Annotated in this window: 38 protein-coding genes, 2 pseudogenes and 1 riboswitch; of the genes and pseudogenes, 21 read left to right on the top strand and 19 right to left on the bottom strand. The window is 65.7% G+C overall.

What is annotated here, in order from left to right; genetic code table 11:
• Positions 1–551: 551 nt before the first annotated feature.
• The 3 genes from ttcA to J7360_RS12205 all read left to right on the top strand — a co-directional run bounded on the left by ttcA (position 552) and on the right by J7360_RS12205 (position 3,418).
• Positions 552–1,472, top strand: coding sequence for a tRNA 2-thiocytidine(32) synthetase TtcA (gene ttcA / locus J7360_RS12195; RefSeq protein WP_209033941.1), 921 nt, complete (start codon positions 552–554; stop codon positions 1,470–1,472).
• A gap of 63 nt (positions 1,473–1,535) precedes the next feature.
• Positions 1,536–2,441, top strand: a complete 906-nt coding sequence (locus J7360_RS12200; protein ID WP_057659274.1) for a recombination-associated protein RdgC — start codon at positions 1,536–1,538, stop codon at positions 2,439–2,441.
• 191 nt (positions 2,442–2,632) lie between these two features.
• The gene (locus J7360_RS12205; RefSeq protein WP_007963323.1) at positions 2,633–3,418 is read left to right on the top strand and encodes a SprT family zinc-dependent metalloprotease; all 786 of its coding nucleotides are present in this window, start codon (positions 2,633–2,635) and stop codon (positions 3,416–3,418) included.
• Positions 3,419–3,866: 448 nt separating this feature from the next.
• Here J7360_RS12205 and J7360_RS12210 read toward each other — a convergent pair whose 3' ends face one another.
• Both J7360_RS12210 and hemH read right to left on the bottom strand, forming a co-directional pair.
• A complete protein-coding gene (locus J7360_RS12210; protein WP_042806195.1) occupies positions 3,867–4,727 on the bottom strand; it encodes an alpha/beta hydrolase in 861 nt (286 codons plus the stop codon).
• Positions 4,728–4,729: 2 nt separating this feature from the next.
• Entirely contained in the window at positions 4,730–5,695 is a 966-nt protein-coding gene (gene hemH / locus J7360_RS12215; protein WP_057659271.1) for a ferrochelatase, read from the bottom strand.
• A 153-nt stretch (positions 5,696–5,848) separates the two neighbouring features.
• On the opposite strand from hemH, the gene J7360_RS12220 reads away from it, so the two are divergent.
• The 4 genes from J7360_RS12220 (at position 5,849) to tatC (ending at position 8,433) form a co-directional block, all read left to right on the top strand.
• On the top strand, positions 5,849–6,757 hold the full coding sequence (locus J7360_RS12220; protein WP_057659269.1) for a YSC84-related protein: 909 nt from the start codon (positions 5,849–5,851) through the stop codon (positions 6,755–6,757).
• 72 nt (positions 6,758–6,829) lie between these two features.
• Complete coding sequence (tatA, locus tag J7360_RS12225) at positions 6,830–7,057, top strand: Sec-independent protein translocase subunit TatA (RefSeq protein ID WP_023905698.1); 228 nt, start codon at positions 6,830–6,832, stop codon at positions 7,055–7,057.
• Between the two features lie 15 nt (positions 7,058–7,072).
• Positions 7,073–7,699 (top strand): Sec-independent protein translocase protein TatB, encoded by a 627-nt coding sequence (gene tatB, locus J7360_RS12230; protein WP_007963317.1) that lies wholly within the window; start codon positions 7,073–7,075, stop codon positions 7,697–7,699.
• Positions 7,696–8,433, top strand: coding sequence for a twin-arginine translocase subunit TatC (gene tatC / locus J7360_RS12235; protein WP_007963315.1), 738 nt, complete (start codon positions 7,696–7,698; stop codon positions 8,431–8,433). The genes tatB and tatC overlap by 4 nt, the downstream gene beginning before the upstream one ends.
• A gap of 232 nt (positions 8,434–8,665) precedes the next feature.
• Here tatC and J7360_RS12240 read toward each other — a convergent pair whose 3' ends face one another.
• The 3 genes from J7360_RS12240 to J7360_RS12250 form a co-directional block, all read right to left on the bottom strand.
• Positions 8,666–9,565: a BPSS1780 family membrane protein gene (locus J7360_RS12240; protein ID WP_057659267.1), complete on the bottom strand. Its 900-nt coding sequence runs from the start codon at positions 9,563–9,565 to the stop codon at positions 8,666–8,668.
• Positions 9,566–9,624: 59 nt separating this feature from the next.
• Entirely contained in the window at positions 9,625–10,377 is a 753-nt protein-coding gene (locus J7360_RS12245; protein ID WP_003484963.1) for a glutamine amidotransferase, read from the bottom strand.
• A gap of 944 nt (positions 10,378–11,321) precedes the next feature.
• Positions 11,322–13,136 (bottom strand): GspE/PulE family protein, encoded by a 1,815-nt coding sequence (locus J7360_RS12250; protein WP_057659265.1) that lies wholly within the window; start codon positions 13,134–13,136, stop codon positions 11,322–11,324.
• 90 nt (positions 13,137–13,226) lie between these two features.
• On the opposite strand from J7360_RS12250, the gene glyQ reads away from it, so the two are divergent.
• The 3 genes from glyQ to J7360_RS12265 all read left to right on the top strand — a co-directional run bounded on the left by glyQ (position 13,227) and on the right by J7360_RS12265 (position 18,101).
• Positions 13,227–14,135 (top strand): glycine--tRNA ligase subunit alpha, encoded by a 909-nt coding sequence (glyQ, locus tag J7360_RS12255; RefSeq protein WP_057659262.1) that lies wholly within the window; start codon positions 13,227–13,229, stop codon positions 14,133–14,135.
• A gap of 181 nt (positions 14,136–14,316) precedes the next feature.
• On the top strand, positions 14,317–16,512 hold the full coding sequence (gene glyS / locus J7360_RS12260) for a glycine--tRNA ligase subunit beta (RefSeq protein ID WP_057659261.1): 2,196 nt from the start codon (positions 14,317–14,319) through the stop codon (positions 16,510–16,512).
• On the top strand, positions 16,512–18,101 hold the full coding sequence (locus J7360_RS12265; protein ID WP_057659259.1) for a sulfotransferase: 1,590 nt from the start codon (positions 16,512–16,514) through the stop codon (positions 18,099–18,101). The genes glyS and J7360_RS12265 overlap by 1 nt, the downstream gene beginning before the upstream one ends.
• A 224-nt stretch (positions 18,102–18,325) precedes the next feature.
• On the opposite strand, the pseudogene J7360_RS12270 reads toward J7360_RS12265, so the two are convergent.
• Positions 18,326–20,667: pseudogene (locus J7360_RS12270) on the bottom strand (TonB-dependent receptor).
• A 236-nt stretch (positions 20,668–20,903) separates the two neighbouring features.
• Here J7360_RS12270 and J7360_RS12275 point away from each other — a divergent pair.
• From J7360_RS12275 to J7360_RS12295, 5 genes are all read left to right on the top strand, one after another.
• Positions 20,904–22,685, top strand: a complete 1,782-nt coding sequence (locus J7360_RS12275) for an autotransporter assembly complex family protein (RefSeq protein WP_017156060.1) — start codon at positions 20,904–20,906, stop codon at positions 22,683–22,685.
• Positions 22,682–26,536, top strand: a complete 3,855-nt coding sequence (locus J7360_RS12280) for a translocation/assembly module TamB domain-containing protein (protein ID WP_209033943.1) — start codon at positions 22,682–22,684, stop codon at positions 26,534–26,536. Before J7360_RS12275 ends, J7360_RS12280 begins: the two co-directional genes overlap by 4 nt.
• Positions 26,537–26,796: 260 nt before the next feature.
• Positions 26,797–27,225: a hypothetical protein gene (locus J7360_RS12285; RefSeq protein ID WP_057659254.1), complete on the top strand. Its 429-nt coding sequence runs from the start codon at positions 26,797–26,799 to the stop codon at positions 27,223–27,225.
• Between the two features lie 10 nt (positions 27,226–27,235).
• Positions 27,236–27,685, top strand: coding sequence for a 3-dehydroquinate dehydratase (locus tag J7360_RS12290; protein ID WP_057659252.1), 450 nt, complete (start codon positions 27,236–27,238; stop codon positions 27,683–27,685).
• A complete protein-coding gene (locus J7360_RS12295; protein ID WP_005914565.1) occupies positions 27,666–27,893 on the top strand; it encodes a hypothetical protein in 228 nt (75 codons plus the stop codon). The genes J7360_RS12290 and J7360_RS12295 overlap by 20 nt, the downstream gene beginning before the upstream one ends.
• A 387-nt stretch (positions 27,894–28,280) precedes the next feature.
• On the opposite strand, the pseudogene J7360_RS12300 reads toward J7360_RS12295, so the two are convergent.
• Positions 28,281–30,011, bottom strand: a pseudogene (locus tag J7360_RS12300) (PQQ-binding-like beta-propeller repeat protein).
• Between the two features lie 807 nt (positions 30,012–30,818).
• Positions 30,819–31,403: a gluconokinase, GntK/IdnK-type gene (locus tag J7360_RS12305; protein ID WP_209033945.1), complete on the bottom strand. Its 585-nt coding sequence runs from the start codon at positions 31,401–31,403 to the stop codon at positions 30,819–30,821.
• Positions 31,404–31,560: 157 nt separating this feature from the next.
• Here J7360_RS12305 and J7360_RS12310 point away from each other — a divergent pair, with 157 nt between their 5' ends.
• Both J7360_RS12310 and J7360_RS12315 read left to right on the top strand, forming a co-directional pair.
• On the top strand, positions 31,561–32,943 hold the full coding sequence (locus J7360_RS12310) for an MFS transporter (protein ID WP_057659248.1): 1,383 nt from the start codon (positions 31,561–31,563) through the stop codon (positions 32,941–32,943).
• A gap of 2 nt (positions 32,944–32,945) precedes the next feature.
• Positions 32,946–35,345 (top strand): NdvB protein, encoded by a 2,400-nt coding sequence (locus tag J7360_RS12315; protein WP_209033947.1) that lies wholly within the window; start codon positions 32,946–32,948, stop codon positions 35,343–35,345.
• A gap of 91 nt (positions 35,346–35,436) precedes the next feature.
• Here the strand turns inward: J7360_RS12315 and J7360_RS12320 are convergent, their stop codons facing one another.
• Positions 35,437–38,079 carry a glycosyl hydrolase 115 family protein gene (locus J7360_RS12320; protein WP_209033949.1) on the bottom strand — a complete coding sequence of 881 codons (2,643 nt, stop codon included), beginning with the start codon at positions 38,077–38,079 and terminating at the stop codon, positions 35,437–35,439.
• A 724-nt stretch (positions 38,080–38,803) separates the two neighbouring features.
• On the opposite strand from J7360_RS12320, the gene J7360_RS12325 reads away from it, so the two are divergent.
• Positions 38,804–42,256, top strand: coding sequence for a PAS domain-containing hybrid sensor histidine kinase/response regulator (locus tag J7360_RS12325; RefSeq protein ID WP_176214956.1), 3,453 nt, complete (start codon positions 38,804–38,806; stop codon positions 42,254–42,256).
• A 166-nt stretch (positions 42,257–42,422) separates the two neighbouring features.
• Here J7360_RS12325 and J7360_RS12330 read toward each other — a convergent pair whose 3' ends face one another.
• Both J7360_RS12330 and J7360_RS12335 read right to left on the bottom strand, forming a co-directional pair.
• The gene (locus tag J7360_RS12330; protein WP_057659275.1) at positions 42,423–43,007 is read right to left on the bottom strand and encodes a manganese efflux pump MntP family protein; all 585 of its coding nucleotides are present in this window, start codon (positions 43,005–43,007) and stop codon (positions 42,423–42,425) included.
• A 12-nt stretch (positions 43,008–43,019) separates the two neighbouring features.
• Positions 43,020–43,180, bottom strand: a riboswitch (yybP-ykoY riboswitch).
• Between the two features lie 270 nt (positions 43,181–43,450).
• Positions 43,451–44,200: a helix-turn-helix domain-containing protein gene (locus tag J7360_RS12335; RefSeq protein ID WP_022560352.1), complete on the bottom strand. Its 750-nt coding sequence runs from the start codon at positions 44,198–44,200 to the stop codon at positions 43,451–43,453.
• A gap of 180 nt (positions 44,201–44,380) precedes the next feature.
• Between J7360_RS12335 and fucP the strand changes: the two genes are divergently transcribed.
• Positions 44,381–45,682: an L-fucose:H+ symporter permease gene (gene fucP / locus J7360_RS12340; protein ID WP_209033951.1), complete on the top strand. Its 1,302-nt coding sequence runs from the start codon at positions 44,381–44,383 to the stop codon at positions 45,680–45,682.
• Positions 45,683–45,684: 2 nt separating this feature from the next.
• Entirely contained in the window at positions 45,685–46,044 is a 360-nt protein-coding gene (locus tag J7360_RS12345; protein ID WP_057659242.1) for an L-fucose mutarotase, read from the top strand.
• 265 nt (positions 46,045–46,309) lie between these two features.
• Here the strand turns inward: J7360_RS12345 and J7360_RS12350 are convergent, their stop codons facing one another.
• The 6 genes from J7360_RS12350 to J7360_RS12375 form a co-directional block, all read right to left on the bottom strand.
• Complete coding sequence (locus J7360_RS12350; RefSeq protein ID WP_209033953.1) at positions 46,310–47,632, bottom strand: L-fuconate dehydratase; 1,323 nt, start codon at positions 47,630–47,632, stop codon at positions 46,310–46,312.
• Between the two features lie 209 nt (positions 47,633–47,841).
• A complete protein-coding gene (locus J7360_RS12355) occupies positions 47,842–48,699 on the bottom strand; it encodes a fumarylacetoacetate hydrolase family protein (RefSeq protein ID WP_007966483.1) in 858 nt (285 codons plus the stop codon).
• 128 nt (positions 48,700–48,827) lie between these two features.
• Positions 48,828–49,598, bottom strand: a complete 771-nt coding sequence (locus tag J7360_RS12360) for an SDR family oxidoreductase (protein WP_057659238.1) — start codon at positions 49,596–49,598, stop codon at positions 48,828–48,830.
• The gene (locus J7360_RS12365; protein ID WP_022560348.1) at positions 49,595–50,467 is read right to left on the bottom strand and encodes an amidohydrolase family protein; all 873 of its coding nucleotides are present in this window, start codon (positions 50,465–50,467) and stop codon (positions 49,595–49,597) included. The genes J7360_RS12360 and J7360_RS12365 overlap by 4 nt, the downstream gene beginning before the upstream one ends.
• Complete coding sequence (locus tag J7360_RS12370) at positions 50,464–51,471, bottom strand: aldo/keto reductase (RefSeq protein WP_057659236.1); 1,008 nt, start codon at positions 51,469–51,471, stop codon at positions 50,464–50,466. The genes J7360_RS12365 and J7360_RS12370 overlap by 4 nt, the downstream gene beginning before the upstream one ends.
• Entirely contained in the window at positions 51,468–51,689 is a 222-nt protein-coding gene (locus J7360_RS12375; RefSeq protein ID WP_057659234.1) for a hypothetical protein, read from the bottom strand. Before J7360_RS12375 ends, J7360_RS12370 begins: the two co-directional genes overlap by 4 nt.
• Positions 51,690–51,779: 90 nt before the next feature.
• On the opposite strand from J7360_RS12375, the gene J7360_RS12380 reads away from it, so the two are divergent.
• Positions 51,780–53,399, top strand: a complete 1,620-nt coding sequence (locus J7360_RS12380; protein WP_057659233.1) for a family 43 glycosylhydrolase — start codon at positions 51,780–51,782, stop codon at positions 53,397–53,399.
• Between the two features lie 205 nt (positions 53,400–53,604).
• Here J7360_RS12380 and J7360_RS12385 read toward each other — a convergent pair whose 3' ends face one another.
• The gene (locus J7360_RS12385) at positions 53,605–53,808 is read right to left on the bottom strand and encodes a hypothetical protein (RefSeq protein WP_005922076.1); all 204 of its coding nucleotides are present in this window, start codon (positions 53,806–53,808) and stop codon (positions 53,605–53,607) included.
• 3 nt (positions 53,809–53,811) lie between these two features.
• Complete coding sequence (locus tag J7360_RS12390) at positions 53,812–54,375, bottom strand: TlpA disulfide reductase family protein (RefSeq protein ID WP_209033955.1); 564 nt, start codon at positions 54,373–54,375, stop codon at positions 53,812–53,814.
• Between the last annotated feature and the right edge of the window lie 631 nt (positions 54,376–55,006).

The raw sequence follows: 55,006 nt of genomic DNA on the forward strand, positions 1-55,006 counted from the left end.
ACACGGTGTTGCTCATGGGGTGAAGCTCCTGCGTCAAGGGGAGGGGAACAGTGGAAGGCGTCGCCACCGAGCGCCTGCAGCCACGCACTGCGGCGCGCGCGCAACCAGCACAGGCGGCATGCTTGCGCGCTGTACCGCACGCGCGCGACGGGAAATGTTAGCGCTACCACAATTGCGGCCGAAAAAAGCCACGCCATGGAGCGAAGCTGGAGATGCCATGCCTATCCGAGGGAACACTGTCTTTGCGACTTTACCCAGCCCGGCGCGGAAAGGCTTGCTGCGCTGCGAGATACGAACTGGTCTGTGGTCGCCGGATGGCGGGATGCCGGTGATGCGCCTGGCGTGCTGCCTTCTCCCGCCCTTCGGACACCTTCCCAGCGTGCGGGAGAGGGAACTGCGTGGAATAGGCGCGCGCGCTTCCCGTCAACAGGGCTTGCTCTCTTCTCCCGTTCACGGGGGAAGGTGCCCGAAGGGCGGATGGGGGAGGGGCCGCGCCGTCACACCGCACCCCCCCTCATCGCACCGGCCACGGCAGCTACAATGGAGGGCTTATGACCGCTGTCCTGCCGCTGCCGCAACCCCTGTCCGACCCCGCGCCGCGCGACCCGCGTCAGCGGTTGCAGCGCGAACAGCTGCGCCTGGGCAAACGCCTGCAGCGCCAGGTAGGCCAGGCGATTGCCGATTTCGGCATGATCGCGCCCGGCGACAAGATCATGGTCTGCCTGTCCGGCGGCAAGGACAGCTATACCTTGCTGGATATGCTGCTGCGGTTGCAGCGCAAGGCGCCGGTGCCGTTCAGCCTGGTGGCGGTCAATCTGGACCAGAAACAGCCCGACTTTCCCGCCCATGTGCTGCCGGCCTACCTGCGCGGGCTGGGTGTGCCGTTCGATATCGTCGAGCAGGACACCTATTCGGTGGTCAGCCGGGTGATTCCGGCCGGCAAGACGATGTGTTCGCTGTGCTCGCGGCTGCGGCGCGGCGCGCTGTATGCCTATGCCAAGACGCATGGCGTGACCAAGATCGCGCTCGGCCACCATCGCGACGACATCGTGGCCACCTTCTTCATGAACCTGTTTCACCACGCGCGGCTGGCGGCGATGGCGCCCAAGCTGCGCAGCGACGACGGCGCGCATGTGGTGATCCGCCCGCTGGCCTACGTGCGCGAGGCCGACATCGCGGCGTACGCGCAGGCGCGGCAGTTTCCGATCATTCCGTGCAATTTGTGCGGCAGCCAGGAAAACCTGCAGCGCCAGCAGGTTGGCAAGATGTTGCAGCAATGGGACCGCGAGCAGCCTGGGCGCGTGGAGCAGATCGCCCGCGCCTTGGGCGACGTCCGCCCCGAACAACTGGCCGACCGCACACTGTTCGATTTCCTGGCGCTGGGCCGTAACGGCGACGCAGCGCCGGCCGGTCTTGCGCCTGATCCCAGCGCGTGGCTGTCGGCCAGCGACGCCACCCACGATAGCGACTGACGCTGCCTCTCCGGCTGCCGGCAGTCTTCCACCCTCCACGTTTTTCTTCATTCGGTCCAACGCATGTTCTTTCGCAACCTCACCCTGTTCCGCTTTCCCACCACCCTGGATCTCTCCGAGATCGACACATTGCTGCCGCAAGTGCAGCTCAAGCCGGTCGGCCCGCTGGAAATGAGCTCGCGCGGTTTCATCTCTCCGTTCGGCCGCGACGAGCAGGAAGTGCTCTCGCATCGCCTGGAAGATTTTCTGTGGCTCACCGTCGGCGGCGAGGACAAGATCCTGCCCGGCGCGGTGGTCAACGACCTGCTCGAGCGCAAGGTGGCCGAAATCGAGGAAAAGGAAGGCCGTCGCCCCGGTGGCAAGGCACGCAAGCGCCTCAAGGACGACCTGATCCATGAGCTGCTGCCGCGCGCCTTCGTCAAGAGTTCGCGCACCGACTCCATCCTGGACCTGCAGCACGGCTACATCGCGGTCAACAGCTCCAGCCGCAAGAGCGGCGAGAACGTGATGAGCGAGATCCGTGGCGCGCTCGGCAGCTTCCCGGCGCTGCCGCTCAATGCCGAAGTGGCTCCGCGCGCCATCCTCACCGGCTGGATCGCCGGCGAGCCCTTGCCCGAAGGCCTCAGCCTGGGCGAAGAGTGCGAAATGAAGGACCCGATCGAAGGCGGCGCGGTGGTCAAGTGCCAGCACCAGGAACTGCGCGGCGACGAGATCGACAAGCACCTGGAGGCCGGCAAGCAGGTCACCAAGCTGGCGCTGGTGCTGGACGACAATCTGTCGTTCGTGCTCGGCGACGATCTGGTGATCCGCAAGCTCAAGTTCCTCGACGGCGCCCTGGATCAGCTCGAACACAGCGAGGACGACGGCGCACGCGCCGAACTCGACGCACGCTTTGCGTTGATGAGCGCCGAGATCCGCCGCTTGTTCCTGTTGCTGGAAACCGCGCTGAAGTTGAGCAAGGCCGAGTAACCGGAACGTCGAACGGTGGCGTCGTTGAGGCGCGATTTGAGGCGAGCAACGCCGCAGATCAGCCGCTCTACAACTGCCCCATCGGGTGTCCAATCGCTTCCTGGGACGACACCGATCACGGTCTGGCAGTCACCGAGTGCGGCAATCAACGCGTCTCACCGGCTGACACATCGTGGCGGTATCCTGTGCGCATGTTCAAGCCCGTCCGCCGCCTGATTGCACCGCCCTCGCAGGTTGTCGAACGCGACTGCGTGCGCGTGCAGCTGGACGGCCGCGACATCGCGGTGCTGCGCGTGCGCGACCCGCGCGCGCGACGCATCAAGCTGAGCGTCGACGAACGTGGCGCACGGCTGACCTTGCCGCTGCGCGCGAGCCTGATTTCCGGCGAACGGTTTCTGCATGCGCATCTGGACTGGCTGACCACGCAGCTGTCGCGGTATCAGCAGGTCGATGCGTTTCCTGCCCTCGAGCGTGGCGTGCCCGGGCAACTGCCGTTGCGCGGTGCGTTGCTGCCGTTGAGCTGGCACGAAGGGCGCTATGCACGCATCGATATCACCGACGACGGGGCGCAGTTCCATGTGCCTACCCGCCTGGGCGATGCCGGCCTACGTCGCACCCTGAAGGAATTCTACGAAGCACAGGCGCGCGCCGATGTCGGCCGCTGGTTGCCGAGTTATCTGCCCGGCCTGCCGCGCGCACCGGCACGACTGCGGCTGAAGGTGATGTCCTCGCAGTGGGGCTCGCTCGCACCGGATGGCTCGATGGCGTTGGACCTGGCGCTGGTGCTTGGTCGCCCTTCCGCGTTCGAATACGTGCTGGTGCACGAGCTCTGCCATCTGGTGCAGGCCAACCACTCGCCCGCATTCTGGGCCGAAGTGGAGCAACGTTTTCCTGCCTGGCGCGAGGAGCGCAGTTACTTCCACGAACATGGCCGCCAGCTCAAGGCGCAGCTGCGTCGGTTGCTGCACGCGCAGTGACGCAGGCGTAGCGCGCACGGCTGCGGTGAGGCCCCGTTCGCGACAGTGATACGGATGCGGCAACAGCACCAGGCGATCGGTACGGCCAGCGCCAGCGAGTGGTCAGAGCTGCAGCGAAGAGGCCGCTAGCGCCACGCGTAGGAGGCAGCCCGGGCAAGGTGCCGGCAGGCCAGCAGCGACAACCAGGCAAAGCGTGTTGACAGGGCGTGTTCTGCAGCCGCAGCGCCCGCGTCCAGGGTGCGCGCCGACATTCAGTGGTCGGCGTGACACGCCGCTGCCCACGCCTGGTCCAACAGGACGCGATCGCCTGCATCCAAGTGGTCGGCGGTGCGCACCGCCTGGATGAAGGTCCACGGCCCATGCCACCGATCGAAGGATTCAAGTGCGCCTACGAGGCGGGCGGCATCTGCCATGGATCTAGTTCACCTGCGCGATTCGCATCTGCCCATCACGCGTGACGCACACCATCCAAAAAGGCGTTGATCACCGCCGCGACTGCTTCCGGTGCTTCCATATGCACGTGGTGCGTGCCGGGCAGCAGCTGCAGGCGTGCATCGCGCATCATCGCCACGCGGTGGTCGCGCAATGCGTCCGGGAAATACGGCTGTGCGGGCGTGGCGAAGATCGCCTGGGTGGGGCAGACGATGGAGGCCAGCAGCACGTCGATCTGCGCTTCGGTCATGCGGACGGCCGTGGGCAGGGTCAGGCGCGGATCGCTGCACCAGCTGTAGCCACCTTCCACCACGCGCACGCCGCGTTCGACCAGCAGCCGTGCTGCCGGTTCGGTGAGCTGATTGACCATCATGCGTGCGCGTATCGGCATCTCCATCGACGGAAACACCCGCAGTGGCCGCTCTGCCAGGGTGCGTGCCGACGCGACTGCATCGCGCAGGCGTGCCGCGGTGTTTTCCACGGGCTCGGCCAGGGCGCCCAGCGCTTCGATGGCGATCAAGGCTTCCACGCGCTCGGGCGCAGCGGCAGCCAGCAGGCTGGCAACGCCGCCGCCCAGCGAGTGGCCGAGCAGGGTGAAGCGCTCCCAGCCCAGAGCGTCGGCAACCTGCAACAGCTGCTGGATGGTGGTGCTCAGCGTGTACTCGGCGCCGATCGGCAGCCATCCACTGTGGCCGTGGCCGGGCAGATCCAGCAGCACCAGATCCAACTCCTGCGCGTGCAGATGCGCGCTCAGCGGCACGAAGCTGGCCGCGTTATCCAGCCAGCCATGCAAGGCCATCACCCGACGCGGGCCGCGCTCCGGGTTGCGTAATCCGGTGATGCTGCCAATGGCCACCTCGCACGCAAACGGCTCCAACCTCACGCGCGGCGCGCCAGTGCGGCCAATGCCTGCGCATGCGCATCGCTGGCGTTGAGGCAGGGGATATAGCTCAGCGTGGCACCACGCTCGGCCAGCGTTTCGGCAAAGCCCAGCGCGACTTCTTCCAGCGTTTCCAGACAGTCGGTGGCAAAGCCCGGGCAGACCAGGTCGAAGCTGCGCACGCCGCCTTCAGCCAGTTTCCACAGCGTGGGTTCGGCGTACGGCTGCAGCCAGCGCTCGGAGCCGAAGCGCGACTGGTAGCCCATCTGCCACTCGTCCGCGCCCAGCCCCAGCGCTGCCACGATTGCCTGCGCGCTGCGTTCGCACTGCTGCGGATACGGGTCGCCGGCATTGGCCACGCGCTGCGGCAGGCCGTGGAAGGAGAACATCAGCTTTTCGCTGCGCCCATGCACCTGCCAGTGCGCGCGGATCGACTCGGCGATCGCTGCCACCCAGCCGGTGTCCTCGCAGTAGTCCTGGATCACCTCCACCGCAATCTCCGGCGCGCTAGTGCGCCATGCATCCACCACGTCCTGGATCGAAGCGGTGGTGGTGGTGGAATACTGCGGATACAGCGGCAGCACCACGATGCGCTTGATGCCGCGTGCGCGCAGCCGGTCCAGCGTCTTGCGCAACGCCGGCTCGCCGTAGCGCATGGCCCATTCCACATGCCAGTCGGGCATGACCGCTTGCAGGCCGCCGGCCAGGCGGCGCGTGTAGACCGCCAGCGGCGAGCCCTCCGGCAACCACACCTTGGCGTATTTTTCGGCCGACTTCGGCCCGCGGATCGGCAGGATCACCCCGTACAGCAGCGGCTTCCAGAACAACGGTGGAATCGCGACCACGCGGCGGTCGCTCAGGAACTCGGCCAGGTAGCGGCGCACGGCCGGGGCGGTCGGCGATTCGGGGGTGCCGAGGTTGACGACCAGCAGGGCGGTATCGGGTGTCGTGTTCATGCGCACCATTCTGGCAGAGCCGGGCACCGCTGCCGACAACAGCGCGACGATCGCTGCGATCGGCCGCCTCTTCCATGCCGGTTGCGCTCACCACCGATTCATTGCGCCGGCACTAACGTCGCGGCATTGCTATCTTTAACGGATTCTTCCTTGGAGCTTGTCATGCCTCGTTTGTCGCGCCTGGCCCTGTTGTTGTCGCTGACGTTGGCCGCCGGCCATGCCGTCGCCGGCCCGGAAGAAGACCAGCGCGCACGCAATGCGGTGCGTGTGCTCACCGAGATCATGAAGATCCCCGAGCAGGCCATTCCGGACAAACTGCTCGACGAGGCGCGCGCCATCGTGGTCATTCCCGACACGCTGAAGGCCGGCCTGGTGATCGGCGGCCGGCGCGGCCATGGACTGATGTCGATGAAGAATGCCGATGGCAGCTGGTCGCAACCGGTGTTCGTCAAGCTCACCGGCGGCAGCATCGGCTTCCAGGCCGGCGTGCAGTCGTCCGACGTGGTGCTGGTGTTCCGCAACGACCGCAGCCTGGACAACATCGTCAACGGCAAGTTCACCCTTGGCGCCGACGCCGGCGTGGCCGCAGGCCCGGTCGGGCGCAATGCCGCTGCAGCCACCGATGGTCAGCTCAAGGCCGAAATCTGGTCCTGGTCGCGTGCCCGTGGCCTGTTCGCCGGGGTCGCGCTGGACGGTGCGGTCCTGCAGATCGACGATGCCGCCGATCTCAATGCCTATGGCGGTGGCGCGACCCCGCGCATGATTTTCGAAGGCCGCACCAGCGAACGCCCGTCCACCGATGTGATCGCCTTCCGCGACCGGCTGGAAGAGGCCACCTACACCGCGCGCGCCAATCGCGGCACCGATGCCGCCGCCGATGACGCGCCGCCGGCACCGCGTCCGCAAACCCCGCCGCCGGCGCAGGCACGGCAACCGGCCACTGTGCCGCCGCCGGCCAGCGAAGCCAGCACCGTGCCGATGCAGCCCAGCGCCACGCCGCCGGCCCAGCAAGGTTTCCAGCCGGTATCGGAAGGCGAAATCCGCACCGAATCACTAGACGGCAACCGCTAACGCACTGTCATCCCCCTGCGCGGTGCGCTGGGGTATCCTGCGTCTTCCTTCTTTTCAGCAAGCGAGCAGATCATGGGCGGTTTCAGCATTTGGCACTGGCTGATCGTGCTGGTGATCGTGTTGCTGGTGTTCGGTACCAAGCGGCTCACCAGCGGTGCCAAGGATCTCGGCAGCGCGGTCAAGGAATTCAAGAAAGGCATGCACGACGACGACAAGCCGGCCGGCAAGCTCGGCGACGACGCCCGCACTGCCGAGCAGGCGCGTGAGGCGCAGGCCGAACGCGACCGCGACGCGCGCTGATCCGGAGCGGCGTCGGTGTTTGACATAGGTGTTGGCGAACTGACGCTCATTGCGGTCGTCGCCCTGGTGGTGCTCGGCCCCGAGCGTTTGCCCAAGGCGGCCCGATTTGCCGGATTGTGGGTGCGCCGTGCGCGCATGCAGTGGGACTCGGTCAAGCAGGAACTCGAACGCGAACTCGAGGCCGAAGAGCTCAAGCGCAGCCTGCAGGACGTGCAAGCCTCGCTGCGCGAGGCCGAAGACCAGCTGCGCAACAAGCAACAGCAAGTCGAGCAGGGTGCCCGCGCGCTGCACGACGACGTCAGCCGCGATATCGACATCCGCGCCAGCGCCACGCCGGTGGCAACGCCGCTGGAACTGGCGCATGCGGATTTGTCTGCCGGCCCCGATGTCGATACGGCAGCAGGCGCAACCGATACGGCTGGAGCTGCACACACCGCGCCGGTCATTGCGCAAGCTCAACCCATTGCGCCAGCGCCGCATCACACCCTGGTTCCGGCTCCCCACGACACGAGAGTGCCCGCGCCGCACGCCGCGCATCTGGCCAGCGCGCCTGAGCCGGTCGCCGTCGCGCCAGTCGATGCGGGCACACCGGACGCGTCGATGCCGAGCGCGCCCGCCAGGATCCAGGAGAAACAGCCGTGAGCCTGTTCGACGACGCACAGGCCGAAAGCAGTCTGATCGAGCATCTGGTCGAATTACGCGCCCGCCTGGTCCGCGCGCTGATCGGGCTGGGCGTGGTGTTGCTGGCCCTGCTGCCGTTTTCGCGGGCGATCTATTCGTGGCTGGCCGCACCGCTGATCTCGCAGCTGCCGCTGGGGCAGACGATGATCGCGATGAACCCGGCCGGCGCGTTCTTCGCCCCGCTCAAGCTGACCTTCTTCGTGGCGGTGTTCTTCAGCGTGCCGTGGCTGCTGTATCAGGCCTGGGCCTTCGTGGCGCCGGGGTTGTACCAGCGCGAAAAGAAACTGGCATTTCCGCTGCTGGCGTCTGCGGTGGCACTGTTCTATATCGGCTGCGCGTTCGCCTATTTCCTGGTGTTGCCGGCGGTGTTCCACTTCCTGACCACGTTCAAGCCGGACGTGATCGCCATTACCCCGGACGCCAATTCCTATCTGGATTTCGTACTGGCGATCTTCTTCGCCTTCGGTGCCAGTTTCGAACTGCCGGTGGCGCTGGTGATCTTGGTGCTGCTGGGCTGGGTCACGCCGAAACAGCTCAGCGAAGGCCGCGGCTACGCCATCGTCGGCATCTTCATCCTGGCCGCCGTGCTGACCCCGCCAGACGTGGTGTCGCAGCTGATGCTGGCCATCCCCATGTGCCTGCTCTACGAGCTGGGCATCATGGCCTCGCGTGCTGTGGCTCCAAAGCCGGCTTAGTGCCGTCGCTGCACCGAGGCGCGCGCGGCAGTGATCGAACGGGCCGATCAGGGCATCGAAGCGGCGCCGTCGCATGCAGGTGGGCGGTTCGGTCGTCTTCGGGCACACACCAGGTCGCTGCGCAGCATTGCCCCGGATGCCATCGTCCACGTAGGAGCGCACCCGGGCGCGACGAAGCCTACGCCGAGAACGCCCAGGCCGCGCCCAGGTGCGCTCCTACGGCTGCGCGACCTCAAGCAACAAAGACATCCGGCCGCGATGGCGGAGCTGGCCGGGCGACAGCGCCTTCGTGGGTAAACATCTGCTTCCATGCCGCATACACCGAGCCGGCGAACACCGGCATCAGCACCGCCATCAGCAGCAGCTGGGCCAGCCACGCCGCCGCGACCTGGCCGGCGACCAGGCCGACGATCAGCGCCACGATCATCACCGCGAAATAGATCGCAAAGATGGCGATGAAGGCCAGCACGAAGAACACCAGCATCGCCGGCAGGTTGTGCAGGCTGGCGCGCAGGCTTTCGCGCAGCGCGTGACCGCCGGTGCTGCGGTCGAACATGACCTGCGGCGGCATCACGAACAGCGCCAGCGTCATCGCGGCGAAGGTGGCGATGGTCAGCAGCAGCCACAGCAGGATGCGCCCGGCCGGCAGGCTGGCCGCCAGTTGCTCGATCTGCACCGGATCCGGCTGCGCGCCGGACTGGCTGATCTGGTTAATCTTGACCATCACCTCGGACAACTGCTGCAGCCCACTGGCGCCGATCATCGCCAGCAGCAGCACACCCAGCAGCAGGCCGGCAATCAGCTGCGGCAGCAGCGACACCAGCAGATGCGGCGCACGACCGTCCTGCAGGCCATGCAGCAAATGCGACGGTTTGGCGATGCGGCCTTCGTCCACTTCGCGGATGGCCCACAGCAGGCCGCCCATGAACAACGGGCCGGCCAGCACCAGCAGGAACTGCAGAGCCGGGCCCAACAGCGGCACCAGGACCGACAGCGACACCACCAACGAGGCGGCCACGCTCCAGATCACCCCCAGCGAGCCAAGCGCCAGCGGCGCCCGCTTCAACAGCGAGAAACCGGTCAACAGCCATTCTGCGCCGGCAGATGCCGGCACCTTACGAATTTCGCTCATTCCCATTCCGGATCGATACGCGCGCCGGACCATCCGGCGTCGCGCGATTATCGCTGCTTTTACGTGTGCGCGGCGGGACGAGCGCTCACTGTCTGCAGCCGGCGTGCGTGATGCACGAAGCGGCGCAACAGCTTGCGGGCGATGGGGGCGGCGGTGACCTCGCGGGCGACCGTGCGGGCGCAACGTCCGTGGCGGGCGATGCAGTCGGCACGCGCCTGCACATAGCCGCGCATGTGGTGGGTGGCGAATTCGGGGTGGAACTGGACGCCCCAGGTGGCCCGGCCCCAGCGGAAGGCATGGCAGCGGTCCTGCCGGGAGTGCGCCAGCACGATGGCGCCGTCGGGGGCACGCACGACTGTCTGCAGATGGGTGGCATGGGCCGGGAACTGCGGCGGAAGGCCTGCGAATAAAGGATCCTGCTCGGCCGGCGGATGCAGCTCCAGCGCGATGGTGCCGGATTCGCGCCCGGCCGGGTTGTAGTCGACCTCGCCGCCCAGCGCGTGCGCCAGCAACTGGTGCCCGTAGCAGATGCCCAGCAGCGGCATGCCTTGATGGGCGGCATGGCGCAGCCATTCGGCACTGCGTTCGCTCCAGTCGGCACGGTCGGTGACGAAGGCAGCCGAACCGCTGACGATGATGCCGGCAAAGTCGGCCGGGTCGGGCAGCGCGTCGCCATTGGCGACGTCGATGGCCACCGTTTCCTGCTCGGCCAGCCCGGCCGCCACGCGGATCCAGTGCGGAAAACGGCCGTATCGCTTCATCTCCGGCACGGGCTGCCCGGTTTCGATGATCAGGAACGGCAAAACGGACATGCGCGAAGATCCGGACACAACAGATGCACCCGATTGTAGGCGGCAGCGACGCGTTTTTTTCAAGCGGCACTCCAGGACGCGCGCTGCGGGTCATTGCCGAATGACATGTCCTGATTCCCTCCAAGCGGGATTGACGGGGTAACCACGGCGGTGGCACGCCATGGATATCGGCAGCGATCCACGCGACTGGACTGCCCGCGCGTGGGTTGCGTTGCGGTCTGAGAATGCCGCTGCCTGCTTGAACGGGAGCAGGCAGGGCTGGAGTGACCAGTTGCCCGCGTGTGGCTTTGGCTGCCGAGCCGTGGGTCTGGGCATCTAGGGGTGTCGGGTGCTGCGCTTTGCTGGCGTTGGACTTGGCTCGGCTGACAGCACTTAGCGAGCTGCCGTCGTTTTGGCAGCCGCCCTTAGCGCGGCAAACAAAAAGTCTTCAAGTCCTGTCTATTGCAGAACGGCTGATCTGGGGCTTTGTTGCAGGGCCCTTGCCCGCCCACCATCGCAGGACACGCTGCAAGTACGTCCCTGTCAGCTCCTTGGCGGCATCCATGCCGCCAAGGGTCCTGCGATGGCGAGCGGACAAGGACCAATCGAGATGGTCGGTGTGTCAGTGCAGGCCACAGGCGATGTTCGCTGGCTATATGAGTTGGACGCGACCAGCTTGCAGCGCCCGAGCGCTAAGCCGCACCTCCTTCGCACCATGAGCTGCTTTTATAAAACCGCCGACCGGCGATCCGGTGCGGTGTCCTTGCCGCTTGCTGGGCCGTTGGCGGCATGCATGCCGCCATCGAGCCCCAGCGGCGAGCTCACGCTGTGTCCCGCGAGCGGTGAGGGCTCAGCGTACTCGACCTCTTTGCGCAGGCTTCTGTTTGCCTTCAAGCGGATGCGGCGAATACAGCCGCTGCGCTCCCCAAGCCGGACGCGCGCTGCGTTGTGTCAGCTGCTCTGGGCTACTCGCGCGGCGGCAACACCGACAGCACTTCTTCGATGGTGGTCAACCCCGCGGCGACCTTCTCCAGGCCGGTGCGGCGCAGCGTGCGCAGGCCTTCGCCGCGGGCAGCCTGGCTGAAGCCGGCAAGTTCGGTGTCGGGGCGGATGAGGGTGCGCAGGCGCGGGGTGACCGGCAGCAGTTCGTACAGGCCCACCCGGCCCAGGTAACCGGTGCGGCGGCATTCCAGGCAACCGACCGGGGCGTGCACGTTGAGCGGTTCCGGCAGCGCCTCGCCTGGCTCGCGGATGGCCGCCCAGTCGGCATCGCTGAGCGTGTGCGGGCGCTTGCAATGCACGCACAGCGTGCGCACCAGCCGCTGCGCCAGCACGCCGTTGAGGGTGGAGGCCACCAGGTAATGCGGCACGCCCAGGTCGAGCAGGCGGGTGATCGCCGAGGCGGCATCGTTGGTGTGCAGCGTGGACAGCACCAGATGCCCGGTGAGCGAAGCCTGCACCGCCATCTGCGCGGTTTCCAGGTCGCGGATTTCGCCGATCATGATGATGTCCGGGTCCTGGCGCAGCAGCGTGCGCACGCCGCTGGCGAAATCCAGGTCGATGTTCTGCTGCACCTGCATCTGGTTGAATTCCGGAGCGATCATCTCGATCGGGTCTTCCACGCTGCACACGTTCACATCCGGCGTGGCCAGGCGCTTGAGCGTGGAATACAGCGTGGTGGTCTTACCCGAGCCGGTGGGGCCGGTGACCAGCACGATGCCGTGCGGGCGCTCGACCAGCGCGCTCCAGCCGGTGGCTTCTTCGGGGCTGAAACCCAGCTGTTCGATGCTCTTGAACGCCGAATCCGGGTCGAAGATGCGCATCACGCACTTCTCGCCGAAGGCGGTGGGCATCGTGGACAGGCGCATTTCCACCTCGCGCCCACCCGGCGAGCGGGTCTTGATGCGGCCATCCTGCGGGCGGCGGCGTTCGGCCAGGTCCATGCGCCCGAGCACCTTGATGCGGCTGACCACTGCGGTCATCACCGACGGCGGCACTTCCAGCACCTTGTGCAGCACCCCGTCGATGCGGAAGCGCATGCGCCCGGCCTCGCGCCGCGGTTCCAGATGGATGTCGCTGGCCCGCTGTTCGTAGGCGTACTGCAGCAGCCAGTCGACGATATGCACGATGTGGTGGTCGTCGGCATTGACGTCGCCGGCACGGCCCAGTTCCACCAGCTGTTCGAAGCTGGGCAGGCCGGCATTGGGTTCGGTGCTGCGCGCATCGCTGCGCGCGCCGCGCACCGATTGGGTCACGCCGAAGAACTCCATCGTGTAGCGATGCAGGTCCAGCGGGTTGATCAGCGCCAGCTCGATACGGCGCCGGCTCAGGTGTTGCACGTCGGCCAGCCACTCCAGCGCCAGCGGCTCGCTGGTGGCGATCAGCACGCGCTCGGCATCCAGCGCCAGCGGCAGGATGCGATGGCGTCGCGCATACGCATGCGAGACCACGCCGGTGACCGCGGCCACATCGATGCGGGTGGGGTCGATGCGCAGATAGCGCAGCCCGGTGCGGGTGGCCAGCCATTCGGTCAGCCGTTCCAGGCCCAGCTCGCCGGCCGGCGGCTGGGCGGCATGCAGTTTCAGATTGGCCAGCAGCACCAGCGGATGCACATCGCTGGCGGTGCGCGCGCCGCCAGCGGAGAACTGCACGCGCTCGTGTTCGTGCGGTACCACCATGCCGTCGGCCAGCAGGGCCGCGGCCACCGGGTCGAACATCAGCCGACCGCGCGGCAGCAGTGCCACGGCGTTGTCCGGATCGGCGGTGCGCCGCTGTTCCATGCGTGTTCTTCCCCAGCAGCGGTGCTGCGCGGCAAAGCGCCGCGGGTAGGCCGGTATACTAGCGCACCCCTCCCGTACGGCCCTTGCTGCATGTCCGATTCCCGGCGCGTCCCAATCACTTTCCAGGGCCTGATCCAGACCCTCAACCAGTACTGGGCCGAGCAAGGCTGCGTGCTGATCCAGCCGCTGGACCTGGAAGTGGGCGCGGGCACGTTCCACCCGGCCACCTTCCTGCGCGCGCTGGGGCCGGAGCCGTGGAATGCCGCCTATGTGCAGCCCTCGCGCCGCCCCACCGACGGCCGCTACGGCGAAAATCCCAACCGCCTGCAGCGTTATTACCAGTACCAGGTGGCGATGAAGCCCAACCCGGACAACATCCAGGACCTGTACCTGGGCTCGCTCAAGGCGCTGGGCATCGACCCGTTGGTGCACGACCTGCGCTTTGTCGAAGACAACTGGGAATCGCCCACGCTCGGCGCCTGGGGCCTGGGCTGGGAGGTCTGGCTCAACGGCATGGAAGTCACCCAGTTCACCTACTTCCAGCAGGCCGGCGGGCTGGAGTGCAAGCCGGTGCTGGGCGAGATCACCTACGGGCTGGAACGGCTGTGCATGTATCTGCAGAGCTGCGACAACGTCTACGAGCTGGTGTGGACCTACGGCCCGGACGGCGCCGCAGTGACCTACGGCGATGTGTACCACCAGAACGAGGTGGAGCAGAGCACCTACAACTTCGAACATGCCAATGTGGCCGAGCTGTTCCATCGCTTCGATGCCTGCGAAGCCGAAGCCAGGCACCTGGTCGAGGTCGGCCTGCCGCTGCCGGCGTACGAGCAGGTCACCAAGGCCAGCCACGCCTTCAACCTGCTGGATGCGCGCCGCGCGATCAGCGTGACCGAGCGCCAGCGCTACATCCTGCGCGTGCGCGCGCTGGCCCAGGGCGTGGCGCAGGCGTACTACGCCCAGCGCGAGAGGTTGGGATTTCCCGGGGTCAAACGCTGATGCTGTTGCCTTCTCCCGCTGGCGGGGGAAGGTGCCTGCAGGGCGGATGGGGGCCGCATGCCGTCGCCGCCGCGCAACCCTATCCGGCGCATCGCGCCACCTTCTCCCGCAAGCGGGAGAAGGACATCATCAAGCCACCTTCGTCGGTTGACGAACCAAGCGAAAACCAAGGTCCTACGCAATGACTCAGATGCACCCCCTGCTGATCGAACTGGGCACCGAAGAGCTGCCGGTCAAGGCGCTGCCGGGTCTGGCGCGGGCGTTCTTCGATGGCGTGCTGAGCGGTCTGGAAAAGCGCGGCGTTGCCATCACCCGCGGCGATGCCAAGCCGCTGTCCACCCCGCGTCGTCTGGCGGTATTGCTGCCGGGTGTGGCCACCGAGCAGCCGGAGCAGCGCTCCGAAGTGCTGGGGCCGTATCTCAACATCGCCCTCGACGCCGAGGGCAAGCCGACCAAGGCGCTGGCCGGTTTCGCCGCCAAGGCCGGCATCGACTGGACCGCGCTGGAACGCACCAGCGATGCCAAGGGCGAGCGTTTCGTGCATCGCGCAGTGACGCCGGGGGCGCGCACGGCCGACTTGTTGCCGGAGATCCTGCGCGAGGCCATCGCCGCGATGCCGATCCCCAAGCCGATGCGCTGGGGCGCGCACGAATACGCCTTCGCACGGCCGGTGCAATGGTTGGTGCTGTTGTTCGGCACCGCGGTGATTCCGGCCGAATTGCTGGGCGTGCGCGGCGACCGCATCACGCGCGGGCACCGCTTCATGCATGAGGGCGCGGTGTCGCTGGCGGCGCCCGGCGACTACGTCGATGCGCTGCGTGCGGCGCATGTGCTGGTGGATCCGGACGCGCGCCGTGCCCGCATCGTCGACGAAGTGCAGGCGGCGGCCAGGCAGGCCGGCGGCAGCGCACGCATCAGCGACGATAACCTGGAGCAGGTGGTCAACCTGGTCGAATGGCCGGCGGCGGTGCTGTGCAGTTTCGAGCGCGACTTCCTGGCGGTGCCGCAGGAAGCGTTGATCGAAACCATGGAGATCAACCAGAAATTCTTCCCGGTGCTGGATGACGGCGGCACCTTGACCGAGCAGTTCATCGGCATCGCCAATATCCAATCCAAGGACGTGGCCGAAGTCGCCAAAGGCTACGAGCGGGTCATCCGTCCGCGTTTTGCCGACGCCAAGTTCTTCTTCGACGAAGACCTGAAGCAAGGCTTGGAGGCGATGGGCGCGGGTCTTGCCAGCGTGACCTACCAGGCCAAGCTGGGCACGGTGGCCGACAAGGTCGCGCGCGTGGCGGCGCTGGCCGAAGTCATCGCCCCGCAGGTGGGCGCCGACCCGGTGCAGGCGCGCCGCGCTGCGCAGTTGGCCAAGAACGACCTGCAATCGCGCATGGTCAACGAATTCCCGGAATTGCAGGGCATTGCCGGCCGCCATTACGCCAAGGCCGCCGATGAGCCCGGCGAGATTGCGCTGGCCATCGACGAGGCCTACCAACCGCGTTTTGCCGGCGACGACATCGCACTCTCGCCGCTGGGCAAGGTGCTGGCGATTGCCGAACGCCTGGACACCTTGGCCGGTGGATTTGCGGCCGGGTTGAAGCCGACCGGGAACAAGGACCCGTTTGCGCTGCGGCGTAATGCGTTGGGGTTGGCGCGGACGGTGATTGAGTCGGGGTTTGATCTGAATCTGAAGGCAATGCTAGTAGCGGCCTCCAACTTGCTGCCATGGGATAGGCTCGTCAGAAAGGCCACGTTGACGAACGAAGAAACGATTTCTGAAATTGACACCGCGCAGCACACACAGTTGGCCGGAGAAATCTTCGACTTCATCCTCGACCGCCTACGCGGCTACTACGCCGACAAGGGCGTACCGGCCACGCATTTCAATGCAGTCGCCGCATTGTTCTCGGTCACGTCCGAGGCCGTGCCGACACCGACCAGCGTAGGAGCGCACCCGGGCGCGACCCCCGGCTCCCTCTACGACTTCGACTGCCGCATCGATGCCATCGGCATCTTCGCCACGCTGCCCGAAGCCGCCGCGTTGGCCGCGGCGAACAAGCGCATCCGCAATATCCTGCGCAAGGTCGAGGGCGAGATCCCCGGCGACATCGACACCAGCCTGCTGCGAGAACCGGCCGAAGAGGCCCTGGCCGAAGCGGTGGAAGCGGCCATCGGCGACACCGGCGATGCCTTGCATCGTCACGACTACGTTGCCGTGCTCGCACGCCTGGCGCGCCTGCGCCCACAGGTGGATGCGTTCTTCGACGGCGTGATGGTCAATGCCGAAGACCCGCAGCTGCGCGCCAACCGGCTCGCATTGTTGAACAAGCTCGGCGACCGCCTCGGCAGCGTTGCCGCCATCGAGCATCTGTCCAGCTGATGTCCAGCTCGGCGGGCGCGCTGCATTTGCAGACCGCCCAGGCCGCGTTGGCGCGGCGCGATCTGGGTGTGGCAGCGTCTGCATTGCAGGCGCTGCTGGAGGTGGAACCGACGCATGTCTCTGCACGCGTGCTGCTGGCCGGCACCGTGTTGGCCAACGGCCGCATGCGCGAAGCGGTGACTCAGCTGCAGCTGGCCGCACGCGATGTGGGCGAGGATGTGGCGATGCGCTGCCGTGTGGCGCAGGCCCTGTTGCGCGTTGGCGAACATCGCGAACTGCACGCGCTGCTGCGGCATCCCTCGGTGATGCAGTGCCGCGACGGCGCGACCTTGGCTTTGCTTGCACACGTGCACCAATCCTTGGGCGAACACGTCCAGGCATTGGCGATGATGCAGCGCGCACAGGCCTGCGGATTCGATGGACCGGACTTCCGTTTTTTTCTTGCGGTGCAACTGCAGTTCAATGGGCGCCTGGATGAGGCGGCGCAGGCGTTGGAGCAGACCCTGGCGCTGTCGCCCGGCTACGGCCGTGCAGCGCTCACGCGTGCGCGGCTGCGCCGTCAGACCACCGGCAGCAACCATGTCGCGCAACTACGTCAGCAATTGCAGCTCGCCAAACCCGAAAGCGAAGATCGTGCCGGGCTGGCGTTTGCGTTGTACAAGGAGCTGGAGGACCTGGGCGACACCGCTGCCGCCTGGGACGCGCTGCAGCACGGCAATGCAGTGATGCATGCACGTCTGCGCCACGATGCCGATGCCGAAGCTGCGCTGTACGCGCAACTGGGCGCGTTGGCTGCGCGGGGCGTGTTCGCAGCGCAGGATACCGGTACCGTACAAGGTCCGCAGCCGATCTTCGTGCTCGGCCTGCCGCGCTCGGGCACCACGGTGCTGGAGCGGATGCTGGGCAATCATTCGCAGATCGTTTCGGCCGGCGAGTTGAACGACTTCGGTCATCAGTTGCGCTGGGGCGCCGATCAGGCCGGGCGCAGTCTGCTGGACGCGCCGTTGCTGCAGGCGCTGCCCACGCTGGATTATGCGCAGATTGGCACGCGGTATCTGCAACAAACGCAGTGGCGTGCCGGGTCGGCGCGCTGGTATATCGATAAATTGCCGGCCAATGCGGTGGCGATCGGCGCGATTGCGCGCGCACTGCCGGGTGCACTGATCATGCACCTGGTGCGCGAGCCGTTGGCGGTATGTTTTTCCAATTACCGCGCGCTGTTCGGCGACTCGTATGCCTACAGCTACGACCTGCACACACTGGCGCGTCACTATCAGGCGTATCACGGATTGATGGCGCAATGGCGCGCCGCATTGCCGGGCCGGGTGATCGATGTGGACTACGCACAGATGGTGCGTGATCCATCCACGGTGCTGCAGCAATTGATGGCGCATTGCGGGCTGGACATCGAGCCGGGGCAGATCGACATCACGCGCAATGCGGCAGCGTCGGCCACGTTGAGCAGCGTGCAGGTGCGCGAGGGCGTGCACAGCCGCAGCGTGGAGGAATGGCGCCGCTATGCAATCCGGTTGGAGCCTTTGCGGCAGGCGTTGTCAGAGGCTGGTCTGATCGATGCTGGCTTGCATTAACGCACTCTAGGCGGCACACCAGATGCGTTGGGAGCACGTTTCATAGGCCTCCAATCCGGTGCACACCGATGCAGTCGCGCTAGCCGAGTCCGCTCGTGCAACGTCATCACTGCATGCGCTGGCATGCAAGCGAGCAGCAGTGCCGCAGCTGCGTCGCAAGCCCAAAAACGCCAGCGGCAGCCGTCCTGGCTGCCGCTGGAGGTGCGCAGGCACAGTGCAGTGAATCAATGCGCGCCGAAGCGCCAGTTCAATTCCAGCATGTAGGAACGGCCATAGCCGGTGTAGTTGAAGATGTTGTAGTACGGGTAGCTGGTGTAGGTGCGGTCGCGTGGCGGGCGGGTATTGGCGATATTGTTGACCGTTGCCGTGAGCGAGATATCGTCGCTGACCGCGTAGTCCAGGGTTGCATTGAACTGATGCGAATGCTACTCAGGCGATTGGGTACTGGTGCATCGGGCCCGGTACGATCGATCCGCGAAAGCGCATCCACGCACGTGGGCGAGTTGATGTCCAGGCTGCCCAGGCGGCACGCCGATTCGGTTTGCAGCAGATTGTCGGTGCTCAGATCGCTGACCTTCTGGTCGATCTTGATATTGTAGTAGTCGGCATTGACGCTGAAGCGTGCGCTTGGCGACCACACCACGCCGGCGCCCCAGGACTTGGCCGTGATCGACTTCAGATCGCGATTGCCGGCGCGGCGTCCTGAAATCGTGGTGCCAGCGTAGGTGCAATCGGCGATCGGCACGCCCGGTTCTTCCACCGCGCAACGGTAGTAATCGTTGACGCCCTGGAAGAAGCCGCTGTCGCCGGCAAAGCTGAAGGCCATGTCCGGCGCCTTGAAGGCGGTGGCGTAGTTACCGCGGAACAACAGCGAGTCGATCGGGCGGAATTCCAGTGCAGCCTTGTAGGTGAATTTGGAATCCCCACCGCCTCCCTGGTTCTTGTAGTCGTCGTAGCGACCAGACAGGTTGGCGGTCAACGTGCTCAGGATCGGGATCCGCGTTTCGAAGGCTGCCGCCCAGTTGTCGCGCTTGCCGCTGCCTTGGGTGCCGGTCAGCTGGTAGAAGTCGCCGGCGATGACGCGCGGGTCGGTCGGGTTGGTCCAGTACTGATTGCCTGCCTGCAACACGCCGGCGATGCCCACAGCGCCGGCAGGCAGGTTGAACAATTCGGTATTGGTCAGCTGCAGGTTGACGTTCTGGGTCCAGGTTCTGGACTTGGTACGGATTTCGTCGTTGAAGCTGCGGTACTGCGCCGGCGTCAATGCGCGATAGAAGTTGGCATCGTTGGGCGAGTAGATCGGGTAGCCGTAATACTCGCCTTGCGGTGCGCCAAGGAATTGTTCGCGGAAGAAGTCTTCGATGCGATCGGCCAGCGGCCATTGCTGGCGACTGTCGATGCGGTATTCCGAACGGGCGTAATAGGCGTCGTAGGTCCAGTTGCTGGCGCCCAGGCCGCCCTTCAGGCCAATTGCGATGTTGTAGGAATCGGCGGTCTGGCGCTTATTGTTGAAATTCAGATTGCCGGTTTCTTCCGGCGCAAAGATGCGCTGATAGCTTTCCAGCTGCTGGCTGTCCTGGTTGTAGAACAGACCGCCGGTGTCAGAAGAGGACTGCCAGAACTGCGAGCCACTGTTGACTTCGACCTTGGTGCGGTTGAGCAGCAGGGTCGAATACAGTTCGGCGTTGTCGTTGAATGCATAGCTCAGGTTGGCATAGCCGCTGGCGCTGCGCTCCTTGTTGAGGATGCTGGCATAGCCAGGCTCGGCACGGCTGCTGCAGAAATTGCCACGGTTGGCACGGTTGTCGTATTGCACCGAACCGTTGAACAGCGCGCCCAGCGCGGCGCAGTTGTCGGCACCGGGGTCGATGTAGGTGCGCGGTGTGTTGTGCAGCGCGATGCGCGAGCCGTAGCGCAGGGTCGGGTCCGGGTTGTCTTTGGTGGAATCGAAATCGCGCCGCTGAAAACCGTAGATCGGGTCCTGATTATTGAGCTGCAGCCCCCACAAGATATTGGCGCCGCCGATCTCGTTGCCGCCAGTGAGCTGAAAGCGCTGGTTGTTGCCGCCGCCACCATCGTAGGTGCCCATGCGGTAGTTCATCTGCACGCCGTCCATGCGCTTTTTCAGGATGATGTTGACCACCCCGGCGATGGCGCTGGAACCGTAGATCGAGGACTGGTTGCCGGGCGCCACATCGATACGCTCGACCATGCCGACCGGCACGCTGGCCAGATCGAAGTTGCTTTGGCCGTTGTAGAGCAGCGGGTAGTCGGCCATGGGCCGGCCATCGATGAGTACCAGGGTGAAGCCCGGATCCAGCCCGAGCAGGCTCAATGACTTGGCGCCCGGAGTAAAGCCGCCACTGAACTGACTGTCCTGCACGGAGCCAGTGGCCATCGGCTGCGAGCGCAGCACGTCGTAGACGTCCTTGAAGCCGCGGCGCTGGATGTCCTGGGCAGTGATCGAAAACACCGGGGTCGCGGTTTCGATCTGGGAGCGGGGGATCAACGAACCTGTCACGGTGACCTTGTCCAATTGGGTCACGTCACCTTGGTCCTGCGCCATCGCAAGCGATGGCATCGTTAAGGCGGTGCATACGGCGGTAACCAGCAGACGACGCTTCATGAAACGAACCTCTCTCTCAAGGTAAACGGGCAAGCAGCAATTGGGGGGGCCGCTCGCAATCAGTGCCAACGAAACGTTAACAACACGCCGAATGTGACCACGTCACTCGGTCCCCGTATAGTCGGGTTTGCTTAGATTTTTTGTCCCTTCACGCCGAGGCTGGGTATCCTTTGACGATGCTTAAAGTCGCGTTTGCTCTTTCCTTGCTGTGCACCCTGTTCGTTCCGCTGCAAGCGGTTGCTCGGGCAACCATCGACAAGATCGAAATCAAGGGCTTGGATGGCGGCGACGACGCCGAGATGATCGAGAACATCCAGGTCTCCCTGTCTCTGTATGAGGCCGTGGGCAAGGAGCAGGGCGAGTCGCGTCTGGAATATCTGTTGGCACAGGCCGAGCGGCAAACGCGTGAGGCGTTGGAGCCGTTTGGCTACTACTCACCGACCATTACGCTGGCTGCACCGCGCGCCGGCGACAAGGTGACCGTGGTGATCACGGTGGATCGCGGCGAGCCGGTGCGGGTACGCACCTCGCATATCTCGATCACCGGCTGGGCCGAGCAGGACCGCTACCTGGGCCAGGACCTCAAGCAGTTCGAGCCGCGCGAGGGCCAGGTCTTCAGTCATCCGCAATACGAAGCCAGCAAGGTGCGCATCACCCGGCGCCTGGCCGAGCGTGGTTACTTCGATGCCGACTTCACCCAGCGCCGCGTTGCGATCACGCGTGCCGAGCATGCGGCCGACATCGATCTGAACTGGGACAGCGGCCGCCGCTACGACATGGGCAAGGTGCGCTTCGACTACGACTACTTCCGCGACGGCCTGTTCGACCCGCTGGTGTACTGGGAAGAGGGCAGCTACTACCACGAAGGCAAGCTTGACCGATTGCGCGAGTCGCTGACCAAGCTGGATTACTTCAGCACCATCGACATCCAGCCCAAGCCCGAAGAGGCAGACGACCAAGGCCGCGTGCCGGTGGACGTCAAACTTACCCGCGCCAAGCGCACGGTCTACACCGCCGGCTTGAGCTACGGCAGCGAAAGCGGCGCCGGTGTACGCGGTGGCGTGGAGCGGCGTTATGTGAACTCGCGCGGCCACAAGATGGACACGCAGCTGGATTACGCGCAGAACCGCAAGAGCCTGACCACCAGCTACCGCGTGCCGGCGTTCCGTTGGCTGGATGGCTGGTACACCGCCTCGGCGCGGCTGTACGACGAGCAGACCGAGTACATCGACCTGCGCAACGTCAAACTCACCGGCAGCCGCAGTGGCCAGATCAACGAGCGCTGGAGCGCGATCGCCTCGATCAACGCCTTGCGCGAGCGGTGGCGTTTCAGCAGCGGCGACGATTTCGAAGGCGCGGTGTACGAGACTTCCACCTTGATCTATCCGCAGTTGCAGGCCAACTACGTCAATGTCGACGACCGGCTGTTTCCGCGCAGCGGCGTGTCGGCGCAGATGTTCATTCGCGGCGGCGCCGAAGGTGCCGGCTCGGACACCAACTTCGGCCAGCTGTATGGCCAGCTGCGCTGGTTCCTGGGCGCCGGCGACAACAGCCGGTTGATCCTGCGCGGCGAAGGTGGCACCACCTGGACCAGCGACCTGGTGGCGATGCCGCCGAGCCTGCGCTTCTTCGCCGGCGGCGCGAACAGCATCCGTGGTTATGCGTTCCGCGAAGTCGGCCCGCGCACGCCCAAGCCCGACGAATTCGCGCTGGGTGCCAAGAACGTGGTCACCGCCAGTGCCGAATACGAGCATTATCTCAAGGGCGGCCCCTGGGGCGGCGCGGTGTTCGTCGATGGCGGCAGCGCCTTCGATGACCGGCCCGACTGGCATACCGGTGTCGGCTTCGGCCTGCGTTGGCGCTCGCCGGTGGGCCCGGTGCGGGTGGATATCGCGCATGGCTTGAACGACCCCGACTCGCAGTTTCAGCTCTACATCGATATCGGGGCCAACCTGTGAGCACGCCCACGCCGCCCTCCGCGCCGCGCCGCGCACGCTTCTATCGCCGGCGCCGCTTCTGGGTGGGCTCGGGCCTGACCGTGCTCGGGCTGGTGCTGCTGGCCTTGATCGCGATCTACTGGCTGCTGCAGACCGTGGCCGGGCGCGATGTGTTGCTGGCGCAGGTCACCGCGCGCCTGCCGGTGGGCGCCACCTTTACCTACCGCGCCGTCGAAGGCCCGGTGGCCGGCCCGCTGACCCTGCGCAATGTCGACTTCAAGTATCAGGACATCCACTTCACCGCCGAGCGCGTGTATCTGGAGCCGGACCTGCGCCCGTTGCTGGGGCGCAAGCTGCAGCTGGACGCGGTGCAAGTGAGCAATGCCACGTTGAACCTGGGCAAGAGCGAGGAACCGTTCACCCTGCCCAGCTGGCCCGAGTCGCTACCGCAGATCAACGTGCCGCTGGCGATCCAGGCCGACAAGATCGATGTGCAGAACCTGCGCATCACCCAGCTGCAGCAGCCGATGATCGTGCTGCACACCGTGCAGGGCGGGCTCGAGGTCGCCACCGGCGAGCTGCGCACGCGCGATCTGGTGATCGACACCGACATGGGCGACTTCCGCCTGCACGGCGATTACCTGCCCAACGACGACTACCGCGCCGACCTGACCGCCACTGCCGTGCTACCGGCCGCACGCGGGCGCACCCCGGCCAGCCTGGGGCTGGTGGCCCGCGGGGATCTGGACAAGATGGAAGTGGCCATTGCCGGCCGGGCGCCGGCGCCGCTGCAGGCCAGCCTGGTGTTCACCGGTCGCGACGACCCGACCTGGGCGTTCAAGGCGGTGACCGAGGCGCTGGATACCTCGCTGTTGATTCCGGCCGCGCAGGGGCAAGCCAATCCGCCTGCCACGCCGATCGCGCTGAACCTGGAAGCCTCCGGCAAGGGCGGCAACGCCGATCTGCACGGCAGCATCAAGCAAGGCGAACTGAGCGCTACGCTGCAACCCTCGCATGTCCGCCTGGCCGAGCAGGTCCTCACCTTCGAACCGTTGGTGATCGACACCTTCGAAGGCCGCACGCAACTGCGCGGCACCGCCGATTTCCGCGATACCCAGAATCCGAGTTTCCGCTTTGCGGTCAACGCCAGCGGCCTGCGCTTCACTCCGGCCGCGGATCCGGCCACACCGGACGCGCCGCTGGTGCCGGTGGAGCTGAAAGACGCACGCCTGGGCGTGGCCGGCACCTTGAAAGCCTGGGCTGCGATCGGCCACGCCGCACTGGAGCGCGATGGCCAGCAGGCCGAGCTGGTCTTCGACAGCCGTGGCAACGACCAACGTGCACAGCTCAAGCAGGTGCAGGCGAAAACGCCGGGCGGTGCGCTGGATCTCACCGGTGAAGTGGCCTGGGCGCCGGAGCTGCAATGGGATGTCAGCGCGCAACTGGCCAAGTTCGACCCGGGCTATTTCGCGCCGGGCTGGAACGGCAACCTGTCCGGCAAGATCGCCTCCAAGGGGCGGCAATTGCCGGCTCCTGCCGGCGGTGTCTCGCCGGGGTTCGAGGCCACTGCGGACATTCCCAGCCTGGCCGGCCAGCTGCGTCAACGCGCGCTGTCGGGCAACGGCAAGTTCGCGTTGCGCGGCGAACAGGGCGAAGGCGAGCTGCAACTGGCGCTGGGCAATAGCCGCATCACCGCCAAGGGCAAGGTGGGCGACCAGCTCGATATCGCCGCGCAGCTGCAGCCGTTGCAGCTGGACGATGTCTTGCCTGGTGCCACCGGCGTCGTGCGTGGGCAGCTGCAGGTCAGCGGTACGCGCGACGCACCCGACATCACCGCCGACATTGCCGGCAACGGCCTGCGCTGGGACACCTATAGCGCCCAGAGCATCAGCCTGCGCGGCCGGCTGCCGTGGCGCGGCAGCGATGGCCAACTGGCCTTCCAAGGTACCGCCATCGAAGCCGGTGTGGTGCTCGACAGCGTGCGCGTGCAAGCGCGCGGCGCGGTGGAGGCCCTGCGGCTGGATGCGGACATCGCCAACAGCATGGCGACTGTCGCCCTGCAGGGCGATGTGCGTCGCAACGGCGAGCGGTGGCAGGGTCAGCTCGCGACCTTGCGCATTGCCCCAGCCAAGGGCGATGCCTGGGCACTGCGCCAACCGGCGCAGTTCGGCACCGATGGCGCGGCGTTTACCTTGTCCGACACCTGCCTGGGTGCGGCCACCGGTGGCGCACTGTGCGCCAGCGCCAACTGGCCGCGCGAGGGCATGGTGGTGCATGGCGACGCGCTGCCGCTGTCGCTGGTGCAGCCGTGGCTGCCCAAGCAGGAAGGTCGGCAGATCTATCTGCGTGGCGAGCTGTCGCTGGACGGTAGCTTCAAGCCGCGCGGCAACGCCTGGGAAGGCAGCCTGCGCATCGCATCGCCCGAAGGCGGCATTCGTTTGGGCGAAAGCCGCTACGCTGCAGTGGCCGGCAATCCCAATCGCGGCGAGTTGCTGCGCTACGACCAATTCAGCGTGCAGGCCGATTTCAGCCAGCAACAGATCCAGGGCAAGCTCGGTATCGGCTTCCAGGGCGCCGGCTTTGTCGATGCCAAGTTCAATACTGGTTGGGATGCGTACGCGCCGCTCAACGGCGAGCTGTATCTGAACATGTCGCGGCTGTATTGGCTGGAGCTGGTGATTGCCGACGTGGTGCGGCCGAAAGGGCTGGTCGAAGGCCACGTGAGCCTGCGCGGCACCCGCGACAAACCGCTGCTCGGCGGCGATGCGACCCTGAGCGATTTCACCGCCGAATATCCATCGATGGGTTTGACGCTGAGCGAGGGCAAGGGCCGCTTCGACGCGTTGCCGGATGGTTCGGCCAAGATCACCGCCTCGGCCAAGTCCGGGCCCGGCACGCTCACCGTCGATGGCGGATTGTCGTGGTTCGGGACCAGCACGCCGCTGCTGCTCAATATCCGCGGCGACAACGTGCTGGCCTACAACACCAGCGAGCTGCGCATCATCGCCAATCCGGACATGCAGTTCGGCATTACCGATAACACCATGCAGTTGCGTGGCAAGGTCACCGTGCCCGAAGCGGATATCGACCTGGAACGCCTGGACCGTGGCACCTCGGTGTCCGAAGACGTGGTGGTGCTGGACCCGGTGGACCCGGAACAGACGCCCGCATCGCCATTGGATATGGACCTGGCGATCGTGCTCGGCGACAAGGTCAACATGAGCGGCTTCGGCCTCAAGGGCGGACTGAGCGGGCAGATGCAGATCCGTGCGCGCCCTGGCCGCGAAATGACCGCCAACGGCGGGCTGGATGTGCGTGGTCGCTACAAGGCCTATGGCCAGGATCTGACCATTACTCGTGGTCAGCTGACCTGGAACAACAACATCGTCTCCGACCCGCGCGTGAGCCTGCGCGCCGAACGCAAGATCGGCGATGTCACCGCCGGCATCGACGTCAGCGGCCGCGCCGAATCGCCGCGTGCCGATGTGTGGTCCGAACCGGCGATGTCGCAATCCGAAGCGCTCTCGTACCTGGTCCTGGGCCGCGGCCTGTCCACCGCCAGCAGCGACGAAACCCAGCAGGTCAGCGCCGCCTCGGCGGCATTGTCGGCCGGCAGCAGCCTGATCGCCTCGCAGATCGGCGCCAAGCTCGGCCTGGACGAAGCCGGCGTCAGTCAATCCAGCACGTTGGGCTCGGTGGTGGGTTTCGGCAAATATCTCTCGCCCAAACTCTACGTCGGCTACGGCGTGTCGATGGTCGGCGGCGGCTCGGTACTGACGCTCAAATACCTGCTCAGCCGCGGCTTCGATATCGAAGCCGAATCCAGCACCATCGAGACCAAGGGGTCGGTGAATTGGCGGCGGGAGAAGTAGGCGACGGTGAGCTGGTAGGAACTGCTGGTCCTTCTGCGGCGTCTGCTGGCGTTGGTGTGCAGCTCTTGTTGCATTGATGGGGGATCACACCGGTTGCATCTGCTTTACCTGCGCTGCGCATCGGCATCAATGGCGCGTTGAACTGTTTCAACGTGCCATTACGCACTCTTTATGCTCGCGCACCGGCGCGCGCATAGCCTCTTTATGCCCGTCAGGCCTACCTTGGCACTCCCGCACTGTGGTGCGTTGAGCCGAACACGATGTGTATCCTGATTTTGCGCGGTCCTCAGGCCGATCCGGCGCCGTTGGTGCCGATGCAACTGCCTGAGTGCGCTGGGCGTGCGTTGCGTACGCTGGCGTGTGCCGATGTGGATCGCTTGATTGCCGAACTGCATGCGGCCGGGGGCGATGCCGAGGTGGAGCTGGTGTTGCTGGATTCGGGCGATCTGCCGTTGTCCGAGCGCAGTTGCGCGCGCGCCTTGCGCGCTGCCGTGGACGCGTTGCCCACGCCGTATATCGAGCTGCATACCGATGCCGATCAGGAACTGGAGCCGTGGCTGCATGCGCAACACGCGCCGTTGGCGGTGGTGATCACGCCGCACGATGCGCCGCGCGCGTATGCGATGTCGCTCGGCATTGCCGCTCGGTGTCTGCCGTCGCTGCACGCGCCACTGCGCGTTGCTGCCTGAGGAGGTCGCCATGTCGATCATGATCCTGCGTGGGCCGGAAGCGGCGATGCCGCTGGTGCGTGGGCCGCAGCCGTTGCCGCCCGCCGTCGTTCGCCAATTGGTGGCGTGTGCCGGGGACGCGGGCAAGACGGTGGCATTGCGTGCCTGTGGCTCGGAACAGGAACTGCTGGATGCGCTACGTGTGGCCGGTCAGGCGCGGATGGAGATCGCGCTGATCGATCCGGGCAGTTGCGTGGACAGTGCGCGGCTACATCGCGTGCTCAGAGACCTGCCTTACCCCTATGTCGAAACGCACGACGACAGCGTGGACCGTCCGGAGCGCTGCCTGCCGCACGGTCTGGGGCAGTGCATCGCCACGGTGCGTGGCTACTGCGCGCAGAGCTATCTGTTGGGGCTGGAGATCGCGCTGGAACATCTGGGCTGCACGGAGATCCAAGGCGATGTCCACGTCGGGACCTGAGCGGCGCCAGCTGCATTACTTCGCCGATTACGAGGGCTACTGCGATGGCCGGCCGGTGCTGTGGGGGCAACTGGCGCATAGCGTGGACGTGCCGGCCGATGGCGAACTGGACGCAGCCGCGCTGGTGCGTGCGCTGCGCCGGCGTGCGGCCGAGGCGCATGGGTTGGAGGCCGGACAGATTCGCCTATGCCAGGTCACGCGGCTGTAGTTGCGAGATTGGACCAAAAAAAAGCGCGCCGACAGGCGTGCGTGCGTCGTGCTCGGCCGGCATGTACCACGCGGACACGCGGGAATGCGGGATCGCGCGCCATCAATGGCTTTTTCGTCGTCAATAGCGCTGAAGCCTGACGGCCATGCCAAGCGCGCTATCCGCGCCGGCCAGACGACGGTTCGCTGTCTATTGGTCGCCACGTGCTGCGTTCAGTGCGAGGACGTCTCTTGATCGCTGTAGACGATGCGTTGCCGTGTTGCCGCCTCCTTCGTGGCACGCCCGCGGTCACACCTGGGCAAACGGCAACCGCCACAAAGACACCGCCGCCCGAAGGCGGCGGTGTCGTTCTGACAGGACCGGGCCATGGACCCCTGCAGATCCTGCTTACTTGGCTGCTGCGTTATCCGGCACGAACTTGGTCAGCTGGTTGGCCGTTGCTGCGACACCGAAGTTGTTGCGTGCATAGCCGGAGCCCCAGTACAGCGCACCGTTCACGATTGCCGGCGCGCTCATCACCGAGCCACTGGCCTTGTAGTTCCACAAGGTGGCGCCGGTATCGCTGTCCAGGGCAACCATATTGCCTGCCATCGATCCGGCAAACAGCAGGTTAGGTGAGACGGTGATCGGACCCTGCGCGCCGGCCGGCACCGTCGGATTGACGGGGTTGATTCCCGGTGCCTTCACTTGCCACAGGATCTTGCCGGTAGCCGCATCCAGTGCCGCCCACGAACCGGCGTTGTGGCTGACGGTGTTGTCTGGGCCCAGCGTGTAGGGGGTGTTGAGGTTATTGTTGATGCCGACATAGATGCGCGACTTGTAGGGATCAAACGCGGCGCCCCACTCGATACCACCGGTGGTGCCGCCCGGACCAACTTGGGTGGACCACACCTTGGCGCCGGTCTTGGCGTCGAAGGCCCAATAGATGCCACTCTTCTGTCCGGCGCCGACCAGTTGTTGCAGCTTGCCGTTGCGCGGCACCGCAAACAGTTGCACGCCCGCACCGCCAAAGTCGTAATCCGGGCCGGTCAGGTTGGTTGCCTGGGTGTTCGGGCACAGGCCATTGGTCGGGGCGAGGATGCACGACAGATTCCAGGCGTCGTAGCCCTGGTTGCGGTTGGCCCAGACCAGCTTGCCGGTATCCAGATTGAGCGAAATCACCGAATCGACGTAGTTGTCCGGTGCCATGCAGTTGAGTTCATCCTGGACGGTCAGGTCGCCGCCGCGATAGGAGCGCGCATTGGACACGCAGTTACCGACGCTGGCGGGAATGTTGTAGTTGTTGCCTGTGCCGAAATAGATGCGGCGCGCGATCGGGTCCACGGCGACCTGGCCCCAAGTCGATGCACCCGTATAGCCTTCGGGCGCGTTGTAGAACTGCCAGACCTTCTTGCCGGTGTTCACATCCAGCGCCACCACACTGCCGCGGAATGAGAACCGGTGGGTGGGATCGAGACTTTCATAATCCCTGGAGGATACCCCCAGGTACACGCGGTTGCCGTACACCACCGGGGACGAGGTGATCTGTGCCTGTGGATTGGTCTCTACCTCGCTCTTCCACAGCAACTTGCCGGTCTTCTTGTCCAAGGCCAGCACGGTGCCGCCGGCCATGTCGCCCAGGATGATGCTCTTGGGGGTGATGGCAGGTGTGGTGCGCGAGAGCGAATTGCTCTTGTTCGTGTAGTCCGACAGCTTGGCCTGCCAGTTCGGCTTGCCGGTTTGCGTGTCCACGCTGTACAGCGTGCCGCCCCAGTCGGGCACGTATAGGGTGCCGCCTTAGATGCTGGGCGTGGCCGAGATGTCGCCGGTGGTGGTCAGCGTCCACGCCGGCTTGAGGGTCTTGACCGTGGTGCGATTGATCTTCCATTCGCCCGGTGCGAAACGCGAATTCAAGTAGCCCCCGCCGGCCACGGTCCAGTTGCTGGGGCTGGCGAAGGGAAGGTCTTGACCGAAGCTGCGCCAGACCTGGCCGGAGCGGGCGAATGCCTCGGTATCCAGGGACGATACCGGCTGCTGCGCGGTGGTGGCGCCAGACTGCGCCAAAGCCACGGCACTGACGAGCAGGCAAGGAACGAGCGTCAAACTGTGGAGTCGCAAACGGCGTTTGGGGTTGGTCATCACGGCATGTCCTAGATGGAAGGAAGCGCTGGATCCCCCCGGATCGGCTGACCGAACGATGGACGATTGACGTGACCGCGCAACACCTGCGCGGCGCTGCATTCAGACAATGGTCGGGTCCGTTTGCATCTGGTGCGACCAACTTGAAAAATTTGCGTTCAATCGGTTCGTTATTCGCACCAATCGTGATGATTCATCACCATTTTCTGTGTTGCGATAGAAAAAATGATTGATGCGGTCTTGGCCGAAGATGCGTCGATGACGGCGGTTTGCAAGAAGTAACCAGGAAATGTTGCGCAACCTTGGGTGTGGGCCTTTGCAACGGATGGACGCGATGGGAAGGGTGCGACGAACCCGGTGCGCGATGTCGGCGGTCGATTGCAGCGTTCTGCGGTATGCAGCGAATGGGGCATCGGCTCGGCACTGCGGCTGATTGCGCTGCGCGTTGCCTGTCGTACGGCGTGCGGAAGTGGAGAGATGAGCGATGCGGGTGGCCGTCCCCTCATCCGCCCCTTCGGGGCACCTTCTCCCGGCGGGAGAAGGGAATGGCGCGTTGCTGATGCGGTACTTTTCTGCGGCATGCGGCCGCGTGGATGCGCGCTGGATGCGCAAGCTAGCGCGACAGCAGACGTTGGGCGCTGCGCCGTTACGTGCATTGTCTCCCTGCGCTGCAGCCAGGCTGCGCGTCGCGATATCGCTACAGGTTGGCCATCGGCACGGAAGCGGTAGCCTCGTGACGCACAACGCACAACGCACAACGCCTAGGCGGCACTCACCGCAGGCACCACGCACGTCGTGTGCGTCCGCTTACACCCGCTCCGATGCGCGTGAGGCATGTTGCACTGCAGCGGGATCGATCGCTGCCAGCTGTGCGATCGCATCCTGCACCACCGCAGGCACGCTGGCATCCACGTCCACCGACACCACGTCCGCTTCGTCCAGCGGCAGCTCCAACGTCTGCAGCTGGCTGTCGAGCAATGTGGCTGGCATGAAGTGGCCCGCGCGGTTGCTCAGGCGGGCGGCGATCACGTGCGGAGCTGCGTGCAGGAACACGAAGCGCATCGGCACGCCGCTGTTGCGCAGCAATTGGCGATGCGCGCTGCGCAAACCGGAGAAGGCCAGCACCACCGATTCGCCGGCCTGCACGAAATCGCGCAGCGTGGCCGATAGCAGTTCTACCCACGGCAGACGCATCGCGTCGGTGAGCGGTTGGCCGGCCGCCATCTGCGCGCGTGCTGCCACGCTGTGGTAGTCGTCTGCGTCCAGAAAACGGAAGCGGTAATGCGCTGCCAGCGCTTGTGCAATGGTGGTCTTGCCGCTGCCGGACACGCCCATCACCACGATGGCAAGCGGCGAAGCGGACGCGGGCGTGGCATGTGGGGCGGTGTCCATCACGTCAGGTTATATCTCTGGATCGATTCGGCATTCGAATGGATTTCACGTTGGCGGCAGCCGATGCGTGGTGTAGCGTCGGCGCTCCTCGCCAGGTGCGCGGGCACTCAGCGTAACGGCGTGCTCGGCCGGGTACAACGCATTTGAAGGTGTGTCGATGCCGTCATCGCCCGCAACGTCTCCTGCATCGGCGCGCCTGCGCTGGCGCGAAAAGCTGGGCTATGGCGCCGGCGATCTGGGTCTGAATCTGTACTGGGCCAACATCTCGGCGTTCTTGCTGATCTTCTACACCGACACCATGCACCTGCCGGCTGCTGCGGTCGGCACGATGATCCTCTTGACCAAGATCGCCGATGCGATCGCCGACCCCGCGATGGGCGCATTGGCCGACCGCACGCGTAGCCGGCTTGGCAAGTTCCGCCCGTATCTGCTGTGGGGCGCGCTGCCGATGGCCGCTGCTGGCGTGCTTGCCTACACCACGCCGGATCTGGACCAACATGGGCGCATGTGGTGGGCCACGATCACCTTCCTGGTGATGATGCTGGCCTACACGGTGGTGAGCATTCCGTACTCGGCATTATCCGGCGTGATCACCGCCGACAGCCAGCAGCGTACCGGCCTGATCAGCCTGCGATTCATCGGTGCGTTTGCAGGGACCACGTTGGTCAATTACTTCACGATGGACCTGGTGCGCTGGTTCGGCGCAGGCGACGATGCGCTGGGATGGCAACGTACGATGATGCTGTACGGCGCGGTGGCGCTTGCGTTGTTCGTCGCCGTGGCGCTGACCACGCGCGAACGCGTGCAGCCGCCGCCGCAACAACGCACACCGATTCGTCGCGACATCGCCGATCTGCTGCAGAACAAACCGTGGTGCGTACTGTTCGTGCTGTCGTTGATCATCATGATCACGATCACCATGCGCGGTGGTGCGGGCGTGTACTACCTCAAGTACTACGTACAACGCCCGGATCTGGTTGGCCTGTTTCTGGGTAGCTATTCGGTCGCCCTGGGGGTGGGTGCGGCCATCACGCCGCTGCTGACGCGGCGCTGGGACAAGCGCCAGCTGATGTTCTGGCTGATGGTGCTCGTCGGCCTGCTGAGCTGCGCGATGTTTTTCGTGCCGGCCCATGCGGTGTGGGCGGTGTTTGTCTTGAACATGCTGATCGGTCTGGCGCTGGGGCCGAAATCGCCGTTGGCGTTTTCGATGTATGCCGATAGCGCCGACTACACCGAATGGCGCACCGGCCGCCGTGCCACGGCGATGACGTTCGCCGCGGCGACGTTTTCGCAAAAGCTCGGCGGGGCGTTGGCCTCGGCCGGCATTGCCTGGGTGCTGGCTGCAATGGGCTATGTCGCCAACACCGCGCAGTCCACCGGGTCGTTGACCGGCATCGTGCTGCTGCTGACCGTGATTCCGGGCGCGGTTGCGCTGCTGGCGGCCTGGACCATGCGTTTTTATCCGCTGGACGACGGGCTGTTGAACCGCATCCAGCACGAACTGGCCGCGCGCAAGCGCGACGAACCGGAGCACCCCTGACCGTGTCTGCAACGCCCCCCTCAACGTCCGATGCGCTGTCCAGCTTGATGGCGCCCAGTGCCGATGGTGCGCGCTACGCACTCTACAGCCCCACGGCGATGCCCAATGCCGGCGGCTTCCTGTGGAACCGCCGCATGATGGTGCAGCTGACCTGCCGCGGTTATGCCACCGGACAGTTCATGCAGCCGGAGCCATCGAAATACGCGCATGCGCCAATGCTGGAAGCGCGCAATTTCATGATGCCGGAGCAGCCGTACTACGCGCATCACCCCGGTCGGTTCTTTTATCTCAAGGACGAAGACACCGGCGCGTTGTATTCGGTGCCGCACGAGCCGGTGCGCGCGCAGCCGCAAGCGTTCGAGTTCTCTGCCGGCAAGCACGATGTGCGCTGGCGGGTGCGCCATGACGACATCGTGGTGGAATTGTGCGTTTCCCTCCCCACCGACGATGCGGTGGAGCTGTGGGAATGTCGTGTGCACAACGGGTCCGGTCGCGGGCGCAGGCTGAGCCTGTATGCGTATTTCCCGGTCGGCTACATGTCGTGGATGCATCAATCCGGCGGGTACGAGCCGGCCTTGGGCGGGATCGTCTGCCGGAGCGTGGCGCCGTATCAAAAGGTGGACGATTACTTCCGCCAGCGCGATTTCAAGGATTGCACCTTTCTGCTGCACGAGCAGACGCCGGTGGCCTGGGACGCGCAGCAGATGGCATTCGAAGGCGAGGGTGGTTTGCACGCGCCATCGGCCGTGCAGGCCGAGCAGCTGGGCAACCACGAGGCGCATTACGAAACGCCAGCCGCCGCGTTGCAATACCGGCTGACCCTGGAGGCCGATGCGGCCAGCGTGTATCGCTTCGCATTCGGGCCGGCCAAGGACGATGCCGAAATTGCCGCGCTGCGTGCGCGCTATCTCTCGGAAGAAGGATTTGCTGCGGCCGCGCGCTACTACGCGCAGTACCTGCAGGCCGGCAATGGCTGCGTGCAGATCACAACACCCGATGCGGCGCTGGACAATCTGGTCAACCACTGGTTGCCGCGTCAGGTGTTCTATCACGGCGACGTCAATCGCCTGACCACCGATCCGCAGACGCGCAATTATCTGCAGGACCATATGGGCATGGCCTACCTGCAGCCTGCCACCGCACGCGCAGCGCTGTTGCATGCCTTGTCGCAGCAGGAGCCCAGCGGCGCAATGCCGGACGGCATCCTGTTGGTGGAAGGCGCCGAGCTCAAATACATCAACCAGGTGCCGCATACCGATCACTGCGTGTGGTTGCCGATCTTCCTCAGCGCATATCTGGCCGAAACCGGCGATACCAGCATCCTGGACGCGCGCGTGGAAACCCATGACGGGCAGCGCCTGAGCGTGGCCGAGCGCCTGGATGCAGCGATGCAATGGCTGCTGGATGCGCGCGATGCACGTGGGTTGAGCTTCATTGCGCAGGGCGACTGGTGCGACCCGATGAACATGGTCGGCTGGCGCGGCAGGGGCGTGTCCGGCTGGCTCACCGTGGCCACTGCGTATGCAGTGCGCCTGTGGTCGGAGATCTGCACCGCGCAAGGGCGCAGCGCACAGGCGCAGGCATTCGGTGAGGCGGTTGCCGTCATCAACGCCGATGCCAACCGTGAGCTGTGGGACGGCAACTGGTACGCGCGCGGCATCACCGACGACGGGGTGCGCTTCGGCATCGCCGACGATGTGGAGGGGCGCATCTATCTCAATCCGCAGAGTTTCGCGCTGCTGGCCGGCACTGCCGATGCGCAGCAACGTGCGGCGCTGCTGGAGGCGGTACGCGAGCAGCTGCACACACCGTATGGCCCGGTGATGCTGGCGCCGGCGTACACGCACATGCGCGACGACGTGGGCCGGCTGACCCAGAAGTGGCCGGGCGCGGCGGAAAACGGTGCGGTGTACAACCACGCGGCGGCATTCTATCTGTACAGCCTGTACCAGATTGGCGAGGCCGACCGCGCCTGGGAGATCCTGCGCGCCCTGCTGCCAGGGCCGACACGCGAGGATGTGCTGCAACGCGGCCACCTGCCGGTGTCGCTGCCCAATTACTACCGTGGCGCGTGGCATCAATACCCGCGTACGGCGGGGCGTTCGAGCCAGCTGTTCAACACCGGCACGGTGGCGTGGGTGTATCGCTGCGTGCTGGAAGGCCTGTTCGGGCTGGTGGGCGAGGGCGACGCGCTGGCGATCCGTCCGCAGCTGCCCTCGCATTGGCCGCAGGCGCGTGCGAGGCGCCAGTTCCGCGGCGCGGACTTCGACCTCACGCTGACGCGCGAGCCGGGCCGCACCGCGATGGAGGTGCTGGTGGATGGCGAGCTCTGTCCGGAGCAGCGCATCGGCAACATCGCACGCGGGAAGGTGTATCGGGTCCAGGTAAGGCTGCCCGGTTGATGGCGGGTCGCTCGCCGTGTCAGCAGTGGCGGCGGCAATGGGTGGCTGAAGCAGCGCGAGCGCGCTTGCGACGCCCTCCTGCTGGCTCGCATCAGCGCGTCGGCGCTGGCCCCAGATAGGACGCAGGCACCGGCACGGTGCTCAGCACGAGCTTCTCCAGGACGATGTTGTCGTCGATCCTGAAGACCTTGATCGTGTGCCGACCCTTCGCCAGCGCGCCCATCTGCGCCGAGACGAACACCGCATTGTCCCGTACCGCGGTTGCCCAGGCTTTTTCGGCGGGCGTGTTCTGCGCCCCGCCGGTCGGGTGCAGCTCCCAGTTGACGGTGGTCACCGGACCGTCGTCGATGGAGACGCCGAGGCGCAGCGGCCCGCGGTTGGACGTCTCCAGTGTGGGCGCAAGATACAGGCCGAGCGTTGCAGGGCCCGGCGTGGTGACCACCACGTCGTACTCCACTGCGACACGGTCTTCGGCCGTGGTGGCAGGCTGCCCCTGTGGCAGCGCGACCAGGGCGCCCTGGGTGCGTCCCAGCGCGGGGATCGCCCTCCATTGCAGCCCCTTGTTGGCGATGACCCGCGAGAACATGGGCGCTTCGAGCGAGAGTACCCCTGGCGTTTGCGGGGCAGGCGGCGCGAACGCGATGGAGCGTGCGATCCGGTCGGGCGGCGTATCGCCGCCAACGCGGCTGATCGAGGGCATGGACTGCTGGGTGGGGTCGTTCCAGATCACATAGCTCATGTGGACCTGATTCATCATGCCGTCCCATTTGCCGCCGTTGATCGCGTGGTAGCGCTGTGTCAGTGCCCTATCGCGCTCGAAGGTGGTTTCGACCATGTCGGCGAAGTAATTGGCACGTGCATCGTTGCGTGCGGCCAGGCGCTTGTTCCATGCGGCCGCGTAATAGAGCTGGTAGAGATTGGAGACGGCCGCGATTGGGTATTCGACCAGCTGGTAATAGGCGTCTTGCTGGTCGGCGGGCAAACTCGCCTTGACGCCGAGCATGCGCTGCTCAAGCGCCTGCCATTGCGCAACGATGGCGCCGAACTCGCCGCCATCCAGCTTGGCCGGCGCACCTTCGCCCAGGGCGAAGCTGTCCTGATCGACCAGTTCCGGCTTTCTCCTTGCAACCAGCATGCTGTAGCGGGTGATCAGCTCTCCGATGCGTGCGGCATGCGCCGCGTCGAACGATTCCTGCGCCCACTGCTGCGGATGCGCCGCAAGTGCGCCGGGCGTCATCGCTTCCGGATTCCAGGCCATCTTCAGGAAAAAACTCAGTGGATATTCCATCGGCTTGATATCGCCGACGTTGACCACCCACAGTTGCCGTGCGCCGCGCTGATAGGCCAGATCCATCTGCTGCCAGATCTTTTCGATCTGATTGGTATTGATCCATTTGTAGTTGCGCGGCACGCCCACATAATCGAAGTGGTAGTACACGCCATACCCGCCGGCGCGCTGCAGGTCGGTGACCGGAAGGCGGCGGATCTGGCCCCAGTTGTCGTCGGAAAACAGCAGCGTGACATCGTCGGGCACCTGCATTCCGTGGTCGTAGTAGTCCTGCACTTCCTTGTAGAGCGCCCAGACCTGCGGCGTTTGCGCGGCCGGTGCCTTCGTCACATCGGCGATGATGGCGCGCTGGTCGGCCACAACCTTTTCCAGCAAATGGCTGGCCGTACTCTCGGCCATCGGTTCGTCGCCATCGCCGCGCATGCCGACGGTCACCAGGCTGTCGTAGCGTTGGCCACCGCCCTTGGACATCATCCGCGCAATGCCGCCCTGCCAGAAGGCGCGCAGGTTGGCGGCATTGCTGGTGTAGTCCCAGGCGCCGCCGCTGTTGGGAATGCTCTTGAGGTGCCACTCCTTCTGCGCACGCATCATCGGCTCATGATGGGAGGTGCCCATGACGATGCCCATCTGATCGGCCAGCACCATGTTGTCGGGATCATCGACATTGAATGCCTTGCCCCACATCGCCGGCCACAGATAGTTGGCCTTCATGCGCAGGCCCAGCTCGAAGACATGCGCGTACATCTTCGCATTGACGCCACCGAATTTCTTCGTCGCCCAGCCCTTCAAGGCAGGGTCTTCGTCGTTGATGAAGAATCCGCGGTAGCGCACCTTCGGCGCATCGGACACGCTGCCGCGGGTGACGAACAGGTTGGATCGATGCGCCGTCGCGACGTCGGCGAACCAGTACCACGGCGACACGCCAATCTTCTCCGAGACATCGTAGGTACCGAATACCGCGCCACGGCGATCGGCGCCGACGATGACGAGCGCCCGATCGATCTGCGGCGTGGGGCGATCGACGACAATTTGCGTGTACGCCTCCCAGCGCTGCAGCAAGGCGCGCCTGTCGATTTTCCCGGCGGCGATGAGCACATCGATGATCGGACTCTGGCCGAGCGTGCCAACGATCACGGCCGTTCCGCGAACGCTTGCCAGATCGGTGCTCACGCCACTGGTGCGGCCGGCAACCCGTTGCAGGTCGGCTGCGAAATTGCCGGCCGCCGATCGCACCGCGGAATCGGCCGAGGCATCGACCACGACCGTGGCAGGTACCTCCGAGCGGATCAGTGCAAACGCACCGGCGCTGTCGCGTTCGCACACCGACACTGGCGTGGTACAGGCCCAGGCACCGTCGGCAGCGAAAAGGCCGGCCGCGATGATCAGCAGGAATCGCATGACCGACGGCGCAATTGACGAGATCTGGCTTCTTGCTTGAACGGACATGGGCTCTCCCACACATGCGGTGCTGGTTTCTGGATGGGTGCGACACGCGTATCGACGGCACTGCCAAGCGGCGGGCGCGGCCGATGCACCACCGGTATGCGCCGCGCCTGCACGAGAGGGCGCGTTCCATCGCGTTGTGATGAACGCGCATCGCGATACGGTGACTGCCGTCGCTGCACTGCAGCAGTCATCGGATCACGCGGTGGCGCAAGATGGCGTTGCGTGGCGGGCATTGCTGTCATGCAAGACGACATCGAGCAACGAAGGGCTTTGGCACATCGTCCGATTCGAGGTGGTCAGACAGTATGTCGTGTTAGCGCTAACATCAAGCCGGCTGGCAAGCGCGGCTGCGGGGTGGAGGTCTCACTTCCCTGCGCAGGCAGTGTCTCTCGCGGCCCTGTTTTCGCCGATCGCGGCGATGGCGGCGGCGCGGTTCAACCGTGCTGGCATGCGTGAGCAGGCCATGGGGGCCGCACCGGTGGCGGCAAACCAACTACAGACATGCCCGCAGTCGGCGCGGGCATGTCTGCGCGTCTGCGATGCCAATGCCCGGCAGAGGCGGCGTCAGCGCTTTCCACCACGGCCTTGAGCAGCCCGGCAGGGCGAGCGCGCATGCCGATGCAAACCGCACGGCAGGCCCCGCCCGGCCCGGCTGCCGCGCTTGCAACGCCAATGTGCGCGACTGCGTAAACTCCACCGCTGGCGCTGCGCCACGTCGGAGGACATGTTGGTCTCGAACTGGATCCTGCTGTTGGTGTCCCTTGGTTACGCGGCGCTGCTGTTCGGGGTGGCGTGGTGGGGCGACCGCCGTCCGCTCTATCCGGAGCGGCCGTGGCTGCGGCCGGCGGTCTACAGCCTGGCGCTGGCGGTGTATTGCTCGTCGTGGACCTTCTACGGCGCGGTCGGCTCGGCGGTGCGCAATGGCATCGGCTACCTGCCGATCTATCTGGGCCCGCTGCTGTTGCTGCTGTTCGGCTGGCGCATCATCGAGCGCCTGGCACTGATCGCGCGCGCCGAAAACACCGTCTCCATCGCCGATTTCATCTCCTCGCGCTACGGCCGTTCGCGCCGGCTGGCCGCGTTGGTGGCGGTGATCGCGCTGATCGGCATCGTTCCGTATCTGGCCCTGCAATACAAAGCGGTGGCGATGAGCCTGGAAGTGTTGACCGGGCATAGCAGCGCCGGGCGCGGCATCTTCGCCGACCCGGCGTTGTATGTGGCATTGCTGATGGCCTTGTTCGCCACCTTGTTCGGCACCCGCCAGGTGGATGCCACCGAACACCACCGCGGCATGATGCTGGCGATCGCGCTGGAGTCGGTGATCAAGCTGGTCGCCATCGTGGCGGTGGGGCTGTTCGCGTGGCTGTGGTTGAGCGAGCACCAACTGCATATCGCCGATTCGGCGCGCACGCTGTTCGAGCACACGCCGTCGGTGGGCTTCATTTCGCAGACACTGCTGAGTTTTCTGGCCGTGATCTGCCTGCCGCGCCAGTTTCATGTGGCGGTGGTCGAATGCAGCGACGTTGGCGATATCCGCCGGGCGCGTTGGTTCTTCGGCGCCTATCTGGTGATCATCTCGGCGATGGTGGTGCCGATCGCCTCGGCCGGCATCGCACTGTTCGGCAAGGGCAGTGCGGTGGTGGACGATGCGGTGGTGCTGGCATTGCCGCTCAGCCAGGGCAATACGGTGCTGGCGCTGGTGGCGTATGTGGGCGGGTTTTCGGCGGCCACCGGCATGGTGATCGTGGCCAGCATCGCGCTGGCCACCATGGTCAGCAACGACCTGGTGATGCCGGTGCTGCTGCGTCGCCGCGGCAGCGCCGATGCGCGCGCGGCGGTGGCCTCGCGCGTGTTGTGGATCCGACGTGTTGCCATCCTGCTGCTGGCGCTCATTGCCTACGGATATCACCGCAGCGTCGCCAACGACACCACGTTGGCTGCGTACGGGCTGATGGCATTTGCCGCAGTGGCGCAGTTCGCGCCCGGTGTGATCGGCGGGCTGTATTGGCGTGGTGCCAGCCGCAAGGGCGTGGAGACCGGCATGGCGCTCGGCTTCATGACCTGGATCTACACGCTGCTGCTGCCGGCGGCCACGCGCGCCGGCTGGCTACAGACGGACTGGCTGGTGGACGGGCCGTTCGGCATCGCCTGGCTGCAGCCGCAGCAGCTGTTCGGCATGCGCGGCTGGGACCCGCTGGCGCATGGCACGTTCTGGTCGCTGCTGATCAACGTGGGCGCGATGATGCTGGTCTCCGCGCGCTGGCGTCCCGGCGTGGACGAGCGGCTGCGTGCAGCGCCGTTCCTGGACCCGTACGCGCAGCGCCCGGCGGTGGCCGGCGACTGGCCGGGGCATGTGCGCGTGGCCGATCTGCAGGCGCTGGCCGAGCGTGTGGTGGGCGAACGGCACGCGCATCGCGCTTTCGTCGACCAGGCCTCGCTGCTGGAACGCGAGCTGCAGCCCACCGTGGTGGCCGACCGCGCCTGGGTGCAGTTCACCGAACGCCTGCTCGCCGCCTCCATCGGCGCCGCCTCCGCGCGCCTGGTGCTGACCAGCCTGTTGCGCGGTTCGGGCATGGAACTGGGCGAAGTGGTGGCGGTGCTGGACGAAGCCGGCCAGGAGCTGCGCTTCAATCGCGAGATTTTGTCCACCACGCTGGAAAACATCAGCGCCGCGGTCAGCGTGGTCGACCCGGACATGCGCTTGACCGCCTGGAACCGGCGTTATCAGCAGTTGTTCGGCTATCCCGATGGCATGTTGTATGTGGGCCGGCCGGTGGCCGATCTGATCCGCTACAACGCCGAGCGCGGCGAACTGGGCGAGGGCGATATCGAAGACCAGATCGATCGGCGTATCCGGCATATGCGCGCCGGCTCGCCGCATGTGTTCGAACGCACCCGCAGCGACGGCAAGGTGATCGAGATGCGCGGCCAGGCGCTGCCGGGCGGTGGCTACGTCACCAGCTACAACGACATCACCGACTACAAGCGCGCCGAACGCGCGTTGCTGGACGCCAACGAAAATCTGGAGCAGCGCGTCGCCGATCGTTCGCGCGAAGCCGAGCTGGCGCAACAATCCAAGACCCGCTTTCTGGCGGCGATCAGCCACGACGTGTTGCAGCCGCTCAACGCCGCGCGTCTGTTCGCCTCGGCCTTGCGCGAGAGCCATCAGAACAACGAAGAGCAACGGCATCTGGCCGAACGCGTGGACGCCTCGCTGCGTGCGGCCGAAGAACTGCTGGACGGCCTGCTCGACGTCTCGCGCCTGGATGCCGGCGGGTTGCGTCCCACGGTCGAGGATTTCGACGCCAGCGCGCTGATGCACGAGCTGGCCGCGCAATACGCGCCGGTGGCGGCCAGCCGCGGTCTTCAGCTACAGGTTCATGTGCGCGCGATCTGGGTGCGCAGCGACCGCCGTCTGCTGCGCCGGGTGATGCAGAACTTCCTGGCCAATGCGCTGCGCTACACGCGTCAGGGCCGCATCGTGCTGGGCATGCGCGGGCGCGGGCAGCAGGTGGAGCTGCAGGTGTGGGACACCGGCCCGGGCATTCCCGAACACCACATGCGGCAGATCTTCGAAGAATTTCGCCGCTATCAGCAGCCCTTCGATTGGGGCGAGCAGGGTCTGGGGTTGGGTCTGTCGATTTGCCAACGCATCTCGCGCCTGCTCGATCACGACCTGAGCGCGCGCAGCCAGGTCGGCCGCGGCAGCATGTTCTCGATCCTGTTGCCGCGTGTGGCGCCGGTTCCGGTGGCACCGCTGTTGCCGGTGACGGCTGCACGTGCATCGCGCAGTGGCGATTCGCTGGCCGGCCTGCGCGTGCTGTGCGTGGATAACGACCGCGAAATTCTCGATGGCATGCGCGCGCTGCTCGGCCGCTGGCAGGTGGAGGTGATCACCGCCAGCACCGTGGACCAGGCACTGGAACGTGCGCGCGAACAGCCGGACCTGATGCTAGTGGATTACCACTTGCACGACCGCATGGATGGCCTGGACACGCTCGATGCGGTGCAGGCCGCCGCACCCGCACCGATCGCCGGCGCCTTGCTCACCGCCGATGGCCGCGACGAACTCAAGCAGCTTGCGCGCGAACGCGGTTATCGGCTGCTGACCAAGCCGGTGAAGCCGGCCTCGCTGCGCGCGTTCCTGAGCGCGCATCACGATGCAAAGACACGCTGACAGGTGCACCTGTGCATCGCGACATGCGGGGATGCACGCCGCAGCGATCACGCATTCCATGATGCCGATCGCGTGCGGTTCGCACGCCCACGCAGCGTAGGAGCGCACCCGGGCGCGATGGCGGCTTTACCAGGAAAACCCGCCGCGCCCAGGTGCGCTCCTACGGCTACGCCGCACCGCCCAGGTGCTCGTAAAGAATCACGCTGCCGACGATCACCAGGATCAATCCACCCAGGATTTCGGCGCGCTTGCCGATCAGATTGCCGAGCGCGCGGCCCAGCATCACGCCGGCAGTGACCATGCTGAAGGTGCACAGGCCCACCACCACCGCCACCACGCCGATGTGCACATCCAGAAACGCCAGGCTGACGCCGACCGCCATCGCATCGATGCTGGTGGCAAAACCCGTCGTGGCCAAGCCCAGCAAGCCGTGCCGTTTCGGCGTGTCGGAGGCTGCATCGTCGGCATCCTCCGGCCCGTTGCGCAGGCCGGCCACGATCATGTGCGTGCCCAATGCGCCCAGCAGCACGAAGGCGATCCAGTGATCGTAGGCAGACACATAACTGGATGCGGCACGGCCCAGCAGCCAGCCGATCACCGGGGTGATGGCTTCGATGCAGCCGAAGATCAGGCCGGCGCGTAGCGCGTCGCGCCACTGCGGCTTGCGCATCGCCGCGCCCTTGCCGATCGCCGCGGCAAACGCATCGGTCGACATCGCAAAACCGATCAACACAATGGAAAAAGGAGACATCGACACTCTCGGGTTGGGCACGGTCACAACGACATGCGCCCGCGCCAACCGTCGTCGTGCACGCATGCCGTTGGTCTCGCCAAACCGAAACTGGTTGCCTGCACCACGGCGCACTGGCCGAGTATGTTGATGCAGGCGCTTTCGATGACGAAAGCAGGCTACTCCCCAAGGGGCGCGCAGTGTATCAACGCATTGCCGCGTTCGGTGCGTTTGCACTGCACGCGAAGGTCGGTCTGATCTTTATAGCCGTGGCTATGCGGGCGCCGTGCGTGCTGCCTGCCCGCTTCTTCAAGCTGCCCAATACGGGGTGTATTCCTTTACATCGCAGGCATCGACGTGCGGCGCGCAGTGGCAGGCAACAGGCGATGCGGCGTCGCGCAGGAGTGTGCCGCCTGGAAACGCGCGGGTAGGCGATGGCGCGCATGCGCCGGTCGCGCACGTCGCTAATGCAGCGCGCTGGAAATCTCGGCGGTTGCCGCGCACAGGGCCTGCAACGCCGCTTGCGGACTCACCAGCGCAGGGCGCCGTTCGATGAAGGGCACCGTGAGCGTGTAGGTGGCGCTGCCGCGCTGCAGGATCGGTGCAGTCAGATCGACCACGCCCACCACCGCTTCGCTGGGCTGCATGGCATAGCCATCGCGGCGCGCCTGCGCGGCGGCGGCCAGGAACTGCGCGCGCTCGAATGGCACGTCGCTGGCCTCGAGCATGTCCAGCCAGCGCGCCTGCACCTCCGGCTGCTGGAACGCGAACAGCACCAGTCCGGAGCTGGAATGCGTCAACGGGCGACGATGCCCCGGGCGTACCACCAGGCCCAGGTCGCTGGGCACGTCCATTTGCGCGATCACCACGATCTGGTCGCCGGATGGCGCGACCAGGTGGCACGGCTGATAGATCGTATCGGACAAGCGCCGCATCACCGGCAAAGCGGCTTCGCTGATGCTTTGCACCTGCGGCTGCTGCATGCCGAGCATGAACAGGCGGTTGGTCAGCACGTAGTCGCCCTCGCCATCGCGCGTGAGGTAACCGCGTTCTTCCAGCACCTGCAGCATGCGAAAGATTTCCCCGCGCGAACGCCCGATACCCTGCGAGATCGCCCCCATGCTCATCGGCTGCGCCTGACGGGCGAGCAATTCCAGGATGTCCAGCCCCTTGTCCAGGGCGGGTGCGCGGTACTTGGCGGGTTCGGTGCTCATCCGTTTGCGGGTCCAGGCAAGGTGCGGCGCGCCAGGGTACAGGCATCGCAGGCACGGCGGCGGTGGAGGTCTCTTGGTGCAAATATAAACAAAGATTTTATATTTGCATGGCGCTGGCCTGCGCAGTACGCTCGCTCGATTGCAACGCAAGCGCCACAGCCTTGGGAGGGGAACGGTCGCATGCATCACAGTGACATTGCCGCGTCGCCGCGCGGCAACCTGGCGCGCACCGCCATGGTTCCCCTGTTGTTGATCGTCAGCCTGTTCTTTCTATGGGGCATGGCCAACAACCTCAACGACATCCTGATCAAGCAGTTCAAGAAGGCGTTCGAACTGACCGACCTGCAGGCCGGGCTGGTGCAAAGCGCGTTCTACATGGGCTATTTCGTGTTTGCGATGCCGGCGGCGATGTTCATGCGCCGGCACAGCTACAAGGCCGCGGTGGTGCTGGGCCTGCTGCTGTACGCCTGCGGCGCCTTCCTGTTCTATCCGGCCGCGCAGGTGCACACCTACTGGCTGTTCCTGCTGGCGCTGTTTGTGATCGCCAGCGGCCTGGCGTTCCTGGAAACCACGGCCAACCCGCTGGTGACCGTCCTCGGTCCGGCCGATGGCGCGGCGCGGCGCTTGAACCTTGCGCAGGCGTTCAACCCGCTGGGCTCGATTACCGGCGTGCTGGTCGGCCAGCACTTCATCTTCTCCGGCGTGGAGCACACCCCGGCCGAACTGGCCGCGATGGCGCCGGCCGCGCGCGAGGCGTTCTTCGCCACTGAATCGGCGGCCGTGCAGATGCCATACCTGATCATCGGTGCGGTGGTGGTGCTGTGGGCGATCCTGATCGCGCTGGTGCGTTTTCCCAGCGGCGCGGCGGACGCAGACACCGGCGGTGCGCCCAGGCGCGCACGCTTCAGCGAACTGCTGCGTAATCGCTTGTTCGTGTTTGCGGTGGTCGCGCAGTTCTTTTATGTGGGCGCGCAGGTCGGAATCTGGAGTTATCTGATTCGCTATCTGCAGGATGCCGTGCCTGGCACGCCGGAAAAAACCGCTGCGACCTATCTGACCATCTCGCTGGTGCTGTTCATGGCCGGCCGCTTCATCGGCACCGCGCTGTTGCGTTACCTGGCGCCTGCCAAGCTGTTGGCGAGTTTTGCCGTGATCAATCTGATCTTGTGCGCGGTGGCCATCGCACTACCCGGGTGGATCGGGTTGTATGCGCTGGTGGCGGCGAGCGTGTTCATGTCGGTGATGTTCCCGACCATTTTTGCGCTGGGCCTGGACGGCATGCACGACGATGCACGCAAGCTGGGCTCGTCCATGCTGGTGATGTCCATCATCGGCGGTGCCTTGCTCACGGCGGTGATGGGCGCGGTGTCGGACATGGCCGGCATCCACTGGGCGATGGTGGTGCCGGGTGCGTGCTTTGCGGTGATTTTGTCGTTCGCATTGCGCGCCCGCCGCGCGGCGCCCGTCGTTGCAGGAGCCTGAGCATGCCGCGTCTTTGTTATGTGCTGGATCTACACGACGATGCGGCGCTGATGGCCGAATACGAGCGCTGGCATCAGCCCACCGAGGTATGGCCGGAAGTGGTGGCCTCCCTGCAGCAGGCCGGCATTCTGGAATTGGAGATCTTTCGCAGCGGCGATCGGCTGGTGATGCTGATGCAGGTGCGCGAGGACTACGATCCGGCCGCCAAGGCGGCGCGCGATGCAGCCGACCCGCGCATTCAGGCGTGGGAGCAGTTGATGTGGCGGTTTCAGAAGCCGCTGCCTGGCAGTGTCCCAGGCGAGAAATGGCGGCAGGCCGGGCGGATCTTTGCGCTGAGTGAGGCGATCGACGCGCAGCGCTAGGCCGCGCCCTCATCCGCCCTGCGGGCACCTTCTCCCGCAGGCGGGAGAAGGACGTGATCTGGCACAGGCCGGAGAGGTGCGTGGTTCGGTTTGGCTCGGGCGTGGTGGGATGGACCCTCCGGCCGGGCATCTGCAGTGCGCTGCGGCCAGCGGTTGGCGTTGCGCGACCTCGTAGACCTATGACCCCGCTATCCCGGGCGACCGACGACTTCCTTCTCCCGCGCGCGGGAGAAGGTGCCCGAAGGGCGGATGAGGGAACGCGGACTCAGGTCTTGGCGCTGGCCGCCAGATCCTCCACCCAGAACCGCCCGCACGGATAGCTGAACTCCGCAATCGAGGCGGCGTGCATTTCTGCGGAGAAACCAGCGGCTTCCGGGGCGAGATAGCGGCCGTGGCGGATGCGCACCGGATCCAGGAAGTGCTGGTGCAGATGGTCGACGAATTCGATCGCGCGGTCTTCCATCTTGCCGGTGATGGCCACGAAATCGGCCATCGCCAGATGCTGCACCAACTCGCATAGACCGACGCCGCCAGCGTGCGGGAATACGCGCACGTTGAACTTGGCGGCCAGCAGCAGGATGGCGAGATTTTCGTTGACCCCGCCCACGCGCGCGGCATCGATCTGGATCAGGTCCACCGCACCGGCCTGCAGCAACTGCTTGAACACCACCCGGTTCTGCGTGTGTTCGCCCGTGGAGACCGGCACCGGAGCGATGCCCTGACGGATGGCGGCATGGCCGAGCACGTCGTCCGGGCTGGTGGGTTCTTCGATCCAGGCGATGTCGAATTCGGCCAGCTGGCGCATCCAGTCGATCGCCGGGCCCACATCCCAGCGCTGATTGGCATCGACTGCCATGGCGATGTCCGGGCCAATGGCTGCGCGCGCGAGGCGGCAGCGACGAACGTCGTCGCGCACGTTGGCGCCGACCTTGAGCTTGATGGTGCGGAAGCCGTCGGCCACCGCTTCCTTGGCCAGCCGCACCAGCTTCTCGTCCGAGTAGCCGAGCCAGCCGGGCGAGGTGGTGTAGGCGGGGTAGCCTTGCTCGATCAGCGTGGCGATGCGTTGCGCGCGCTGCGGCTGCGCAGCGCGCAGGATCGCCAGCGCCTCGTCGCGGGTGAGCGCGTCGGTGAGGTAGCGGAAGTCGATGGTGTCGACCAACTGCTCGGGCGTGAGTTCGGCGATGAAGCGCCACAGCGGCTTTTTCGCAACGCGTGCAGCCAGATCCCACGCGGCGTTGATCACCGCGCCGATGGCCATGTGCATCACGCCCTTCTCCGGGCCGAGCCAGCGCAGCTGCGAGTCGTTGGTGAGCCGGCGCGCGAATGCGCCCAGATCGGCGATGACATCTTCTACGCGCAGGCCGACCACATGCTCGGCCAGTGCCGCCACCGCAGCGGTCTGCACGTCGTTGCCGCGGCCGATGGTGAAAACCAGGCCGTAACCGGCCAGGTCATCGGCCGCATCGGTGCGCAGCACGACGTAGGCCGCCGAGTAATCGGGATCGGGATTCATCGCATCCGACCCATCCAGCTCACGCGAGGTGGGGAAGCGGACGTCGTGGGTATCGAGGGCGACGATGGTGCTCATGAAAGTCCTGGCGATGGAAGGCGGGAAATAAAACGGATGAAATAAAAATGCTGGAATTAAGCGATGACGAAAGACGACCACGGGGAGCTGCGCTGAAGCCCCTCTCCCGAGGGGAGAGGGGCTTCAGGTTGCGTCATGCGGAAAATAGCCACTCGCGTTAAGCGCAATGTTGCTCGTACGACGATCAAGGTCTTCGCCAGCAAACATCCTCAACCCGCATCGCGCGGATGCGCCACGACCGGCTGACGCTGACGACCCAGGCCTTCGATCTCCAGTTCCATCACATCGCCCGGTTTGAGGTAGACCGGCGGCTTCTGGCCCAGGCCCACGCCCGGTGGAGTGCCGGTGCTGATCACATCGCCCGGCATCAGCGTCATGTAGCGGCTGATGTGGCTGACCAGCTCGGCCACGCCGAACACCATCGTGCGCGTGCTGCCGTTCTGGTAGCGGTGGCCGTTGACCTCCAGCCACATCGACAGGTTCTGCGGGTCGGCGATTTCGTCGCGGGTGACCAGCCACGGGCCGATCGGACCGAACGTGTCCGCGCTCTTGCCCTTGACCCACTGGCCGCCATGTTCGAGCTGGAATTCGCGCTCGGACAGGTCGTTGATCACGGCGTAGCCAGCCACATGATTCAGCGCTTGGTCCACCGAGACATCGCGCGCCACATCGCCGATCACCACGCCCAGCTCCACTTCCCAGTCGCTCTTCACCGACCCGCGCGGGATGATCACCGTGTCATTGGGGCCGCACACCGCCGTGGTGGCCTTCATGAAAAGAATCGGCATCTTGGGCACTTCCATGCCCGATTCGGCGGCGTGGTCGGCGTAGTTCAAGCCAACGCAGATGAATTTACCGATGCGGCCCACCGCAGCGCCGTAACGCACCTCGCCTTCGATCAACGGCAGCGTGGCCACATCCAGTGCGCGCAGTTTTTCCAGGCCGGCGGCGGTGATGTGTTCGCCTGCCACATCGTCGATCACACCGCTGAGGTCGCGGATGCGGCCTTGGCTATCGATCAGGCCGGGGCGTTCGTGGCCTTCGGCGCCAATGCGTACGAGTTTCATGCGGTCTTCCTTTGCAGATGAGAAGGGGAGCGGCTAGCAAACCTAGCGCGCATGCATCGGGTGGGTAAGGACGGTGTGCTCATCTCGACGCGGGCACATGCGACAGATCGCAGCACGCGTTGCCGCACTCAGTTGGACCAGCCGCCATCGATGATGTGGGTCTGGCCGGTGGTGAAGGAGGATTCGTCCGAAGCCAGGTACATCACCAGCTGCGCAATCTCGCCTGGGTCGCCCAGGCGGCCCATCGGCTGGCGGTCGGTGAAGCTCTTCCACACCGCCTGTTCGTCGCCGCCCAGGGCCTTGACGCGCTCGCCCAGCGACGGCGTCTTGATGGTGCCCGGGCAGATCGCGTTGCAACGCACGCCCTGCGCCACGTAGTCGGCCGCGATCGCCTTGCTCAGGCCGATCACCGCGGCCTTGGTCACGCCGTAGACGAAGCGGTTCGGCACGCCCTTGATGCTGGAAGCCACCGAGGACATGTTGATGATGCTGCCGCGGCCGCGTTCGAGCATGCCCGGCAACACCGCCTTGCAGGTGTAGTACATCGCATCGACGTTGATCGAGAACGAGCGGCGCCACGCCGGCTCGTCGCAGTCGAGAATGCTGCCCTGATGCACGAAGCCGGCGCAGTTGAACAACACATCGAACGGGCCGTGTGCGGCGATCAACGCGTTGATCGCGGCAGCATCGGTGACGTCGAGCAGTTGGGTGGTGATGGCATCGGATTCGGCGGCCAGTGCCTGCAAGGCCCCGGCGTCGATGTCGGTGGCGATCACCTGTGCACCGGCGCGTGCGCAGGCCAGCGCACTTTCGCGACCGATGCCGGCGCCGGCGGCGGTGATCAGGCAACGCTTGCCCTGCAGGCGGTTATTGGAAGTGGTGGGAATCGAGACAGTCATACCGATGAAGTTCCGTGGGTGGGGGCCGCCGGCCGTGGCAGACGATAGAACGTGCGTGCGTTGTCGCCGAAGATGGCTGCCGCGTGCTCGGCGGCATGCCGGGTGACGAGTTGCTGGGCGAGCGCGAACCACTGCGCGTAATCGGCGCGCAGGCTCAGCACCGGCCAATCGCTGCCCCATAGCAGCCGCTGCGCGCCGAAGCGGGCGAACAGGTGCGCCACATACGGCTCCAGCGCGTCGATGCCAGCGCCGCGCGCGGCTTCGGTCAGCAGCCCGGAGAGTTTGCAATACACGTTGGGATGCTGGGCCAGGGCAGCCATGCCGGCGGCCCAGGCAACGAATTCGCCCGCCGCAATCTGCGGTTTGCCGCCGTGATCGACCACCACGCGCAATGCCGGATGGCGCTTCAAGCGCGCCTGCAGTGCCGGGACGTGCACGGCGCGGATCAATGCATCGAAGGCCAGGTCATGCGTCAGCAGCGCATCGAAGGCGGCATCCAATGCGGGGCTGGCCAGCCAGTGCACGTCGGCGATGTCCTGCACCATCGGGCGCAGGCCCTTGAGTACGCCGCCGCCGGCGCGCACCAGTGCGCCGATGCGTGCAGCGGCATCGGGCGCAGCGAAGTCCACCCAGCCCACCACGCCGGCAATGCGCGCATCGTCGCGGGCCAGCTCGAACAGGTAGCAGGTCTCCGCCTCGGTGGCGGCCGCCTGCACCACCACCACGTGATCGACAGCGGCCGCGTCCAGCGCAGCGCTGACGTCGTCGGGGCCGAAGTCGCGGTACAGCGGCGCCAGCTCGGGCGTCAGCCAGTGGTAATCGCCACGGGCCAAGTGCCAGAAATGCAGGTGCGCGTCGACCCGGCTCATGGCGTGGGCAACTCCGCAGCGAGCAGACCCTCATCGCGCAGGCGTTGCCACAGTGCCGATGGCACCGGGGCCGCAAGCCGCGTGGCAGCCGATCGCACTTCGGCCACGGTGCGCATGCCGGCCACCACCGTGGTCACTGCCGGGTGCGCCAGCGGGAACTGCAATGCGGCCGCACCGATATCCACCCCGAACGCCGCGCAGGCCGCGTACAGCCGCTGCGCATGCTGCAGCGTGGCGGTGTCGACCGGGGCGTAGTTATAGGTGGCGCCGGGGCCGCGTGCGTCGCTGAGCAGGCCGGAACTGTATGGGCCGGCCGACAGGATCGCCACATTGCGTTGCTGCGCCTGCTGCAGCAGCGCGCGCGCGCCGTGCTGTTCCAGCAGGGTGTAGCGGCCGGCCAGCATCACGCAGTCGAGCGGAAAGCGCGGCAGCACCTCCAGTGCCACGTCCTGCTCGTTGACGCCCAGCCCGATCGCCCCGCAGGCACCGGCCGCCTTCAGCTCCGCCATCGCCGGCAAGGCCTCCTCCAAGGCCTGGCGCAGGACGTTGGCGTGGTTGTCGCCGTGAGTCAGCGCACCGATGTCGTGCAGCAGCACGTCGATGTAGTCGGTGCCCAGGCGTTCCAGGCTGGAGGCGAACGCGCGCCGCACGCCGTCGGCGCTGTAGTCGAACTCGGCACGCCGCCCGGCCACCGCAAAACCATCGCGGCCGGCAGCGGCGTGGGCGTCGTCGTAGATGCAACGGCCAACCTTGGTCGACAACGTATAGTCCGCGCGCGGCACGCCGGCCAGCCCACGACCCAGGCGCGCTTCGCTCAGCCCGTAGCCGTAATAAGGCGCGGTATCGAAATGACGAATGCCGGCCTCGAACGCGCCTGCGACCGCTGCCAGTGCGTCCGCTTCATCCACTTCCGTATACAGGTTGCCGATCGGGGCAGCACCCAAGCCCAGTGCAGAAAGTTGCACGTCGGTGCCTCCCAGACGCTGCCGCGCCACGCCGCTCATGCGCACCGCTCCGCGAGCAGGACGCCAGCGCGGGTGGTTGGAGAATCCGTAGAACAGAAGCTGAGCATTGCAACGTCCACCATCCGGTAGGTGCCGGACTGTTCGCATATGAATATGGCAATCATCAATGAACAGATCACGCTGCAGTGCAGCATCGCCGTGGTCTGGGCGTGCGCATGGTCGTTTAGGTCGGGAGCGCTATGTCGGATGTCGCAGATGGCATGACCAGTTCCTATACCGCCCTGCCTGCGGTTGCGGCATGAAAGCCGGTGCGGCTAGATAGCTGCCTTCCTCGACGAAGCTGATGCATGGCAGACACGACACGGCGGGATTTGTTCAAGGGGCTGGCGGCCGGTGCACTGGTCGCGCCGCTGGCGGCGGCCCAGGCGTCGGCGACGCAGCGCGCAGGCACGCCGCAGTGGGCGCGCGGTGTGGAGGGGCAGCGCAAGGCGGATCTGGGCAACGGCACGTATCTCAATCCCATCGTGGCCGGCGATCACCCCGACCCCACCATCCTCAAGGATGGCGACGACTACTACATGACGTTTTCGTCGTTCTTCTCCTACCCGGGCATCGTGCTGTGGCATTCCACCGATCTGATCAACTGGACCCCGATCGGCCCGGCGCTGCATCAGGGGCTGGGCACGATCTGGGCGCTGGACCTGTGCAAGCACAACGACCGGTACTACATCTACATCCCGGCCAATCCGGACGACACCGGCTGGTCGATCTTCGTGATCTGGGCCGACGACATCCGCGGGCCGTGGAGCGCACCGATCGATCTGAAGATCGCCGGCTGCATCGATCCCGGTCACGTGGTCGGCGAAGACGGCAAGCGCTATCTGTTCGTCAACGGCATCCGCAAGATACGCCTGCGCGATGACGGCCTGGCCACCGACGGGCAGCTGGAACCGGCCTATGCGCCGTGGCGCTATCCCGACCACTGGGTCGTGGAGAATTTCGCGCCCGAAGGCCCCAAGCTGACCTGGCACGGTGGTTGGCTGTACCTGGTCACCGCCGTTGGCGGCACTGCCGGGCCGGTGACCGGGCACATGGTCATCGCCGCGCGTTCGCGCTCGGTGCACGGGCCGTGGGAGCATTGCCCGCGCAATCCGCTGGTGCGCACCCAATCGGACCAGGAGCCGTGGTGGTCGCGCGGGCATGCCACGCTGGTGGAAGGGCCGCGCGGCGACTGGTGGATGGTCTATCACGGCTACGAAAACGGCTTTCGCACGCTGGGGCGGCAGACCTTGCTGGAGCCCATCGAGTGGACGGCCGACGGCTGGTTTCGCGCCACTGGCGGCGATCTGTCCAAACCATTACGCACCCCGGCACGCGTGCCTGCCGGCAGCATGGCGCCGGCGACGGGGTTGGCGTTGTCCGACGATTTCTCCAGCGACAGGTTCGGTACCCAATGGAGCCTGCATGCGCCCAGGCCCGGCGAACAGGCGCGGGTGCGGCGCGCGAACAAGGCACTGACGCTGGCCTGTGCGGGCAGCTCGCCGATCGACAGTACGCCACTGACCTGCGGCGTGCCCGACCGCGCCTACATGGCAGAGGTGACGCTGGAACTGGTCGGCAATGCCGAAGGCGGCATCGTGTTGTTCTATAACCATAAGGCCTTCGTCGGCATCGGCTTCACTGCCGACACCATGAAAACCTACGAATACTCCGAGGAACTGGTGTGGGCACGCGCACCAAATACGCATCGGCGCATTCGCGTGCGGCTGACCAACGATCACCAGATCGTAGGGTTCGAGTATTCGGTCGATGCAGGCCAGCAGTGGACGCGGCACCCCACCCGCATGGAAGTGTCCGGATTCCATCACAACGTGTTCGGCGGTTTTTTGAGCCTGCAATTGGGCGTGTATGCCGCGCAGCAAGGCGAGGTGGTCTTGCGCGATTTCCGCTATCGCGCGCTGACGTAAGGACGCGGCGCGCCACGCAGCGCTGCAGTCAAACGGCGAGGCCCGGGGGGACCTCGCCGTCAAGCGTAACAGCGACCACCGACATCGCGCACCGCGTCAGCGGGTGCGGACGGCGCGAAGAATCGGAACGTGTACGTGCTACATGCCGATTCCGTACGCCTGCCTGCTGCATCCGATGGCGACGCAGTCGCTCCATCGATCGCAGTTAACCGCAGCAGTAGCAGACGTTGCCCTGGCCCAGGTCGCCGCCGAACTCCGGACACTCGGCTTTGCAGGCCCATGCACTACACGATTCGACTTTCGGCTGTGCGTTGTCGACCGCCATCACCTGGAAGGCGCCGAACCCGGTGCTGGCCAAAAAGGTCGCTGCCATCAACGCGCTACGCAAGCTTACCCAACGCTTCTTCATGCATTACTCCTTCACTGTTGCAAAAGCCGCTGGCGCGTCCGTGCGGCGCAAGGCGGCAACGAGGTCCTGCACCCGCTCCGTGGTATCGAAAACGCCAAGATGCGAATGACGCACGCGCCCCTCCCCATCGATGGCCATCAGCAGCGGCACGTTGCGTGCGCGGAACAGCATCAACGCGCGACGATCGGTCAACGTGACCACCGGGAAATCGAAACCGTGCACATGTGCGTAGCGCGCGGCCTGCGCGGCATCGCAATGGCCCACGCCCAACAGCTGCGGCCGGCCGGGAAGGTTGGCCTGCAGCTCCCGCGCCGCACGCAGCACGGTCGGTGCCGAGCGCTGGCAGTACGGGCAGGTAGTGGCGAAAAAGAACAGCACCTGCGCCGGCCCATGCGGCGCACCGAGCAGGTGCCGCCGGCCGTCGCCATCGGTCACTTCGATACGCGGCACGTACATGCCGTCATACGGCGCGCTGATGCGCGTCTGCAGCCACTGCTGCTGCACGCGCAGCTGCCGGTTCTGCCACGCCAGCACCGCAATCAATGCACAGGCCACCAGCAGGCCCATCCAGAGCCAGGGGAAACGTCGCGCCATGCCAGCTCCAAAGCGTCCTTGGTGCTCGAGCCTTGCCCAGGCATCAGCTCATGGTCAATGGTGATATCGACAATTGCGATGTCGCACGGGATGCGGTTGTGGATGCGATCACGCCCTCGCGCTTGGGCTTGTCACTGACGCGTGGTGTCGCGATTGGCATTTGCGCAATCAGCGTATCGTGGGAGCGTGCATGCAGCATCAGCGTGGATGCACAAGCGCACGCAGGGATGGGATGACGTTGTGAGCGCAGGCGCACGTCAAACCACCCAGGACGCTGAGCGGACCGCGCAGCAACACCGCCATCAAGGCGAGCGAGAGGATGTGCGGTCGAGACGCGTCGCCGCCTCGCGTGCGGGCTGATCTGTGGGCGAGGCGGACGCCACCGGCAAGCACGACAGAACCGCAAAGATGTCAGACGCAGCGCGATTGCCGCACGCGTTGCGCTACGTGCTGTCCAACATCCAGCCGTGCCCGCGCGTGGCATGCTGTATGGCCCGGTGCGTGCGTCCGTGCCGGCCTTACAAGGATCACCTAGGGAAGGTCTGATCAACTCACCGCAGATGCGCGACACTATCGCCTTATGTAGAGGATTCATCCATGCAGC

This window comes from Xanthomonas sp. D-99, from assembly GCF_017746145.1.
In the GTDB taxonomy this organism is placed as follows: domain Bacteria; phylum Pseudomonadota; class Gammaproteobacteria; order Xanthomonadales; family Xanthomonadaceae; genus Xanthomonas; species Xanthomonas cissicola.

Excerpts from the sequence above, each read along its gene's own strand:
- ttcA (WP_209033941.1), top strand. The coding sequence starts at position 552 with ATGACCGCTGTCCTGCCGCTGCCGCAACCCCTGTCCGACCCCGCGCCG.
- J7360_RS12200 (WP_057659274.1), top strand. The coding sequence starts at position 1,536 with ATGTTCTTTCGCAACCTCACCCTGTTCCGCTTTCCCACCACCCTGGAT.
- J7360_RS12205 (WP_007963323.1), top strand. The coding sequence starts at position 2,633 with ATGTTCAAGCCCGTCCGCCGCCTGATTGCACCGCCCTCGCAGGTTGTC.
- hemH (WP_057659271.1), bottom strand. The coding sequence starts at position 5,695 with ATGGTGCGCATGAACACGACACCCGATACCGCCCTGCTGGTCGTCAAC.
- J7360_RS12220 (WP_057659269.1), top strand. The coding sequence starts at position 5,849 with ATGCCTCGTTTGTCGCGCCTGGCCCTGTTGTTGTCGCTGACGTTGGCC.
- tatA (WP_023905698.1), top strand. The coding sequence starts at position 6,830 with ATGGGCGGTTTCAGCATTTGGCACTGGCTGATCGTGCTGGTGATCGTG.
- J7360_RS12240 (WP_057659267.1), bottom strand. The coding sequence starts at position 9,565 with ATGAGCGAAATTCGTAAGGTGCCGGCATCTGCCGGCGCAGAATGGCTG.
- J7360_RS12245 (WP_003484963.1), bottom strand. The coding sequence starts at position 10,377 with ATGTCCGTTTTGCCGTTCCTGATCATCGAAACCGGGCAGCCCGTGCCG.
- J7360_RS12250 (WP_057659265.1), bottom strand. The coding sequence starts at position 13,136 with ATGGAACAGCGGCGCACCGCCGATCCGGACAACGCCGTGGCACTGCTG.
- glyQ (WP_057659262.1), top strand. The coding sequence starts at position 13,227 with ATGTCCGATTCCCGGCGCGTCCCAATCACTTTCCAGGGCCTGATCCAG.
- glyS (WP_057659261.1), top strand. The coding sequence starts at position 14,317 with ATGACTCAGATGCACCCCCTGCTGATCGAACTGGGCACCGAAGAGCTG.
- J7360_RS12265 (WP_057659259.1), top strand. The coding sequence starts at position 16,512 with ATGTCCAGCTCGGCGGGCGCGCTGCATTTGCAGACCGCCCAGGCCGCG.
- J7360_RS12275 (WP_017156060.1), top strand. The coding sequence starts at position 20,904 with ATGCTTAAAGTCGCGTTTGCTCTTTCCTTGCTGTGCACCCTGTTCGTT.
- J7360_RS12285 (WP_057659254.1), top strand. The coding sequence starts at position 26,797 with ATGTGTATCCTGATTTTGCGCGGTCCTCAGGCCGATCCGGCGCCGTTG.
- J7360_RS12290 (WP_057659252.1), top strand. The coding sequence starts at position 27,236 with ATGTCGATCATGATCCTGCGTGGGCCGGAAGCGGCGATGCCGCTGGTG.
- J7360_RS12295 (WP_005914565.1), top strand. The coding sequence starts at position 27,666 with ATGTCCACGTCGGGACCTGAGCGGCGCCAGCTGCATTACTTCGCCGAT.
- J7360_RS12305 (WP_209033945.1), bottom strand. The coding sequence starts at position 31,403 with ATGGACACCGCCCCACATGCCACGCCCGCGTCCGCTTCGCCGCTTGCC.
- J7360_RS12310 (WP_057659248.1), top strand. The coding sequence starts at position 31,561 with ATGCCGTCATCGCCCGCAACGTCTCCTGCATCGGCGCGCCTGCGCTGG.
- J7360_RS12320 (WP_209033949.1), bottom strand. The coding sequence starts at position 38,079 with ATGTCCGTTCAAGCAAGAAGCCAGATCTCGTCAATTGCGCCGTCGGTC.
- J7360_RS12325 (WP_176214956.1), top strand. The coding sequence starts at position 38,804 with ATGTTGGTCTCGAACTGGATCCTGCTGTTGGTGTCCCTTGGTTACGCG.
- J7360_RS12330 (WP_057659275.1), bottom strand. The coding sequence starts at position 43,007 with ATGTCTCCTTTTTCCATTGTGTTGATCGGTTTTGCGATGTCGACCGAT.
- J7360_RS12335 (WP_022560352.1), bottom strand. The coding sequence starts at position 44,200 with ATGAGCACCGAACCCGCCAAGTACCGCGCACCCGCCCTGGACAAGGGG.
- fucP (WP_209033951.1), top strand. The coding sequence starts at position 44,381 with ATGCATCACAGTGACATTGCCGCGTCGCCGCGCGGCAACCTGGCGCGC.
- J7360_RS12345 (WP_057659242.1), top strand. The coding sequence starts at position 45,685 with ATGCCGCGTCTTTGTTATGTGCTGGATCTACACGACGATGCGGCGCTG.
- J7360_RS12350 (WP_209033953.1), bottom strand. The coding sequence starts at position 47,632 with ATGAGCACCATCGTCGCCCTCGATACCCACGACGTCCGCTTCCCCACC.
- J7360_RS12355 (WP_007966483.1), bottom strand. The coding sequence starts at position 48,699 with ATGAAACTCGTACGCATTGGCGCCGAAGGCCACGAACGCCCCGGCCTG.
- J7360_RS12360 (WP_057659238.1), bottom strand. The coding sequence starts at position 49,598 with ATGACTGTCTCGATTCCCACCACTTCCAATAACCGCCTGCAGGGCAAG.
- J7360_RS12365 (WP_022560348.1), bottom strand. The coding sequence starts at position 50,467 with ATGAGCCGGGTCGACGCGCACCTGCATTTCTGGCACTTGGCCCGTGGC.
- J7360_RS12370 (WP_057659236.1), bottom strand. The coding sequence starts at position 51,471 with ATGAGCGGCGTGGCGCGGCAGCGTCTGGGAGGCACCGACGTGCAACTT.
- J7360_RS12380 (WP_057659233.1), top strand. The coding sequence starts at position 51,780 with ATGGCAGACACGACACGGCGGGATTTGTTCAAGGGGCTGGCGGCCGGT.
- J7360_RS12385 (WP_005922076.1), bottom strand. The coding sequence starts at position 53,808 with ATGAAGAAGCGTTGGGTAAGCTTGCGTAGCGCGTTGATGGCAGCGACC.
- J7360_RS12390 (WP_209033955.1), bottom strand. The coding sequence starts at position 54,375 with ATGGGCCTGCTGGTGGCCTGTGCATTGATTGCGGTGCTGGCGTGGCAG.